The organism is Streptomyces sp. NPDC002701 (assembly GCF_042889045.1).
Classification (GTDB): domain Bacteria; phylum Actinomycetota; class Actinomycetes; order Streptomycetales; family Streptomycetaceae; genus Streptomyces.
Genome location: NZ_JBIAQL010000012.1, coordinates 1 through 57,197 on the forward strand (window position 1 = coordinate 1; position 57,197 = coordinate 57,197).

A 57,197-nucleotide genomic window follows, 5' to 3' on the forward strand; every position below is an offset into this window, starting at 1 on the left:
CGCCCGGTTACATTCCGAACCCGGAAGCTAAGCCTTACAGCGCCGATGGTACTGCAGGGGGGACCCTGTGGGAGAGTAGGACGCCGCCGAACAATCTTTGAGGACCTCTGGTCCCAGCGACTCGCTGGGACCAGAGGTCCTTTTTGTTTTCCCGAAGCGCGCCGGGTACCCGGCTGCGCGAGAATGACTTGCGGTACCGATGACAGGAGTCACCCATGTCCACCAACTCTCCCGACGAGCGACCGGAGCGCGACCAGCGACGCCGGGACAGTGGTGACCGCGGCGGCTACCGCGGGGGCCCGAGCCGCGACAACGACCGTGGTGGGGCCGGCCGGCGTGACGACCGTCGTGACGACAACCGCGGTGGTCCGCGGCGTGACAACGACCGTCCGCCTTTCCGCCGCGACGACCGTCGTGATGACCGTCGTGACGACAACCGCGGTGGCGGCGACCGCGGCGGTTTCCGTCGTGACAACGACCGTCCGCCCTTCCGTCGTGATGACCGGCGTGACGACAGGCGTGACGACAACCGCGGTGGCGGCGACCGCGGCGGTTTCCGTCGCGATGACAACCGTGGCGGTGACCGTCCGACGTTCCGTCGTGACGACGAGCGCGGTGCTCCGCGGCGTGACAACGACCGTCCGCCTTTCCGCCGCGACGACCGCCGCGACGACAGGCGCGATGACAACCGCGGTGGCGGCGACCGCGGCGGTTTCCGGCGTGACGACAACCGTGGTGGCGGTGATCGTGGCGGGTTCCGTCGTGATGACAGTCGTGGTGGTGACCGTCCGGCGTTCCGTCGTGATGACCGGCGTGACGACAGGCGTGACGACAACCGCGGCGGTGGCGACCGCGGTGGGTTCCGTCGTGACAACGACCGTCCGCCCTTCCGTCGCGATGACAACCGTGGCGGCGGGGATCGTCCGCCCTTCCGCCGTGACGACAACCGTGGCGGCGGGGACCGTCCGGCGTTCCGTCGTGACGACGAGCGCGGTGGTCCGCGGCGTGACAACGACCGTCCGCCTTTCCGCCGCGATGACCGCCGCGACGACCGTCGTGACGACAGGCGCGATGACCGTCGTGACGAAAACCGTGGGGGCGGCGACCGCGGTGGGTTCCGGCGTGACGGCGATCGCCCGGCGTTCCGGCGTGACGACAACCGTGGCGGCGGCGGGTTCCGCGGGCGGGACGACCGTGCGGGACGCGACGACCGGGGCCGTGGCGGCCCCCGCCGCGACGACAGCCGTGGCGGTTTCCGTGGGCGGGACGACCGTGGTGACGACCGCCGGGGCGGCGGCGGTGGCCGCTTCCGTGACGAGCGGGACCGTGACCGCGAGCCGATCAAGCGGCTGCCGATCCCGGACGACGTCACGGGTGAGGAGATCGACAAGGACGTACGGCAGGAGCTGATGAGCCTGCCGAAGGGACTCGCCGAGGACGTCTCCAGGAACCTGGTCATGGTGGCCCGGCTCATCGACGAGGACCCCGAGGGCGCGTACGGCTACTCCAGGGTCGCGTTGCGGCTCGCGTCGCGTGTCGCCGCGGTGCGGGAGGCGGCCGGTTTCGCCGCGTACGCGAACCAGAAGTACAGCGAGGCGCTCGCCGAGTTCCGGGCCGCCCGGCGCATGACCGGCAACGTGGACCTGTGGCCCGTCATGGCGGACTGCGAGCGCGGTCTGGGGCGCCCCGAGAAGGCGCTCGACATGGCGGGGGCCCCCGAGGTGCAGAAGCTCGACAAGGCCGGCCAGGTCGAGATGCGGCTCGTGGCCGCGGGCGCGCGGCGGGACATGGACCAGCTGGACGCGGCCATCGTCACGCTGCAGAGCCCTGAGCTGGCCTCGAACTCCGTACAGCCGTGGACCGCGCGACTGCGGTACGCGTACGCCGACGCCCTGCTCGCGGCCGGGCGTGAGGGTGAAGCACGCGAGTGGTTCGCCAAGGCCGTCGAGTCCGACAAGGACGGCAGCACGGACGCCTCCGACCGGCTCGCCGAGCTCGACGGCGTCGAGTTCATGGACGCACTCGTCGAGGACGACACCGAGATCGAGGACGACACCGAAGTCGACGACACCGACACCGCGGTCGAGCAGGAGCGCGATGTCGAGGCCGACGAGAGTCGGCAGGACGGCACCGGTGCCGAGGCCAAGGACGACCTGAAGGACTGAGGTCGCCCAGGAGGCATGACACGCGTATGGGCGGGACCCCCTGACAGGGGGTCCCGCCCATACGCGTGTCAGAGACCGAGTGAGCGCAGGACCAGGCCCGACGCCGGCTTCGGGCCGAAGGACGTCGACTTGCGGGGCATCGTGACGCCCTGGCCCGCCAGGTCGCGTACGACCTCTTCGCGGACCGGGTGCATCAGGACAGCCGTGCCGCCGTCGCGCTCCGCCTTGGCGACCGTGGCCGCCGTGTCGTGGATGTACGCGATGTGCTCCGGGACGTCCGGGATCCGCCAGACATGGTCGAGGAGCGTGGCGTGCAGGACCGTCGCGTCGAGCGTGCGCCAGGCTTCCGGGCGGTCCGCCGGGACCGTACGCGCGAGGAGGGCGGGGGAGGGGCGGTCGACCAGGTGGAAGGTGCCGTCGCCCGCGAGGAGGAAGGCGTTTCCTTCGGCGGCCGCCGCGGAGAGGGCCGACAGGGCCTTCGGCAGTGGTCCGTCGATGTGGCGTATGCGGAAGGAGTCGCCCAGGGCGGCGAGCGCGTCGGCGACCGGGAGGCGGTGCAGGAGACGGTGGATCGCCCGGACACGGAGCGGATGGCGCGCGGTGTCGACCAGGAGCACCAGGCCGTAGTCCCACGGGCTGGGCGAAGGGTGCTCCCCGCGGACCCGCAGGTAGGTGGCCCAGCGGTGATGGCCGTCCGCGATGAGCGCCTGGCGGCCGGCCAGGTCCGCGTGCACCTCGGCGAGGTCGGCGGGCTCGGTGACGGCCCACAGACGATGGCTGAAGCCGTCCTCCGTGGTGGTGGAGAACAGCGGCGGGCGCTCGGCGGTGCGCTCCACGACGGCGGTCGCGCCGGAGGCCGAGCCGTCGCCGCGGTACGTCAGCAGCAGGGGTTCGAGGTTCGCGGAGGTGGCCCGCATGAGGGCCGCGCGGTCCGCGACCACGTGCGGCATGACGTCCTCGTGCGGCAGCACCACGCCCTCCGACGGCTCGGACAGGCGCAGGGCCCCGATGACGCCCCGCTGGCACATGCCGTCGTCGTCCCGCTGTTCGTAGACGTACAGACCCGGCTCGGCGTCGGCTCTCAGGACGCCCTCGGACACCCAGCGCTGCAGGGTGTCCGCCGCCTGTTCGTTGCGGAGGCCGGGTGTGGCGGCCTGCGGCAGGATCAGCCGGACGATGTTGTGCGGGTCCGCCGACTCGAGGTGGAGCAGACCGTCGGGCCGTACGACCACGTCGTACGGCGGGGATGTGACGGCGGACAGGCTGCCGACCCGGTCGGGGTCGTAGCGCAGGCCCCGGAACGGGGTGAGATCAAGGCCCATGCATGCCGGTACGTCCGCGGTACCTGCGGTGTTCATTGATGCATCGTAAGTGTGTCGGTGCCATGAGAGATGATCGGGGAAAGGGATCGAACGAGGAGCGATGCGTAATGAGCCAGACCGCGAGGACCCGGCCCGAGGGCAGTGAGCGGGCCCTGAGCGAGGCGTACGACACGGCGCTGCTCGACCTGGACGGGGTGGTGTACGCGGGCGGGGAGGCCATCGCGTACGCCGTCGAGTCGCTCGGCACGGCGCGCACGGGCGGGATGCGCCTCGCGTACGTCACGAACAACGCGCTGCGGACACCCGACAGCGTCGCCGAGCACCTCACGGAACTGGGCATAGGGACCGAGGCGTCGGACGTCATCACCTCCGCCCAGGCCGTGGCCCGGCTGATCAGCGAGCAGGTGCCGCAGGGCGCGCGCGTGCTGGTGATCGGCGGGGACGGGCTGCGGGTGGCGCTGCGCGAGCGCGGACTGGAGCCGGTCGAGTCGGCCGACGACGACCCGGTGGCGGTCGTGCAGGGCTTCGGCGGCCCCGATCTGCCGTGGGGCCGCTTCGCGGAAGCCTGTTACGCCATCGCGCGCGGGGTGCCGTGGTTCGCGTCCAACACCGACCTGACGATCCCGGGAGCGCGGGGCATCGCTCCTGGCAACGGGGCGGCCGTGGAGGTCGTACGGATCGCCACGGGCGCCGAGCCGCAGGTGGCGGGCAAGCCGCTGCCGCCGATGCACCGCGAGACGATCCTGCGGACCGGGGCCGAGCGGCCACTGGTCGTCGGGGACCGGCTGGACACGGACATCGAGGGCGCGTTCAACGGCGAGGTGGACTCGCTGCTCGTGCTGACCGGGGTGACCGACGGGGCGCAGCTCCTCGCCGCGCCGCCGCAGCACCGGCCGACCTATGTCGACGCCGACCTGCGGGGGATGCTGACCGGGCAGCCCGAGGTGGTGGAGGCCGGTGACGGGTTCCGGTGCGGGGGCTATACGGCGACGGCCGGCGCCGAGCGGCTGGAACTGGACGGTGAGGGCGAGCCCATGGACGGGCTGCGGGCGCTGTGTGCCGCCGCCTGGACGGCGGGCGGGGACGCGGCGTGCGAGCTGGACGGAGGCAAGGCGCTGGCCCGGCTGGGGCTCTGAGGGGGCGGGAGGGGGCGCGCGGGGAGGACCCGGGGAGGAAGGGCTTGCCCAGGTCGTCGTGGGTGCGGATCGAGCAGGCTTGCGAGTTAGGCTAACCTAACTGCGTGTTGGTCGACAGTCCCCCCGAACCGCGCGCGGAGATCGCTCCCGCGCCCCCGAACCGCCGGGCGGTACGAGTCGCAGGGCTCTTCCTGTCTCTCGCCGTGCTGGTGATCGTCGCCGTGGCGAGCATCGCGATCGGCGCGAAAGAGCTGTCCCTGGAGCACGTCTGGCACGGTCTGTTCGAGGACTCGGGCGCGTACGGCGACGTCGTGGTGGGCGAGCGGCTCTCGCGGACGGTCCTCGGGCTGCTCGTCGGAGCCGCCCTCGGCCTGGCCGGGGCCGTGCTGCAGGCGCTCACCCGCAACCCGCTCGCCGACCCCGGACTGCTCGGCATCAACGCGGGCGCGTCCGCCGCGGTCGTGACGGCGATCTCCTTCTTCGGTGTCACCTCGCTGAGCGGCTATGTGTGGTTCGCCTTCGGCGGCGCGGCGGCCGTCGGGGTGCTGGTGTACGTCCTGGGCGGCAGCCGGGGCGCGACACCGGTACGGCTCGCGCTCGCCGGAACCGCGATCAGTGCCGCCCTCTACGGCTATCTGCAGGCCGTGATGATCATGGATGAGGCGGCGCTCGGCACCATGCGCTTCTGGACGGTCGGCTCGCTGGCCTCGGCCACCTCCTCCACCATCTGGCAGGTACTGCCGTTCCTGGCGGCCGGTACGGTCCTCGCGCTGGCGCTCGCCCGGCCGCTGAACGCCATGGCCATGGGCGACGACACCGCCCGCGCGCTGGGGGCGCACCTGAACCGCACCCGGGCGCTGTCCATGGCCGCCGCGACCGTGCTGTGCGGGGCCGCGACCGCCGCCTGCGGGCCGATCGTCTTCGTGGGGCTGATGGTGCCGCACGTCGTCCGCTCCTTCACCGGGCCCGACCTGCGCTGGATCCTGCCGTACGCCACCGTGCTGTCGCCGGTGCTGCTGCTCGGCGCGGACGTCGTCGGCCGGATGGTCGCGCGGCCCGCGGAACTCCAGGTCGGCATCGTCACCGCGATCCTGGGCGGCCCGGTCTTCATCTTTCTCGTACGACGACGGAGGACGGCGCAGCTGTGAAGGTCCTGGGCGACAAGGCCGGACGCCGGGGCGCGCAAGCCGACCCGGCCGGACGCGACCGGGCGGCTGCCAGCCGGGGCTTCCGCGGCCGCACGGTCCGTACCGTCGGCGGGCTGTCGGTCCGTGTCGACGTCCGCGCGTCCGCGGTCGTCGTCCTGCTGCTGGCCACGGCGCTCACCGCGAGCGTCGTGCTCATCGGCACCGGCGACTTCCCTATCCCCGCCGGTGACGTCGTCAGGACGCTGCTCGGCGACGGTGACGCGGGCCAGGAGTTCATCGTCAACGAACTGCGGCTGCCGCGGGTCCTGGTGGGGCTCCTCGTCGGCGCCTCGCTCGGACTCGGCGGTGCGCTCTTCCAGGCCATCTCCCGCAACCCGCTGGGCAGCCCGGACGTGCTCGGCCTGGGGCAGGGCTCGACGGCCGGCGCACTCGTGATGATCGTGCTGTTCTCCGGGAGTGCCACCCAGGTCGCCCTCGGGGCACTGGCCGGCGGCCTCGTGACCGGCTTCGCCATCTATGTGCTCGCTTGGAAGCGGGGTGTGCACGGTTACCGGCTGGTCCTGGTCGGTATCGGCGTCTCCGCGATCGTCACGGCGGTCAACGGATATCTGATCACCAAGGCCGATCTCGTCGACGCGACCCGCGCGATCGTCTGGATGACCGGCTCGCTCAACGGCCGTGACTGGTCCCAGGTGTGGCCGCTGCTCGGCCTGTGCGCCGTACTCGTACCGCTGGTCCTCGGCAACGCGCGCGCCCTGCGGACGCTGGAGATGGGCGACGACGTGGCATACGCGCTCGGCGTGCGGGTGGAGCGCACGCGCCTGGTGCTGATGGTGGCCGCCGTGCTGCTCACCGCGTCCGCGACGGCCGCCGCGGGCCCGGTCGCCTTCGTCGCGCTCACCGCGCCGCAGCTCGCCCGGCGCCTCACCCGCTCGCCCGGACCCAACCTGGTGCCGGCGATGTGCATGGGCGCCACCCTCCTGGTCGTCGCGGACTGGGCCTCGCAGCGGGCCTTCGGGGCCGACCAGCTGCCCGTCGGCGTGCTGACCGGAGTCGTCGGCGGCGTCTACCTGCTGTGGCTGCTGGTCACCGAGCGGAAGGCGGGCCGCATATGAACCGTCCGAGGAGCAACGACCCACAGGGAGCACAGTGAACCGCCTGTCCGCCGAGAACGTCACCCTCGCCTACGACCAGCGCGTCATCGCCGAGCGGTTGTCGGTCGAGATCCCGGACAACTCCTTCACGGTGATCGTCGGCCCGAACGCCTGCGGCAAGTCCACACTGCTGCGCGCCCTGTCCCGCATGCTGAAGCCGCAGCAGGGCCGGGTGCTCCTCGACGGACACGTCATCCAGTCGATGCCCGCGAAGAAGGTGGCGAGGACGCTCGGGCTGCTCCCGCAGTCGTCCATCGCGCCGGACGGGATCACCGTCGGCGACCTCGTCGGGCGTGGCCGCTACCCGCACCAGGGGCTGCTGCGCCAGTGGTCGGCCGAGGACGAACGGATCGTACGCGAGTCCATGACCTCGACCGGGGTCGCGGAACTCGCCGACCGGTATGTCGACGAGCTCTCCGGGGGCCAGCGCCAGCGGGTGTGGATCGCCATGGCGCTCGCCCAGCAGACCCCGCTGCTGCTGCTCGACGAGCCGACCACCTTCCTGGACATCCAGCACCAGATCGACGTACTCGACCTGTGCGCCGACCTCCACGAGGAGCGGGGCCGGACCCTGGTCGCCGTACTGCACGACCTCAACCACGCCGCCCGGTACGCCACCCACCTGATCGCCCTGCGCGAAGGGGCGGTCATCGCGGAGGGCGCTCCGGCGGACATCGTCACGGCCGAACTCGTCGAGGAGGTCTTCGGGCTGCGCTGCCAGGTCGTCGACGATCCGGAGACGGGCACGCCGCTGGTGGTTCCGGCGGCGCGGAAGGCCCGTACGGCCGCCGCGTCCGTGGCTGTCACCAAGAGCTGACCCGACAGGGGAGGGGCCGGGTCAGAGCAGCTTTCTGAGGCGCATCAGGTCGCGCAGGCCCGCTTCGAGCCTGACGCGGCCGGAGCCCCATGCCTTCGCGAAGTGCAGCTCGCCCTCGACCATCGCGACCAGGTCGTCGCCGGTCATGGCGAGCCGGATCTCGGCCTTCTCGGGCGGCGGCCCCTCGACGGTGTCCTGCACCACGATCCGGCCGTCCTGGAGGCGGCCGACGAACGTGATGTCCAGGTCGGTGACACGGCAGCTCAGGGAGCGGTCCAACGCGGCCGCGCCGCGCACGTCGCCGTTCGCGCCCGCCATGTTCTCCGAGAGTGTGTCGAGTGCGCTGCGGCACTCCTCGATCGTCGCCATCGTGATCGACGGTACCTCAGCCCTTCGCGGTAGCGTCGGGGCATGAGCGAGTCCATGACCGGTCCGGAGGACGGATCCCCGACCGGAACCGACGGTTCGGAGCCCTTCGGTACGGAGGCGTACGATCCGGCCGCCCCCGCGCCCCTGTACGTCCCCCTCACACCCACGGGCGACGCGGAGGTCGACGCCCTGCTCCACCGGCTGGGCGACGCGGACCACCTCGCGACGGACGGCCACATCGAGGTGTACGAGGATGTGCACCGGGGGCTGCGCGACACGCTCACCGCGCTCGACGCCCGCCCGGGACCTCCGGCGCCCCCGGCACCGAACACCCACAGCGACAGCAACAGGAGCTGAACCGAACGTGGCAGGAGTGGCACGACGCCGCCTCGACGCCGAGCTGGTCCGGCGCAAACTCGCCCGCTCGCGCGAGCACGCCGGACAGCTGATCGCCGCCGGGCGGGTCACCGTCGGCAAGAACCTCGCGACCAAGCCCGCCACCCAGGTGGAGACCGCCGCCCCCATCCTGGTCGCGAAGGACGACGACGACCCGGACTACGTCTCGCGCGGCGGCCACAAGCTCGCCGGGGCACTGGCCGCCTTCGTGCCGCAGGGCCTGGTGGTCGAGGGCCGGCGGGCCCTGGACGCCGGAGCCTCGACCGGCGGCTTCACCGATGTGCTGCTGCGCGCGGGCGCCACCCGGGTGCTCGCCGTGGACGTCGGTTACGGGCAGTTGGCGTGGTCTCTCCGAAGCGATGAACGCGTCACCGTCAAGGACCGTACGAACGTACGCGAGTTGACGTTGGAGGCGATCGATGGGGAGCCGGTGGATCTTGTTGTCGGTGACTTGTCCTTCATCCCGCTCGGCCTGGTGCTGCCCGCCCTCGTGCGGTGCGCGGCGCCCGGTGCCGACCTGGTGATGATGGTCAAGCCGCAGTTCGAGGTGGGCAGGGAACGGCTGGGGAGCGGCGGCGTGGTCCGCAGTCCCGAGCTGCGGGCGGACGCCGTGCGCGGTGTGGCCCGGCAGGCGGGGGAACTGGGGCTCGGGGTGCGGGGCGTGACGGCGAGTCCGCTGCCCGGACCCTCGGGGAATGTCGAGTACTTTCTGTGGCTGCGTGCCGGGGCACCCGCACTGGACCCGGCCGACGTTGACCGTGCAGTGGCGGAGGGGCCGCGTTGACCGATACCCGAGCTCGTACTGTTTTCCTGCTCGCCCACACCGGACGGCCCGCGGCCATCCGCAGTGCCGAGCTCGTCGTCGAGGGGCTGCTGCGCTCCGGACTCGGCGTACGGGTCCTGGAGACGGAGGCGGCCGACCTGCCGCTGCCGCCGACCGTGGAACTCGTCAGGGAGGCGACCCCGGAGTGCCTCGACGGATGTGAACTGCTGATCGTCCTCGGCGGTGACGGGACGCTGCTGCGCGGCGCCGAGTTCGCCCGCGCCTCCGGGGTGCCGATGCTCGGCGTCAACCTCGGGCGGGTCGGCTTCCTCGCGGAGGCCGAGCGCGACGACCTCGACAAGGTCGTCGACCGGGTGGTGACGAAGGCGTACGAGGTCGAGGAACGGATGACCGTCGACGTCGTGGTGCACAGCAACGGCGACGTCGTGCACACGGACTGGGCGCTCAACGAGGCCGCCGTGCAGAAGGCGGGCGCCGAGAAGCTTCTGGAGGTCGTCCTGGAGATCGACGGGCGGCCCGTGACCGGCTTCGGCTGCGACGGGATCGTCCTGTCCACGCCGACCGGGTCGACGGCCTACGCGTTCTCCGCGGGCGGACCCGTGGTGTGGCCGGAGGTCGAGGCGCTGCTCATGGTGCCGATCAGCGCCCACGCCCTGTTCGCCAAGCCCCTGGTGACCTCGCCGAACTCGGTGCTGGCCGTGGAGATCCTGCCGCACATCCCGCCCGGGGTCCTGTGGTGCGACGGCCGGCGCACGATCGAGCTGCCGCCCGGCGCCCGCGTGGAGGTCCGTCGCGGGGCCGTGCCGGTGCGCCTCGCGCGGCTGCACCACGCGTCGTTCACGGACCGGCTGGTGGCCAAGTTCGCGCTGCCGGTCGCCGGGTGGCGGGGGGCGCCCCACTAGGCGCTCCGCTGCCGGGAGGATGATGAACCTGCGGGTGCGTGGGGGCTGGCCGCGCAGTTCCCCGCGCCCCTTACGGGGCACGTGGATACCTGGACGTTTGTGCAGGGACTGGGGCGGCGTCGCGCCGGGCAGGAGAAACCTCGTATGGTCATGTCCGTGTTGGAGGAGATGCGGATACGGTCGCTCGGAGTCATCGACGACGCTGTTGTCGAGCTGTCGCCGGGCTTCACCGCCGTGACCGGCGAGACCGGCGCGGGCAAGACGATGGTGGTCACCAGCCTGGGCCTGCTGCTGGGCGGACGCGCCGACGCCGCCCTCGTGCGGATCGGCGCGAAGAACGCGGTCGTGGAGGGGCGGATCTCCGTCCCCGACGGCGCCTCGGCGGCCCTGCGGGCCGAGGAGGCCGGCGCCGAGCTCGACGACGGCACCCTGCTCATCAGCCGTACCGTCTCCGCCGAGGGCCGCTCGCGCGCGCACCTCGGCGGGCGTTCCGTGCCGGTGGGGCTGCTCGCCGAGCTCGCCGACGACCTGGTGGCCGTGCACGGCCAGACCGACCAGCAGGGGCTGCTCAAGCTGTCCCGGCAGCGGCAGGCCCTCGACCGGTACGCGGGCGACGCGGTCGCCGTGCCGCTGGAGAAGTACGCGGGCGCCTACCGGCGGCTGCGCGCCATCACCACCGAGCTGGACCAGATCACCACCCGCGCGCGGGAACGCGCCCAGGAAGCCGATCTGCTGCGCTTCGGGCTCGACGAGATCGCCGCGGTGGAGCCCAGGGCGGGCGAGGACGTGGAGCTCGCGGCCGAGGCCGAGCGGCTCGGGCACGCGGAGGCGCTCGCGTCGGCCGCCACGGTCGCGCACGCCGCCCTCGCGGGCAACCCCGAGGACCCGGAGGGCATCGACGCCACGACGCTCGTCGCGGGCGCACACCGCGCCCTGGAGGCCGTACGGTCCCACGACGCGGCCCTCGGCGCCCTGGCCGGCCGCATCGGCGAGATCGGGATCCTGCTGGGGGACGTGGCGGGGGAGCTGGCCGGATACGCCGACGACCTCGACGCGGACCCGCTGCGGCTCGCGGCCGTCGAGGAGCGCCGCGCCGCGCTCACCACGCTGATCCGCAAGTACGGCGAGCACGGCGAGGGCATGGACGCCGTGCTGACCTGGGCCGAGCGGGGAACCGCACGGCTCCTCGAACTGGACGGCGACGACGACCGGATCGGTGAGCTCACCGCCGAACGGGACGGGCTGCGGGCCGAGCTGGGCGGACTGGCCCAGGCCCTCACCGACGCCCGTACGGAGGCCGCCGACCGCTTCGCCGCCGCGGTGACCGCCGAGCTGGCCTCGCTCGCCATGCCGCACGCGCGCGTGTCGTTCGAGATCCGGCAGACCGAGGACCCCGAGGGTGTGGAGGTCGGCGGGCGCACGGTCTCGTACGGGCCCGCCGGCTGCGACGAGGTCGAACTGCTCCTCGCCCCGCACCCGGGGGCGCCGCCGCGGCCCATCGCCAAGGGCGCGTCCGGTGGTGAACTGTCGCGGGTCATGCTCGCGGTCGAGGTCGTCTTCGCGGGGACGGACCCCGTGCCCACGTACCTCTTCGACGAGGTGGACGCCGGAGTCGGCGGCAAGGCGGCCGTCGAGATCGGCAGGCGGCTCGCGAAGCTCGCCAGGAGCGCGCAGGTCGTCGTCGTCACGCACCTGCCGCAGGTGGCCGCCTTCGCCGACCGGCAGCTGCTGGTCGAGAAGACCAACGACGGGTCGGTGACGCGCTCCGGCGTGAAGGTCCTGGAGGGCGAGGCGCGCATCCGCGAGCTGTCCCGGATGCTGGCAGGCCAGGAGGACTCCGAGACCGCGCGAGCGCACGCTGAGGAACTGCTGGCGACAGCTCGCGCGGACGGGTAATCCGGGGCGGGCGGATCCGCACGGGCACAGAGGTACGTGGGGCAGGGGTGCGCGGGGCCCGGGCGTGCGGGGTCGTACGGACGGTGAGGTGCACGCCCGGTGCTCGGTGGGGCGCGAAGGGGGCGTGAACAGCAGCTCGCCGGCGGCGACACCCGCCCCCGCCTGTCTTCGAACATCGTCCAGCGCTCACTCGTGTGAGGGAGCGCCCGTATCCCATCCGCACCCCCTCGGGCGCAGCGGTCCCTCGGTGGTCGGCAACTCCGGCCCGCCCTGGCATTCTTAGGGGCAGGACGAGCGGTCCACCCCCGCCGCCCGTTCCTTCGGTACGTTTCTTCGTGACCGCCCGACGCCGAACCAGGAGCCCCGGCCACGTGAGCCAGGTGAGCAGCCACGCACCGCACGGACACGCACCACGAGGACAGTCGTCGCACGGACAGCCCGCGCTGCGTACCGTCCAGGTGCTCGGCGGCGGCAGCACGGGCAGCTGTGCCCATGTCCGGTCGCTGACCTCGGGGCTCGTCGCACGGGGCGTCCGGGTCACCGTGTGCGCCCCCGCCACGGCCGACCACACGTACGACTTCACCGGTGCCGGCGCCGAGCACGTGCCGGTGCCCCGGCGCAACGACCCGTCCGCGGTGGCCGCGCTGCGGGCGGCCTGCGCGGACGCCGACCTGGTCCATGCCCACGGACTGCACGCCGCGCTGCGGGCCGCGTTCGCGCTCGGCGGGCGGCGCGTCCCGCTGGTCGTCACCTGGCACACCCGCCCGTCCGCCGAAGGCGCGCGGGCGCACCTGCTGCGCGTACTGGAGCGGCGCGTGGCGAAGGCCGCGTCGGTGGTCCTCGGGACCTCCACCGACCTCGTGGACCGGGCCCGCAGCAGAGGAGCGCGGGACGCGCGGCTCGCCGCGGTCGCGCTGCCCGCCCGGCGCCGGTCCGTCGCCACGGCCGAGGAGGCCGACCGGTTGCGGCCCAAGGCCCGTGCCGAACTCGGCACCATCGACCGGCCGCTGCTGGTCGCCGTCGGTTCCCTCGACCGGCACCGGGGGCACGACACACTGCTGGACGCCACACGCGCGTGGCGGCGGCTGGACCCCGTGCCGCTCCTCGTGATCGCCGGGGAAGGGCCGCTGCGCGGCGAACTCCAGCGGCGGATCGAGGCCGAGGAGCTTCCCGTGCGCCTGATCGGCCGGCCCGACGACATCGGGGAGCTGCTCGCGGCGGCCGACCTGGCCCTGCTGCCCGGCGGTCCGGAAGCGCGCTCCGTGCTCGCCCAGGAGGCCCTTCACGCGCGCGTGCCGCTGGTCGCGGCCGCCACCGGCGGCATCGCCGATCTGGTCGGGGACGCCGCCGAACTCGTACCGCCCGGGGACTCCGGGGCGCTCGCCGAGGCCGTCGCCGGCCTGCTCGCGGACCCCGGCCGGTGTGAGCGTCTCAAGGACAGGGGAACGCGGCAGGCGGCCACCTGGCCCACCGAGGACGAGACGGTGGCCCAGGTGCTGAGCGTGTACGACGAGCTGACCCGGCCCTGGCCGCTTCCCTAGTGGCGGTGGCGGTGGCGGTGACGGTGGTGGCGGTGGCGGTCAGGGGACGAGTCTGCGGGCCCGCAGGGCCAGGCTCAGCGCCAGGACCGTCTGCGGATCGTCGAGGTCCGTCCCGAGCAGCTCCCCGATCCGCGCCAGCCGGTTGTAGAGCGTCTGCCGGTTGAGGTGCAGCTCCCGTGCGGTCTCCGCCTTGCGGCCCGCGTGCGCGAGATACGTCTCCAGGGTGGGCAGCAGCGGCGGCCGGGAGCGGTTGTCGTGGTCGCGCAGGGGGCCGATCGCACGGTCAACGAAAGCGGCCAGGTCAGGATGGTCCCGCAGGCGCCACAGCAGCAGGTCGGTGTCCAGGCGCCGGGCGTCGTACCAGGGCCGGCCGGGCAGTCCCTGCGCCGCCGTGGCCGTCTCCGCTGCATGCCGCAGACCCGCCGACGCGGCCGCCCAGCCGCCCGCCACGCCGACCACCACCACCGGTGGCCGCGCGCCCGGCCGCTGCGTCCCGGCCCGCTCCACGCCGGCCCGCAGCGCCGCGGCGACCCGGTCCGCGACAGCCGGCCGCTCGGCCTCCGCACGCAGCGCCACCAGCAGGGGCACCCGGCCCTCGACGGGGCGTACGCCCAGCAGGACCGGGACGCCCACCGAGGCCAGTTCCTCGGCGACCGCGCGGGCCAGCACGGCCCAGCCGCCGCCGGGGGACAGTCCGTCGGCGAGGCGCATGACGACCGGCAGCAGCGGGCCGTCACCGGGCTTGAAGCCGAGGACACGGGCCTGCGCGGGCGCGTCCCCGGCCGCGACGCGTCCTTCGGCGAGGTCGGTGAGGAAGTCGCCGCGGCCACGGGCCGCCAGCTCCTCCTCCTGGCGGGCCTGCATCAGGACCACGGCGAGGACGCCCGCGGCCCGCTCCGCCGCGATGCGGTGCACGGGCGCGAGCGGGCCGTTCACCGGCAGGAGGGCGAGCCGGGCCCGGACGGCCCCGGGACCGCCGTCCGGACCGGGGCCGGGCACGTCCACCAGGACCGAACCGGCGGGCGGGGCGCCCTTGTGCCGGCCGCGCAGCCCCTCCCACACCTGGAGCGGATCGGCGTTCGCCGGGCCGGTCCCGGCGGCGTACAGGAGCTGCCCCTCCGGGGTCTCCAGGAAGACCGGGTTGCCGCCGAAGTCCGCCAGGATGCCGAGGACCTGCGGGATGCCGCCCCCGCCGAGCAGGGCCTCGGTGCAGCGCCGGTGCACCTCCTCGGCGCGCTGGAGCAGTGCGTAGTGGCCGTTGACGATCTCGGTGTGGACCTCCTCCGTGACCGTCACGAACGCCACCTCGCGGTGCAGCTGCACCAGGGGCAGACCGAGGCCCCGGGCCGTCTCCACGAGCGCCGCGGGCAGCTTCGTGAAACGCGGTCCCAGCTCCACGACCAGGGCCGCGATGCCGCGCTCGGCGAGGGCGCGGACGAACGCGCGCTGCTCGGCGGGGCGGGTGCCGAGACCGTACCCGGTGGTCAGGAGCAGTTCGCCGCCCTTCAGGAGCGAGGCGATGTTCGGCACCTCGCCCGCGTGCACCCAGCGCACGGAGCGGCCCAGCCGGTCGGCGCCCGCCAGGATCTCCGGCAGGCCACCGCGCAGCCCGGGCAGCTCCAGGGCGCGCTGCACGGTGATGCCGCCACTGTGCGGGTCCGGCGGGTCGGTACGGCTGTCCATGACCGGACGCTACCCCGTCCGTCACCTGCCACGACGCGCCGGACGGACTCCGGCCGGGCCCCCGTCAGCCGCCGTACGCCCCGGACGCCGTCAGGCGCAGGGCCGTGTCGATCAGCGGCACGTGGCTGAACGCCTGCGGGAAGTTGCCGACCTGCCGCTGCAGACGCGGATCCCACTCCTCGGCGAGGAGACCCAGGTCGTTGCGCAGGGCCAGCAGCTTCTCGAAGAGCTTGCGTGCCTCGTCCACCCGGCCGATCATCGCGAGGTCGTCCGCCATCCAGAACGAGCAGGCCAGGAACGCGCCCTCGTCACCCTCCAGGCCGTCCACGCCGGCGTCGTCACCGGAGGTGGGGTAGCGCAGGATGAAGCCGTCCGTGGTGGACAGCTCGCGCTGGATGGCCTCGATGGTGCCGATCACGCGCTTGTCGTCCGGCGGCAGGAAGCCCATCTGCGGGATCAGCAGCAGCGAGGCGTCCAGCTCCTTCGAGCCGTACGACTGCGTGAAGGTGTTGCGCTCCTTGTCGTACCCCTTCTCGCACACGTCCCGGTGGATGTCGTCGCGCAGCTCGCGCCACTTCTCCAGCGGCCCGTCCGCGTCCCCGGACTCGATGAGCTTGATGGTGCGGTCGACGGCGACCCAGGCCATCACCTTCGAGTGGACGAAGTGGCGGCGCGGGCCGCGCACCTCCCAGATGCCCTCGTCGGGCTCGTCCCAGTGGTCCTCCAGGTAGCGGATCAGCTTGAGCTGGAGGAGCGAGGCGTAGTCGTTGCGGGCCAGACCCGTCATGTGGGCCAGGTGCAGGGCCTCGGTGACCTCGCCGTAGACGTCGAGCTGGAGCTGGTTCGCGGCGCCGTTCCCGACGCGGACGGGCCCGGAGTTCTCGTATCCCGGCAGCCAGTCGAGCTCCGCCTCGCCCAGCTCCCGCTCACCGGCGATGCCGTACATGATCTGCAGGTTCTCGGGGTCGCCCGCGACCGCCCGCAGCAGCCACTCGCGCCAGGCGCGGGCCTCCTCGCGGTAGCCGGTGCGCAGCAGCGACGACAGCGTGATCGCCGCGTCGCGCAGCCACGTGTAGCGGTAGTCCCAGTTGCGGACCCCGCCGATCTCCTCCGGAAGGGAGGTCGTGGGGGCGGCGACGATGCCGCCCGTCGGCCCGTACGTCAGTGCCTTGAGCGTGATCAGCGAGCGGACCACGGCCTCGCGGTAGGGCCCGTGGTACGTGCACTGCGCCACCCAGTCCTGCCAGAACTCCTCGGTGGCCTCCAGGGACTGCTCCGGTTCGGGGAGCGGGGGCGGCTGCTTGTGCGAGGGCTCCCAGGAGATGGTGAACGCGATGCGCTCGCCCGGCGCGACCGTGAAGTCCGAGTAGGTCGTCAGGGCCTTGCCGTACGTCTCGCACTCGGTGTCGTACCAGACGGAATCGGGCCCGGCGACGGCCACCGTCCGGCCCTCGTGCTTGTGCACCCACGGCACCACACGCCCGTAGGAGAAACGCATCCGCAGCGCGGAGCGCATCGGGACGCGGCCCGTGACGCCCTCGACGATGCGGATCAGCTGGGGAGCGCCGTCACGAGGGGGCATGAAATCGGTCACGCGGACCGTGCCGCGTGAGGTGTCCCACTCGGATTCGAGGATCAGGGAGTCGCCGCGGTAACGGCGGCGGACCGCCCTCGGCGGTTCGGCGTCGGCGGCGTGCGCCGGTCCGAGCCGCCAGAACCCGTGCTCCTCCGTGCCGAGCAGTCCCGCGAAGACGGCGTGGGAGTCGAAGCGGGGCAGGCACAGCCAGTCCACCGTGCCGTCCCTGCAGACCAGCGCCGCCGTCTGCATGTCTCCGATAAGTGCGTAGTCTTCGATGCGCCCGGCCACGTGCAACTCCAGTCGAACGGCCACGTCGCCCCACGAGGGGGCGGTGTTCTTGCGGTCAGAGGATCATTGGTAAAGCGTCGTTGCGGAACGTCAGTTGTCGCGTGTCACGCAGGTCGATGGTTGCAGTGACTGCCTACGCGAGGCGAACTGACGAGCTCATTTGTCCAGGTACACCGGCGGGGGTGGTGCCGTTCGCCGGCCCGGCTCGGCAGCGAGTGTCCGAGCAGGATACGACGCACGATGATGATCCGCGCGCCCCTCCCGACAACCCGTCTGAGCCGAATGAGTGAGCACGACTGTGGTGCGTGTCGGCCCGTGTGCGGAGCGTGGCCGGAAGCACCCTCGCCGCGTCGCTGATACCCTGGTAGCCCGTGGACCGGTGGACGCCCCAGCAGGAAAAGGGGCCCCCGAACCGCAGCGACGGCACCTCCGGAAACCTCCGGGCCGGGCAGCCGTACCGCACCAAAGACCGCGACCACGGGAGCCCCCTCTTGGCCATGCCGCCCGCTGCTTTCCGAAGCAGCACAGCCACGACGACCAAGCACCTCTTCGTCACCGGGGGTGTCGCCTCCTCCCTCGGCAAGGGCCTGACCGCCTCCAGCCTGGGCGCGCTGCTCAAGGCGCGGGGTCTGCGGGTCACCATGCAGAAGCTCGACCCGTATCTGAACGTCGACCCCGGCACGATGAACCCCTTCCAGCACGGTGAGGTGTTCGTCACCAACGACGGGGCCGAGACCGACCTCGACATCGGGCACTACGAGCGCTTCCTCGACGTCGACCTGGACGGCAGCGCCAACGTCACCACCGGGCAGGTCTACAACACGGTCATCGCCAAGGAGCGGCGCGGCGAGTACCTCGGCGACACCGTGCAGGTCATCCCGCACATCACCAACGAGATCAAGCACCGCATCCGCAGGATGGCCACCGACGACGTCGACGTCGTCATCACGGAGGTCGGCGGCACGGTCGGCGACATCGAGTCGCTGCCGTTCCTGGAGACCGTCCGCCAGGTCCGTCACGAGGTCGGTCGCGACAACGTGTTCGTCGTCCACATCTCGCTCCTCCCGTACATCGGCCCCTCCGGGGAGCTGAAGACGAAGCCGACCCAGCACTCGGTTGCGGCACTGCGCAACATCGGTATCCAGCCGGACGCGATCGTGCTGCGCGCCGACCGCGAGGTGCCCACCGCGATCAAGCGCAAGATCTCGCTGATGTGCGACGTCGACGAGACGGCCGTGGTGGCCTGCCCCGACGCCCGCTCGATCTACGACATCCCGAAGGTCCTGCACACCGAGGGCCTCGACGCGTACGTGGTCCGCAAGCTGGACCTGCCGTTCCGGGACGTGGACTGGACGACCTGGGACGACCTGCTGGACCGCGTCCACCGGCCGCTGCACGAGATCGATCTCGCGCTCGTCGGCAAGTACGTCGACCTGCCCGACGCCTACCTCTCGGTCACCGAGGCCCTGCGCGCGGGCGGGTTCGCCAACAAGGCCCGCGTGAAGATCAAGTGGGTCGCCTCGGACGACTGCAAGACCCCCGCGGGCGCCGCCGAGCAGCTCGGTGACGTCGACGCGATCTGTATCCCCGGCGGCTTCGGCGACCGCGGTGTGTCCGGCAAGGTCGGCGCCATCCAGTACGCCCGTGAGAACCGGATCCCGCTCCTCGGGCTCTGTCTGGGCCTGCAGTGCATCGTGATCGAGGCCGCGCGCAACCTCGCGGGCATCGCGGACGCCAACTCGACCGAGTTCGACTCCGCCACCGGCCACCCGGTCATCTCCACCATGGCCGAGCAGCTGGACATCGTCGCGGGCGACGGCGACATGGGCGGCACGATGCGCCTGGGCATGTACCCCGCCAAGCTCGCCGAGGGCTCCATCGTGCGCGAGGTCTACGACGGCAAGGAGTACGTGGAGGAGCGGCACCGGCACCGCTACGAGGTGAACAACTCCTACCGCGCCGAGCTGGAGAAGAAGACCGGTCTGCAGTTCTCCGGCACCTCCCCGGACGGCAAGCTCGTGGAGTACGTGGAGTACCCGCGCGACGTCCACCCGTACCTGGTCGCGACCCAGGCGCACCCGGAGCTCCGCTCGCGCCCGACCCGGCCGCACCCGCTGTTCGCCGGCCTGGTCAAGGCGGCCGTCTCGCGGCAGCAGGAGAAGCGCGGGGCGGGCGAGTAGGACGAGGGTTGTACGGTTGCCGGGGTACGCGTCCTTCGGGGCGCGTGCCCCGTTTTTCTCGCCGCGCGAGTACGTCCGTCGCGGCGCGGGTCCGTGCGTAGGAGGAGTCAAGTCGACATGACCATCAAGGACACCGCCGAGGAGTGGGAGGTCAGGGCGACCGAGACCCCGTTCACCGGCAACAAGACCTCCGTACGCACCGACGACGTGGTCATGCCCGACGGATCGGTCGCGCGCCGCGACTACCAGGTGCACCCCGGTTCGGTGGCCGTCCTCGCCCTCGACGACGAGGGCCGTGCCCTGGTCATCCGTCAGTACCGGCACCCCGTGCGGCACAAGCTCTGGGAGATCCCGGCCGGCCTGCTCGACGTCCCGGGCGAGAACCCCCTGCACGCCGCGCAGCGCGAACTCTACGAAGAGGCGCACGTCAAGGCCGAGGACTGGCGGGTGCTGACCGACGTGTTCACCACGCCCGGCGGCTGCGACGAGGCCGTCCGGATCTTCCTCGCCCGCGATCTCTCCGAGGCCGAGGGCAGGCGCTTCGCGGTCGAGGACGAGGAAGCCGACATGGAGGTCTCCCGGGTCCCGGTCGACGAACTCGTCCGGGGTGTCCTCGCCGGCGAGCTGCACAACAACTGCCTCGTGGTGGGCGTCCTCGCACTGGTCGCGGCACGGGGCGGCGACGGCCTGGACGCGTTGCGCCCGGCCGAGGCACCGTGGCCCGCACGCCCGTTCGAGGCGTGATCCACTCCGGTGCGTCCGGTCGGCCCATCCGTGTGACGATCGCCTGATCCGATCGGGGGACGTGCCCGCCGCGCTCCGCACGGATCGTCGCAGAGCGTGAACTAGGCTCAGCAGACGCCCCGTCCGGAGTGCCCGGCGGGCTTGCGCGCGCAGTGGGACGGGAGTGTGGCCCGTGACGGATCAGGCGGTGGACGCCGGCGGCACGACGGTGTCGGAGGAGGGGCCGCGCCGGGCCGCCGCGCCGCCTCCCACGGTCAGTCAGTTCCTCGGCCGGGCAAGAGAGTTGAAGGAACTCCGGGCCGACATCGAGCGGGCGGGCCTCGACACCCTCGCCGGCCGCAAGGCCCCCCGCGCGCGCGTGCTGCTCATCGCCGGCCGGCCCGGATCCGGCCGCACCGCGCTCGCCGAGGAGCTCGTACGGCAGGTCGCGCACAGTTACCCCGACGGTGTCCTGCGGGCCCGGCTCACCGAGCCGGACGGCACCCTCGTACCGACCGAACGCACCGCCCGTGACCTGCTCACCGCGCTCGATCTGCCGGCCCCCGCCGGAGCCGACGAGGACGACCTCTCCGAGCGGCTGCGGGAGGCGCTCGCCACCCGCAGGACCCTGCTCCTGCTCGACGACGCGGCGGACGCCGGACAGGTCGACGCGCTCCTGCCGGAGAACCCCGACTGCCTCGTCGTCGCCGTCTCCGGCGGACCCCTGACCGGGATCGCGGACGTGCGCCCCTGCACCCTCGGCGGTCTGGACACCAAGTCCGCACTGGACCTCCTCGACCGGTTCACCGGCTCCGTACGCATCACCGTGGACCCGCGCGCCGCCGAGGGGCTCGTGGAACTGTGCGCCGGCCAGCCCGCGGCGCTCGTCCTCGCCGGGGCCTGGCTGGCCCACCGCCCCAAGGCGGCCGTCGCCGACCTCGCCAAGCAGTTGCGCACCGAGGGTGACGACGGACCGATCCTGGAGCGCGTCTTCCGGCTCACCTACGCGGCCCTGCCGTCGGCCGCCGCACGGATACTGCGACTGCTCTCGCTGGCCCCCGCCGGCCTCGTCGATCCGCACACCGCGTCCGCGCTCGCCGGCTGCTCGGTCGGCGCGGCCCGCACCACCCTGGACGACTTCACGAGGCTCGGCCTCGTCCGGGCCGTCGAGTCACCGCTCCCGCAGTACGAGGTGCCGGGCTGCCTGCTGCCGCTGCTGCGCCCGCTCACCGAGGCCGAGGACCGGCCGGCCGAACTGCAGCTGGCCCGCGCCCGGATGCTGGAGCGGACCGTGCGGCTCCTGGTGTCCTGCCGGGCGATCACCGAGACCGACAGCTCGCCCGCCCGCGAGAAACTCGCCGGGATGCCCCGTGCGCTGCGCTTCCCGAACCCCCGCGCCGCCGCCGACTGGCTGCGCATCCGGCAGCCCGCGCTGCTGGCCGCCGCCCGCCTCGCGGTCGCCGACGGTGAGCTGGACACCCTCGCCCGCCGCCTGATGGCCGCGCTGGTCAGAGCGATGGTCGCCCATGTCGGTACGCAGGCCGCGGCGCCCGAGCTGTACGGCATCCACCGGCTCGTCCTGGACGTCGCCGAGCGCCGGAACCTGCCCCGCGAGAAGGCCGCCGCGCTGCTGAACCTCGCCGACCTGGACGCCAGGACGGGCCGGACGACGGACGCGCTGGCCCGTTACCGGGCCGCGCTCGACGCCGGGCGCGAGGCGAACGACCCGTACGCGACCGGCCGCGCGACGGAATCCGTCGGCGCGGCCCACCAGGAGCTGGGTGACTACGACCGGGCCGCCGACTGGTACGGACGGGCCCTCGCCCAGCGGCTCGCCCGCGACGAGCGCGCGGACGCGGCCCGGCTGTACGGCCGGATCGCGACCGTGCACACCTACGCCGGCCGCTACGGCGAGGCGCTGCGCAACTGGCGCTCCGCCGTCACCGGGTACCGCAGGACCAAGGACGTGGCGGGCCAGGCACGGGCCCTGAGTGAGATGGCGCGGGTGCAGGAGTACGCCGGCCGGCCCGAGGAGTCTCTCGTCACCTGCCAGGAGGCCGTCGAGTGGGCACGCCGTGCCGACGACGTCCGGCTGCAGGCCGCGCTGCAGCTCCGGCTCGCCGACACGCTCGACCGGCTGGGGGACCCCACCGCCGCCCGGCTGCACCGCTCCACGGCCGAACGAATGCTGGGTGACGAGCTCCCGGAGAGCGCATCAACGAGGGAACAGGACGGCAATGCCTGCGAAATCCGTAGTACATCTGAAGAAGATTGATGCATTGGAAGGCTAGACAGAGGGAATCCCTTCATTAGACTGGATCCGCCGCGTCCGTTCGTGGTGTCTCCCGGTGTGCTCCCGAGCCTCCGGGTATGTCAGGCATCGACATTCTTGCCCTGCCTGCCCCAGATCCCTTCTGCATCCCCATCTGAGCCAAGGAACCGTGATCGACGTGAAGGTCGGCATCCCCCGCGAGGTCAAGAACAACGAGTTCCGGGTGGCCATCACCCCCGCCGGCGTGCACGAGCTGGTGCGCCACGGCCACCAGGTCCTCATCGAGCAGGACGCCGGCGTCGGCTCCTCGATCACGGACGACGAGTTCGTCGCCGCCGGGGCGCGGATCCTCGCCACCGCCGACGAGGTCTGGGCCGCCGCCGACCTGCTGCTGAAGGTCAAGGAGCCCATCGCCGAGGAGTACCACCGCCTCCGCAAGGACCAGACGCTCTTCACCTACCTGCACCTGGCCGCGTCCAAGGAGTGCACGGACGCACTCCTGGAGTCCGGCACCACGGCGATCGCCTACGAGACGGTCGAGCTGCCCGGCCGCGCGCTGCCGCTGCTGGCCCCGATGTCCGAGGTCGCGGGCCGGCTCGCCCCGCAGGTCGGCGCCTACCACCTGATGCGCGCCAACGGCGGCCGCGGTGTCCTGCCCGGCGGCGTCCCGGGCGTGCTGGCCGCCCGGGCGGTGGTCATCGGCGGCGGGGTCTCCGGCTGGAACGCCGCGCAGATCGCCATCGGCATGGGCTTCCACGTGACCCTGCTCGACCGTGACATCAACAAGCTCAAGGAAGCCGACAAGATCTTCGGCACGAAGATCCAGACCGTCGTGTCGAACGCCTTCGAGCTGGAGAAGGCATGTCTCGAGGCGGACCTCGTGATCGGTGCCGTGCTCATTCCCGGCGCCAAGGCCCCGAAGCTGGTCACCAACGAACTCGTCTCGCGGATGAAGCCCGGAAGTGTGCTTGTCGACATCGCGATCGACCAGGGCGGCTGCTTCGAGGACTCGCGTGCGACCACCCACGCGGAGCCGACCTTCCCGGTCCACAACTCGGTCTTCTACTGCGTCGCCAACATGCCGGGCGCCGTGCCCAACACGTCGACGTACGCGCTCACCAACGCGACGCTGCCGTACATCGTGGAACTCGCGAACCGTGGCTGGGTCGAGGCGCTGCGCCGTGACGCCGCGCTCGCCAGGGGCCTCAACACCCATGACGGCAAAGTGGTCTACCGCGAGGTCGCGGAGGCCCACGGCCTGGGGCACACCGAGCTGGAGACCCTGATCGGCTGAGTTTCCGCCCGGTTCGTCCCGGCTCGGGCGGACCCCACGCTCGGCAAAAGGCGACAGGTCAACACAGGTCGTCAACATCGCACGTACGGCCGGACCTTGTTCCACAGGGCCCGGCCGGATGTGTGTCGGGTCACTTTGCGAGACTCGGTCAACTCGCCTCGAACGTAACCCTTGGACCGTTTCGCACACCCCTGAAACCTGCCGTGCGACGCCCTTACGCCCTTGACAGCGGGGTGTTCCGTTGCCGACACATCGGGCCGGGTCCGGCGGATTGTGTTGCTGCGGAGCGGTGACACGCCATAGAGTCGCCAACCGTCGGCATGGTGCCACGCTGACCTATCTAGAAATTTCCTGGTCACCAAGGAGGTAAGACGACTTGTGAATGAGTCGACATTTACTCCCGGGGGTGGTCAACCAGGAATGCCTGCGCGAGGGTCAACGCCCACGGGGCTCGAGGCTGTCGGCTCCGTCGCTGTGCGCACCTTCGCAGCCCACCAGAGTCACCACCCTTCGCGGACGGCTCAGTCCGCACACCAGAGCATGGATGGCCATCACGTGAACGCCATGGCCGGCAACGGAAGTGGCGAGAACCGCACCCACTTCGCCGACTACGACGACCTGCCCGAAGGGCACTTCTACGACCCCGACGCCGAGTACGAGCCCGATCCGGAGTACGCGGCCACGCTCGCGCCCGACGCGGCGCGCCAGCGGCGCGAGCGCATCGGCCCGACCGGGCGCCCGCTCCCGTACTTCCCGATCCCGGGCCCGCTGACCGACCACGGCCCCGCGAAGATCATCGCGATGTGCAACCAGAAGGGCGGCGTCGGCAAGACGACGTCGACCATCAACCTGGGTGCCGCGCTCGCGGAGTACGGACGCCGGGTCCTGCTCGTCGACTTCGACCCGCAGGGCGCCCTGTCCGTGGGCCTCGGCGTCAACCCGATGGAGCTCGACCTCACGGTCTACAACCTGCTCATGGAGCGGGGCATGGCGGCCGACGAGGTGCTCCTGAAGACGGCGGTCCCGAACATGGACCTGCTGCCCAGCAACATCGACCTGTCCGCCGCCGAGGTCCAGCTGGTGAGCGAGGTCGCCCGCGAGTCCACGCTGCAGCGCGCCCTGAAGCCGCTGATGGCCGACTACGACTACATCGTGATCGACTGTCAGCCCTCGCTCGGCCTGCTCACCGTGAACGCGCTGACGGCCGCCCACAAGGTGATAGTGCCTCTGGAGTGCGAGTTCTTCGCGCTGCGCGGGGTCGCGCTGCTCACCGAGACCATCGAGAAGGTCCAGGAGCGGCTCAACCCCGAGCTGGAGCTCGACGGCATCCTCGCCACGATGTACGACTCGCGGACCGTGCACAGCCGTGAGGTGCTCGCGCGCGTGGTCGAGGCGTTCGACGATCACGTCTACCACACGGTGATCGGCCGGACCGTCCGCTTCCCGGAGACCACGGTCGCCGGAGAGCCGATCACGACGTACGCCTCCAACTCCGTCGGTGCCGCCGCCTACCGTCAGCTCGCCAGGGAGGTGCTCGCCCGGTGTCACGCCGAGTGAGTCTGCCGGGGGCCGACGAACTGTTCCGTACGACCGGGGGGATGGCACTTCAGTCCTCCAGCCCGCGGCGGCCGGCCAACGGTGAGGCGCGGGTGCCGGCTCCGGCGGGCGAGAGCGACGCGGCCGCCGGGGAGGACGCGCCGCAGTCGGTGCCCGTGCGGGGCGGGGACGGCGAGGGCGACGAACACGTCGCCGCCGACGCCGGCTCCGCCGACGGGGAGTCCCGCAGCCGGGGCGCCGCCACGGCGGACCGCTCCGGGCGACGTCAGGGGCCGCAGGAAGGTTCTGCCGGGCCCGCCGGGGCGCAGCCCCGCAAGCGCGGGCGGGCGCCCGGGCGGCGGCCCAGCGGGCGGGAACGCCACGACGAGAAGATCACGGTGTACGTGTCGGCCGAGGAGCTCATGGACCTCGAGCACGCCCGGCTGGTGCTCCGCGGGGAGCACGGGCTCGCGGTCGACCGGGGGCGGATCGTGCGGGAGGCCGTCGCGGTGGTTCTGGCGGATCTCGAATCCCGTGGGGACGCGAGCATCCTCGTACGACGGTTGCGCGGGCGGTAGCGGTAGCCTGCGACGGCTATGACCTCGAACGACGTCCCTGTTTCTGGTGCTGCCTCTGCCTCCGGCGGGTCCGGGGGACGGCGGCGTGCGCTGGGGCGGGGGCCCGGGGCCGAACCCCCGGCCGGGGTGTTGCCGCCCGAGGAGGAGCCCGGGTCGCCCGTGGCGGCACCGGCGTCACCCGCGCTTCCGGCGGAGCCCGAGCCGGCGGTGGAGCCCGAGCCGGGTGCCGTGGCGGCCGGCGAACCCGGGGACGGGGTCTTCAAGGTCCGGCTCGTGAACTTCGAGGGCCCCTTCGACCTGCTGCTCCAGCTGATCTCCAAGCACAAGCTGGACGTCACCGAGGTGGCGCTGTCCAGGGTCACCGACGAGTTCATGGCGCACATCCGGGCGATGGGGCCGGACTGGGACCTCGACCAGACGACCGAGTTCCTGGTCGTCGCCGCGACACTGCTCGATCTGAAGGCCGCCCGGCTGCTGCCCTCCGCCGAGGTCGAGGACGAGGCGGACCTGGCCCTGCTGGAAGCCCGTGACCTGCTCTTCGCCCGGCTGCTGCAGTACCGCGCGTACAAACAGATCGCCGACATCTTCAACCGCCGCCTCGACGAGGAGGCGCGCCGCTACCCCCGTACCGTCGGGCTGGAGGCGCACCACGCCGCACTGCTCCCCGAGGTCGTCATCAGCATCGGGGCGGAAGGTTTCGCCGCGCTCGCCGTGAAGGCGATGCAGCCGAAGCCGAAGCCGCAGGTGTACGTCGACCACATCCACGCGCCGCTCGTGAGCGTGCAGGAGCAGGCGGCGATCGTCGTGGCGCGCCTCCGGGAGGTCGGCGAGGCCAGTTTCCGCGTCCTGGTCGAGGACACCGACGACACCCTCACGGTCGTGGCGCGTTTCCTGGCCCTTCTGGAGCTCTACCGGGAGAAGGCGGTCTCCCTGGGCCAGGAGGAGGCTCTGGGGGACCTGGTGGTGCGCTGGACGGGCGGGGAGGGGGATGCGCAGCCGACGGTGACGGACGAGTTCGACAGGCCGCCGGACCCGGTGAAGGAGGAGAAGGTGTGAGCGAGGACACCACCGGGGCCCCGCCGGGCCCGCACGCGGTCGCGGACCTCGACCTGAAGCCCGCGCTGGAGGCCGTCCTCATGGTCGTGGACGAGCCCGCGACCGAGGACCATCTCGCGAAGATCCTGGAGCGGCCCAGGCGGCAGGTCGCGGACGCGCTGCGCGCGCTGGCCGACGAGTACACCGTCCAGGGGCGGGGCTTCGAGCTGCGGATGGTCGCGGGCGGCTGGCGGTTCTACAGCAGACCCGGGTACGCGGCGGCCGTCGAGCGGTTCGTCCTGGACGGCCAGCAGGCCCGTCTCACCCAGGCGGCGCTGGAGACGCTGGCGGTGGTCGCGTACCGGCAGCCGGTCAGCAGATCCAGGGTCTCGGCGGTCCGCGGAGTGAACTGTGACGGAGTGATGCGCACCCTCCTTCAGAGGGGTCTGGTCCAGGAGGCGGGCGCGGAACCCGAAACAGGTGCGATCCTGTACAGGACGACGAACTACTTCCTGGAGCGAATGGGCCTGCGTGGCCTGGACGAGCTCCCGGAGCTCGCGCCCTTCCTCCCGGAGGCGGACGCGATCGAGGCAGAGACGCTGGAAGGGGTCCCGTCGTTCGATCCGGATGCGCCGGACGCAGATGCAGACGACACGACGACGACGGAACTTTGATGCGAAGCAGTGGCAGCGGCAGTGGCAGGAACAGCGGTGGGAGCGGCAACCCCCGCGGAACCGGTGGGGGCGGTAACCCCCGCGGCTCCGGCGGCGGAGGCGGCAACCCCCGCGGCTCCGGCGCGGGCGGGAACTCCCGCGGAGCCGGGGGAGGCTCCCGGGGGACCGGGGGCGGCAGCTCCCAGTCGAACAGCGCGGCAGGTCGCGACGACAGGCCGAAGCGTCCCGGCAAGCCCCGCCCCGAGGAGCGCCGCTACGACGTGGGCCCCGGCGCCACCCACGAGGGGGCGAAGTCGGGGCGCGGCAACGCGGCCCGCGGCGGCGCCAAGGGCGGCCCGAAGCAGGGCCGGCCGCGCGGCGGCCGGACGGAGAACGCGCGCTCGCGTGAGTACGAGACGCGTACCGAGGAGCGCAACAGGGACCGGTACGCGGGCCGGCCCGAGGTGAAGACGCCCAAGACCTTCCCGGGCGCCGAGCAGGAGGGCGAGCGCCTGCAGAAGGTGCTCGCGCGCGCGGGTTACGGTTCGCGGCGCGCCTGCGAGGAACTGGTCGAGCAGTCCCGGGTCGAGGTCAACGGCGAGATCGTCGTGGAGCAGGGCATGCGCGTCGACCCGGAGCACGACGAGATCAAGGTCGACGGGCTGACCGTGGCCACGCAGTCGTACCAGTTCTTCTCGCTCAACAAGCCCGCCGGTGTCGTGTCGACCATGGAGGACACGGAGGGCCGGCAGTGCCTCGGCGACTACGTGACGAACCGCGAGACGCGGCTCTTCCACGTCGGCCGGCTCGACACCGAGACCGAGGGCGTCATCCTGCTCACCAACCACGGTGAACTGGCACACCGCCTGACCCACCCCAAGTACGGCGTGAAGAAGGTCTACCTCGCGCACATCGTGGGTCCGATCCCCCGCGACCTGGGCAAGCAGCTCAAGGACGGCATCCAGCTGGAGGACGGGTACGCGAAGGCGGACCACTTCAGGGTCGTCGAGCAGACCGGCAAAAACTACCTCGTCGAGGTGACGCTGCACGAGGGCCGCAAGCACATCGTGCGGCGCATGCTCGCCGAGGCCGGCTTCCCCGTCGACAAGCTCGTGCGGGTCTCCTTCGGGCCGATCACCCTCGGCGACCAGAAGTCGGGCTGGCTGCGCCGCCTGTCCAACACCGAGGTCGGGATGCTGATGGCGGAGGTCGGCCTCTAGTAGCGCCGCCGCCTCGCCGCCGCTTCAATACGGCAGCACGGCAGCACGGCAGCAGAGCAGTACGGCATCGGCCGGTTCCGGATCCTCCCGGGGCCGGCCGATGTGTGTTCGGGGGTTGTGGGCGCCGGATACGCTCTTTATAGTCGTACTGACCATTAAGGAGCGCCCCTGCCGGGCGCGGCCGATGGAGCAGGGCCCACGGGGGTGGTCCCGGTCCGCGGCTCCCGCCCGGCGGGGTGCCGACGGCTTCCGAGCCGTCGACAGCACACAGGGGGAGCCGTGGAGGGCTACGACAAGCACGCCTTCGAGCCCTTCGCCGTCACCGTCGACCTCGCGGTGTTCACGGTCCGGGCGGGTGTACTGCACGCGCTGCTGATCGAGCGGGGGCAGGAACCGTACGCCGGCCGCTGGGCACTGCCCGGCGGGTTCGTCCTGCCCCGGGAGTCCGCCGGGACGGCCGCACGGCGCGAACTCGCCGAGGAGACCGGCCTGTCGGACGTCTCCGGGCTGCACCTGGAGCAGTTGCGCACGTACAGCGAGCCGGACCGCGACCCCCGGATGCGGGTGGTCTCCGTCGCGTACACCGCACTGCTCCCGGACGCTCCCGAACCGCGCGGTGGCGGGGACGCGGCGAGCGCGCGCTGGCTGCCGTACGACGGACTCGGCCCGCTCGCCTTCGACCACGACCTGATCCTCGCCGACGCCCACGAACGGGTCGGCGCCAAACTCGAGTACAGCTGCCTCGCCACGGCGTTCTGCCCGCCCGAGTTCACGCTCGGGGAGCTGCAGCAGGTCTACGAGACGGTGTGGGGGACGACGATCGACCGCCCGAACTTCCGGCGCAAAGTCCTCGCGACGGACGGCTTCGTCGAACCGGTGCCGGGCGGGGCGCGGCTGACGGGGGGCCGGGGGAAGCCCGCCGCGCTGTACCGGGCGGGGGCCGCCACGGCGCTGCACCCACCGCTGCTGCGGCCCGTGCCGGTGCCCGCGCCACCGTCCTCGGCAGCGCCTTCGAGCTCGTCCGCAACGTCGGCCGCGACCTCGTCCTCGACTTCGCCTATGCCATCGCCATCGCCTTCGACTTCGTCTGCGGAAGGACGAACCCCATGACCACGACCGTAAGGAAGCAGGCCGCCACCGGCGCGTTGGTCGGGCTCGCCCTCGGGGACGCGCTCGGCTTCCCGACCGAGTTCGACGACGTGCCGTCGATCCTCGCCAAGTGCGGACCCTGGCGGGAGATGGAGCTGCCGGACCCCGCCTTCGTCACGGACGACACGCAGATGACCCTGGCGCTGGCGCGGGGGCTGCGGACGGCCATGGACCGGGGATTGCTCGGGCCCGAGCGCATGGAGCGGCCCGTGCGGGAGGAGTTCGTGGACTGGTACCAGTCGCCGGACAACAACCGCGCGCCCGGCCGGACCTGCCTCGTCGCCTGCGAAGCGCTGAAGCGCGAGGACCGGGCCTGGCAGGACGCCAGCCAGGTGGGGTCGAAGGGCTGCGGCGCCAACATGCGCGTCACGCCCATCGGTCTCGCCCCGGGGCTCAGCGACGAACAGCGCGCCGGCGCCGCCCAGTTGCAGGCCGCTCTCACCCACGGTCACCCGACGGCGCTGGCCGCCTCCGACCTCACCGCGCACGCGGTACGGCTGCTCGCGCAGGGCGCCGAACCGACGGGGCTGGTCGGCCGGCTGCGGTCGTACGCGTACGAGAACCGGACGCGCTACCACGAGCGCTGGCTCGGCGATCTGTGGACCCGCGCCCAGGACCCGTCGCCGGCGCACTTCATCGCGCGGGGCTGGGACGAGTGCCTGGAGGTTCTGGAGCGGCTGCGGCGGGCGCTGCGCTCGCCGTCGCCCGAGACCGATCCATGCCTGGCCACCGGCGCCGGGTGGATCGCCGAGGAGGCCCTCGCCACCGGCCTGCTGTGCTTCCTGCTCTTCGTGGAGGAGCCGGTGACGGCCCTGCGCCGGGCCGCCTGCACCTCCGGGGACTCGGACTCGATCGCTTGTCTGGCCGGTGCCTTCGCGGGGGCGTACCTCGGTTCCGACGCCTGGCCCGCGGAGTGGGCCGACAGGATCGAGTACCAGGGCGACCTGATGGCGTTCGGCGCGCTCTGGGACGCCTGAGGGGCCGACTGGCCGAGTGAGGTGGTTCGGGCGGCCGGGGCGGATAGCCGGATCAGGCTGCAGGGGTCGGGAGGTCAGGCGAGGCTGATCGAGTCGCCCTCGACCGTGATCCGCCTCGCCGGGAGGGGTTTCGGCGCCGGGCCGCCGGCCACCGAGCCGTCGGCGACGCGGAACCTGCTGCCGTGGCACGTGCAGTCGATCGTGCCGTCCGAGACCCTGGCGACGACGCAGCCCGCATGGGTGCAGACCGCGGAGAAGGCTTTGAAGTCACCCTTCTCCGGCTGGGTGACGACGACCTTCTCGTCCTTGAAGACCTTGCCGCCGCCGACCGGCACGTCAGCGGTCCCTGTGAGCTCCTTGCCGCCGGGTGCCCCGCCCCCGCCCCCGTCGTTCTCGTCGCCGTACTCGCTGCAGCCCAGGAGCAGCGCGCTCATCGCGCCCGTCGCGAGCACCGTGCGCCGCCGCGCCGGGGGACCGGTCATGTCGTCACTCCGAAGGTGCGGAAGAACCAGAGGGCGGAGGTCAGCCAGATCACCGTGAGGGCGGAGAGGACGAGCCCTCCGACGACGGGGAGCAGCCAGCCGGGCAGCCGTTCCGCGCGCAGCAGCAGCATCTTGGCGCTGAACGCGCCGAAGAAGAAGCAGCCCAGGAGCGAGTGCCACAGGACGCGCGGTTCGTAGGTCTGGTAGCCCAGCGCGTACAGGCAGTGCACGGCCACGGGGACCGCCACCAGGAAGGCGATCCTGCCCGACCAGCGGTGCAGTACGCCGGACCAGCTCGGGCCCGGCAGACGTCCGTACAGCATGAGCGCCGAGACGAGCTGGACGACCGCGAAGCCCATCGCCGCGGTGGCCATCCACGACTTCACCGCGCTCGTGCTGTTGAAGCCCGCCAGGTTGAAGGCGGTGCCCTCGGGGTCGTGCACGTTTCCGTAGACGCCGAGGCCGACGGCGACCGCGCCGGCGGCCAGTGCGGGTACGAGGTAGCCGACGGCTCCGGGGCCGCGGGAGGCGGCGGGGCCGGGCGGGGGGAAGCTCTGGGTGGCGGCGTTCGGGTCGACGGTCATGGTCGGCTCCCTGCGGTCACGCGCTGATGGGGCAAGGGGCGGAACGAAGAGCGGGCGGGCTGCGGAGCTGGGGGGTACGGATCCAGGGATCCGGAATTCCAGGGAGCTACGGGGGGCGGGGGCACGGCGTCGAGGTCACGGCGTCACGGGGCGTGCGGTGAGCTGCTGCCCGTCGACCGTCACGGCGCCGCTGCGCGGGTCGATACGGGGCGCGGGGGCGGCCTCGCCGTCGCGCCTGAGGATGCCGACCTGGTCGCCGTCCTGGAGCACGATCCAGCCGGCGTCGACCTCGGTGCCGTCCACCGTGTCGGTGGCGCGGTACAGCCCGGACGGTTCGAGGGACCTGTCGGCGGTGAAGCCGTAGGTCCGCTGTCCCATGTCGACGCCGCCGCGGATCCGTCTGCCGCTCAGCTCGCCGGTGAGGACCTGGCCCTTCTTGTTCGTGAGGCGCATGGTGCCGTCGGCCTCGACGTCACCCTTCAGCCACGACTCCTGGTCCCGGCCGTCGCAGAAGTACGCGACCGCCCTGCCGTCGCGCACGGTCACCGCGACCGCGGAGGAGTCGTCGTCGGTACGGCCCGCGTAGTCGCCGTTCGGCACGGCGGGCGACGGCCGGCCGGACGACGGTGGCGGCCTGTCCGGCGTGGCCGTCGCCGCGGGGGCCTTCGTGGCGGATTCCGTGGGTGTCTTCGAGGGCGCCGGGCTCGCCGACACGGCATCGGCCGGCGTGCCGCTCCCGGCCGACGTGCTGCGCGTTCCCGTCGTCGCGTTGAGCGACAGCATGAACACGGCGAGCAGCAGCCCCGCCAGGAGCGTGAACAGTGGTCCGGAACGCTTCATCGGGCCTCCCCCGAGGCGTGGCGCGGACAGCCTCACCATGCAAGCGGACCCGCTGCCCGGCGTCCAGAGGCGTACGGGAGCCACTTCGTGGGACGCCCAGGACGAATCCGCCCCCCCGGGGTCTGCCCCCGCCCCTGCCCCCCCGGGTGGCCGTCTCGGCAGGCGGGCGGCGCGCGTCGGGCGGCCGGCGGCTGACTAGGCTGGCCGGACCACAGCAGACACGTACATCAGCAAGGAGCATCACCGTGGCGGTACGAGCGGTCCGGGGCGCCGTCCAACTGGAGCGGGACGAAGCCGGACACATGGACGAGCAGGTCAGCGAGCTGCTCACCGCCGTCCTGGAGCGGAACGGGCTGACCGCCGACGACCTGATCAGCATCTGGTTCACGGCGACACCCGACCTGCACAGCGACTTCCCGGCGGCCGCGGCGCGCAAGCTCGGCATCGTCGACGTGCCGCTGATCTGCGCGCAGGAGCTGGACATCGAGGGGGCGATGCCCCGGGTCGTACGGGTCCTCGCGCACATCGAGTCCGACCTGGCGCGTGCCGACATCACGCACGTCTACCTGGGCGCCGCGGGCGCGTTGCGCAAGGACATCGCCCAGTGAGAAGCGCACTCGTCGTCGGCACCGGCCTCATCGGGACGTCGGCCGCGCTGGCCCTGGCCGGGCGGGGCGTCGACGTGCACCTCACCGACCACGACCCGGAGCAGGCCCGTACGGCGGCCGCGCTCGGGGCCGGCACGGTCGAGGAGCCCTCGGGGCCCGTCGACCTGGCGATCGTCGCGGCGCCGCCCGCGCACGTGGCCGGGGCGCTCGCCGCCGCGATGCGGGCCGGGGTCGCGCGCGGGTACCTCGACGTGGCCAGCGTCAAGGGCGGGCCGCGCCGCGAGCTGGAGTCGCTGGGTCTCGACCTGTCCGCGTACATCGGATCGCACCCGATGTCGGGCCGCGAGAAGTCGGGGCCCCTGGCCGCCACGGGGGACCTCTTCGAGGGGCGCCCCTGGGTGCTGACGCCGACCCGGGACACGGACACCGAGGTGCTCAACCTCGCGCTGGAGCTCGTCTCGCACTGCCGGGCGGTGCCGGTGGTGATGGACGCCGACGCCCACGACCGGGCGGTCGCGCTCGTCTCGCACATGCCGCACCTGGTGTCCAGCATGGTCGCCGCGCGCCTGGAGAACGCCGAGGAGGCGGCCGTACGCCTCTGTGGCCAGGGCATCCGTGACGTGACCCGGATCGCCGCGTCCGATCCCCGGATGTGGATCGACATCCTCTCCGCGAACCCGGGCCCCGTCGCCGACCTCCTCGCGGACGTCTCCGCCGACCTCGACGAGACCGTGCAGGCCCTGCGCGCCCTCCAGTCCTCGGACGAGGCCAAGCGCCGGGCGGGCACCACCGGCATCGAGGACGTCCTGCGCCGCGGCAACGCCGGCCAGGTCCGCGTCCCCGGCAAGCACGGCACCGCGCCCACCGTGTACGAGAGCGTCGTCGTCCTCATCGACGACCAGCCGGGCCAGCTCGCCCGCATCTTCGCCGACGCGGGCCGCGCGGGCGTCAACATCGAGGACGTCAGGATCGAGCACGCCACGGGTCAGCAGGTCGGCCTGATGGAGCTGCTGGTGAAGCCGAGCGCGGCCCCGGTGCTGACGGCGGCGCTGCGGGAGCGGGGCTGGGCGGTCCGGCAGTAGGGCGTCGCGTCCGGCGGGGGTGCGGCGGGGGCCGTGGACGAGGCGTCGCGGGGGCCGTAAGACGGGGTCCGCGGAGCCAGTAACCTTGTTCGGGGCGCGATCGTGCCCGAACCAGCTCAGCACCCCGCACCAGGAAGGTGTCCGCACCCGTGGAATCCACCACCGCCCGGACCGCCCCGGCCGTGATCGTCGCCATCGACGGTCCCTCCGGCACGGGCAAGTCGAGCACCTCCAAGGCCGTCGCCGCCCAGCTCGGCCTCAGCTACCTGGACACGGGCGCCCAGTACCGGGCGATCACCTGGTGGATGGTGAACAACGGCATCGACATCACCGACCCCCTCTCCATCGCGGACGCGGCCGGCAAGCCCGACATCGTGTCCGGTACGGATCCCGCGGCGCCGTCCATCACGGTCGACGGCACGGACGTCGCCGGCCCCATCCGCACCCAGGAGGTCACCTCGAAGGTCAGCGCGGTCAGCGCCGTCCCCGAGGTCCGGGCCCGGATCACCGAGCTGCAGCGCTCGATCGCCTCGGCGGCCGGGCAGGGCATCGTCGTCGAGGGCCGGGACATCGGCACGACCGTGCTCCCCGACGCCGACCTGAAGATCTTCCTCACCGCCTCGCCGGAGGCCCGCGCCGCCCGCCGCAGCGGTGAGATCAAGGGCGCCGACGTCGACGCCACCCGCGAGGCCCTGATCAAGCGGGACGTGGCCGACTCCACCCGCAAGACCTCGCCGCTCGCGAAGGCGGACGACGCGGTCGAGGTGGACACCTCCGACCTCACCCTCCAGCAGGTCATCGAGTGCGTCGTCACCCTCGTCGAGGAGAAGCGGGCCGCGAAGTGACAGCACCTTCGGAGCGGGGCGCCGAGGTCGGGCGCCGCATCGGTGTCGGCCTGATGTACGGGCTGTGGAAGCCGCGCGTCCTGGGCGCCTGGAGGGTTCCCGCGACCGGCCCGGTGATCTTCGCCCCCAACCACTCCCACGTCCTCGACGGCCCGATGGTCATCGGCGTGGCGCCCCGGGCGTCGCACTTCCTGGTCAAGAAGGAGGCGTGGATCGGTCCGATCGCCTCCTTCATGCACGCCACCGGTCAGGTGAAGGTGGACCGCTCGATCGCCGACCGTACGGCCATCACGCAGGCCCTGGACGTGCTGGCGGCCGGCGGCGTCCTAGGGATCTTCCCGGAGGGCACCCGCGGCGAGGGGGACTTCGCCTCACTGCGCGCCGGGCTCACCTACTTCGCCGTCCGCTCCGGGGCGCCGGTCGTGCCGATCGCCGTCCTGGGAAGCACGGAGCGGCAAGGACGGTTGATAAAGGGGCTGCCTCCGCTGCGGAGCCGGGTCGACGTCGTCTTCGGCGACCCCTTCCAGGCGGGCGACGGCAGCGGACGGCGTACGCGCAAGGCGCTCGACGAGGCCACCGTACGCATCCAGAAGCAGCTCACCACGCACCTGGAGAACGCCAGGCGTCTCACCGGACGCTGAGCGACAACTGCGCGACACTTGAGTAGTGGATCACCCGGTACGGGCGGTTCCACCGATCACCACGATGAACGAGGTACGGACTTCATGAACGACCAGATCCAGCCCGACGGCTCGGAGCACGAGCACGGGGCACTTGGCTCTGCCGAGTACGCGGAGTTCATGGAGCTCGCCGCGGAAGAGGGCTTCGACGCCGAGGACATCGAGGGCGCGATCGGCGAGGCCGGTCACGGCCCGCTCCCCGTCCTCGCCGTGGTCGGCCGCCCGAATGTCGGCAAATCGACCCTGGTGAACCGCATCATCGGCCGCCGCGAGGCCGTCGTCGAGGACAAGCCGGGCGTCACCCGCGACCGCGTCACCTACGAGGCCGAGTGGGCGGGCCGCCGCTTCAAGCTCGTCGACACCGGCGGCTGGGAGCAGGACGTCCTCGGTATCGACGCGTCCGTGGCCGCGCAGGCGGAGTTCGCGATCGAGGCGGCCGACGCGGTCGTCTTCGTCGTCGACGCCAAGGTCGGCGCCACCGACACCGACGAGGCGGTCGTCCGGCTGCTGCGCAAGGCCGGCAAGCCCGTCGTCCTGTGCGCCAACAAGGTCGACGGCCTGAGCGGCGAGGCCGACGCCTCGTACCTCTGGTCGCTGGGCCTCGGCGAGCCGCACCCCGTCTCCGCGCTGCACGGCCGCGGCACCGGCGACATGCTGGACGCCGTCCTGGAGGCGCTGCCCGAGGCGCCGGCGCAGACCTTCGGCACCGCGATCGGCGGCCCCCGCCGTATCGCGCTCATCGGCCGCCCGAACGTCGGCAAGTCCTCGCTCCTGAACAAGGTGGCGGGCGAGGACCGCGTGGTCGTCAACGAGGTCGCCGGCACCACCCGCGACCCGGTCGACGAGCTCATCGAGCTCGGCGGCGTGACGTGGAAGTTCGTCGACACGGCCGGTATCCGCAAGCGCGTCCACCTCCAGCAGGGCGCCGACTACTACGCCTCGCTGCGCACCGCCGCCGCCGTCGAGAAGGCGGAGGTCGCAGTCATCCTGCTGGACGCCAGCGAGAACATCAGCGTCCAGGACCAGCGCATCGTGACGATGGCCGTCGAGGCGGGCCGCGCGATCGTCCTCGCCTTCAACAAGTGGGACACCCTCGACGAGGAGCGCCGCTACTACCTGGAGCGGGAGATCGAGACCGAGCTCCTCCAGGTGGCGTGGGCGCCGCGGGTCAACGTGTCCGCGCGTACGGGCCGGCACATGGAGAAGCTGGTCCCGGCGATCGAGGCCGCGCTCGCGGGCTGGGAGGCGCGTGTCCCGACGGGCCGCCTGAACGCCTTCCTGGGCGAGCTGGTCGCCGCGCACCCGCACCCGATCCGCGGCGGCAAGCAGCCGCGCATCCTCTTCGGCACCCAGGCGGGCACCAGGCCGCCGCGCTTCGTGCTCTTCTCCTCGGGCTTCATCGAGCACGGCTACCGCCGCTTCGTGGAGCGCCGGCTGCGTGAGGAGTTCGGCTTCGAGGGGACCCCGATCCACATCTCGGTGCGGGTGCGCGAGAAGCGCGGCAAGAAGAAGTAGCCGCACGAAGCTCCACCGCGGAACACGGGAGAGGGCCCCTGCGTCGAGCAGGGGCCCTCTCCCGTTCGGTGTCGGCTCAGCGTTCCCTGCGCGGGCCCGGCGGCAGCGCCGCCGGGGTCAGGCCCGTGGCGTACTGCCGGGCCACCGGCTGCCAGACGGAGGTGACCGGCTGGTTCTCGTGCGCGGCCGGGTGCCCCGTCGGGTGCTGCCCGCCGACGTGCCGCATGCCGTACACGGTCGGGGTGTAGGTGCCCGAGCTGTACGAGCTGCCGCCGAGCAGCGCGAGGCCGAACTCCTCCTCGCCGCTGCGGTCGCCCGGCAGTGCCCGGAAGGTCCTGAGGTACTCCGCGTAGAGCGCGTCGTAGATCGGGGTGGCCGAAGAGCTGCCCATGCTGTCCTGGGCCGGGCGCATGGCCGGGATCGGGGACGTGTAGGGAGGGCGGCGGGGGGTGTCGTAGGTGTGCACGTATGTGCCAACGACACCGTGGCGCTTCGGATGCGGCCGGCCGGCCGCTTTCGCAGGTCACAGGAGTGCGCCCGGCGTCCGCGGCGGCCGGGGCCGCCCCCGCTCAGGTACCGGCGAGGGGCATCGCGCTCGCCACCAGCCGGCCGCCCGCCGCGGCCTTGTCGAGGGCGTCGCGCAGCAGGTCCTCGCGGGGCTGCCGGCCGATGGAGCCCACCGGGGCCGCGAACAGCAGCACCTGCTGGTGCTTGTTGGCGGCCGCCCGCCAGCTGTCGGTGACCTGGAGCGGCTGGTGCGCCTGCCACCAGGCGACGGGCGAATTGCCGTCGGCGCCGGGCTGCAGGACGGCGTGCAGCTGGCCCATCGCGAGCAGCACGGACCAGCCGTGCAGCACGGGCGGGACCTCCGTGAGCGTGCTGAGCGGCATGAAGCCCTGCTCGATGAGGAGCGGCAGGAAGTCGTCGCCGCCGGCGCCCGCCGTGCCCGGCCGGGCGATGCGCGCGGTGGGCTCGACGACGAGCGCGGGATGCAGTTCGCCGCCGAGCAGGACGAGCCCGCTGGTGACGCCGAGGACGGCCTGCTCGGGCAGGGCCTCGGCGGGGCGCTCGCCCCCGGTGATGGACCGGGCGGCGCCCTGCAGCTGCTCCTCGGTCACCTGGACGACCTGCGAGGGCAGGCAGGTGGCGTGGGCGAACGCGAGTACGGCGGTCTCGTCGCCGATGAACAGCACGGTGCTGGTGCGCTCCTGTTCGGAGTCGCCCTGGGTGCGGCAGGAGGTGCAGTCGTAACTGCCCGGGGCGTTCTCTCCGGCGAGCAGCCGGTCGGCTTCTTCGTCGCCGATCTCGGCGCGTACGTCGTCGCTGACGTCGAGCATGCGCGGCACGGGGGGCTCCTCGGGATGCGGTGCGTGTTGTGGCCGGGGGCTCCCGGTCCGTGAACCGGATGGGTTCCCGGCTCATGAAGAAGACAACGGAGGATCTGTGGCGGGAGTCACGCCCCGGAGCGAACGGAATCGAACCATCCTGCGCACAGGGTGAACCCGGCGGCGGAATCTGTCGCTCCACGCCAACTCCTTTCATTTCCAAGGAAGTTGATGGCGTGAGGCGAGTCACGGATCAGCGGGGTGAATGGTCGACAAATCAGGAAATCAACGAATGAAGTGGGTGGCTCATATTCGGCGATACCCACGGTAACGGCAAACTGGCCTGGAATGACGAGGAGTTGGTTGATGACGGACCCCTCGGCTCTCACCGCGTCGAACGCGCGAACCCCGCACCGCCTTGGGGGACCCCGGGTCCTTCGAGAGGGTCATACATGTCCGAATGTGCCGACAACACCCGTAAGGCTCGTACGACCGCGGTTCTCGCCGGGGCGGCACTGCTCGCCCCGCTCGGACTGGTCGCCGCGAACGGCGACGCCGCAGCGGCGGACAGCGGGGTGTGGGACCGCATCGCCCAGTGCGAGAGCGGCGGCAACCGGCACATCAACACCGGGAACGGCTACTACGGAGGACTCCAGTTCTCCGCCGGCACCTGGCGCGCGTACGGCGGTTCGGCCTACGCGTCCACCGCCGACAGGGCCTCCAGGGCGCAGCAGATCGCTGTCGCCGCCAAGGTGCAGCGCGCGCAGGGATGGAGGGCCTGGCCCACCTGCTCGGCCCGCGCGGGCGCGTCCGGCAGCGCTCCCGCGGCGGCCCCGCCGGGCGGCGCCACCGAAGCCGCCCCGTCGAAGCCGGCGAAGGCACCGGCCCGGGAGGCGGGCCACACCGGCCGCGGCTCGTCCCGTGGCGACCACATCGTCCGCGGCGGTGAGACGCTGAGCGGCATCGCGGCGCGGTACGGGACCACCTGGCAGCGACTCCACGCCGCCAACCGGGCCGTCATCGGCGGCAACCCCGACGTCATCGTCCCCGGACAGCGGCTGAACCTCTGACGCGGCACGGGGCCCCACCGGGTCCGCCGACCGGGTGGGGCCCCATCGGCCGGCCGCGCGGCTCGTCCGGACGCCGCCGCGGCCCGCCTAGCGTGGCCCGATGTCGATCAAGCGCACGCGGTATCCGGCTGTCGTCGTCGCCGTCCTGGCCCTGCTGGTCCCCTCGCAGGTGACCGCGGCGGCACCGCCTCCGGCCTCCGTCCCGGCGGCCGGGCAGGGGGCGTACGGCTGTGCGAAGGACCGGTGGCCGTGGGGCTGTCTCGCGAAGTGCGAGAGCGGCGGCCGCTGGAACGCGAACACCGGGAACGGCTTCTACGGAGGGCTGCAGTTCCACCAGCCCACCTGGCGGGCGTACGGCGGCCTGGCGTACGCGCCGCGAGCGGACCTGGCCACCCGGGACGAGCAGATCAAGGTCGCCGAGAAGGTGCTGCGCGCCCAGGGCTGGAAGGCGTGGCCCGCCTGCTCCAAGAGGTACCGGCTCGAGGGCCGGGCCCACGTCGTGCGAGCGGGGGAGAGCCTCTCGTCGATCGCACGGCGGTACCGCGTCCGGGGCGGCTGGCAAGCGCTCTACAAGCTCAACCGGCAGGCGGTCGGGCGCCATCCCGACCGCCTGCACGTCGGCACGGTCCTGCGGCTGCCGAAGGGGGCGGGCCCGGGCCGGCCGCCCGAGCCGCAGCAGGGGAACGGGTCCGCGCCCTCGCCCGCGCCCGGCCGCCCGGAGCCGAGCCCCTCGACGAGTCCGCCGACCCCCTCCGCCCCGCCGGCTGATCCGGCAGCCCCGTCCGCGTCCCCGGCCCCGACGGCGGCACCCTCCACGAGCCCGTCGGCCTCCGCCCCCTCGGACGTGCCGGACGACTCGGCTCCCCAGGTCCCCTCCCCGTCTCTCGCCCTGCCCGGCGTCTCGGCTCCGCCGGTGCCCGCCGCTCCCCGGGACGCGCCGGTCCTCCCGACCCGGCCGGCACCCTCGCCCCCGTCGGCACCGCCGCTCTTCTCGACCCTGCCGGTGCCCGCCACCCCCTAGGCGGTGTCCGCAGGACAGAAATGTTCTAGGCGGGTCCTTCCCCGGCTCGGCCCGGCGTCGTTCAGGGCGGCGGGACCCGCGTCCGTGTCGCCTCGCCGGCGGACACGACCGCGCCGCGACGGAGTTCGTACACGATCGTCGTCCGGGAGCGCAGGCCGGGCGGCAGCCGCTGTTCGGCGACGATCACGCCGGCGCCGAGGCCGCTCAGCACCTCGTAGGTGCGGGCCGCGACCGTCGGGGACATGCCCTGCGCGGGCTCGTCGACCAGGATCACGCGCGCGCGTGATAGCAGGGGGCGGGAGAGGGCGAGCATGCGCTGCTCGCCACCGGAGAGCGTGCCCGCCCTTCGGGGCAGCAGGGCCTCCAGCTGGGGGTAGGCGTGGAGGGCGGACGTGAAGGGTCCGCCGCGGGCCGCGAGTTCGAGGTTCTCGCGGACGGTCAGCGAGGCGAAGACCGCACGGCGGTCCGGGACGAGGCACAGTCCCCGGCGGGCCCGTTCGTACGCGGGCAGGCGCGTGACGTCGGTGCCGTCCCAGACCACGGCGCCGTGGGACAGGGCCACGGTCCCGGCGAGGGCGCGCAGCGCGGTCGTACGGCCCGAGCCGTTGCGGCCGAGCAGCACGGTGACGCCGGGGACGGGCGCGTGGAGGGTGACGCCGTGCAGGGCCTCCAGCGGGCCGTAGCGCACGCGCGCGTGGCGCAGCGAGATCCCGGCGCCGCGCGTCGCGGTGTTCTGGCGGGTGCTCACCGGCCGGTCACCGTGCCGAGTCCGTCGAGTACGTGGGCCGCCGGGCCGGAGACGACGACACGGCCCGCGGCCATGACGTGCACGGTGTCGGCGAGGCCGGCCACCAGGTCGAGGTCGTGCTCGACGACGAGGAGGGCGGTGCCGTCGGCGGCCAACGCCCGCAACAGGCGGGCCAGCGCGGTCACCTCGCCCGTGTCGAGGCCGGCCGCCGGCTCGTCGAGCAGCAGCACCCGGGGACCTCCCGCGAGGGCCCGGGCGAGTTCGACCCGCCGCAGGGTGCCGGTGGGCAGGTCCGCCGCCGGGAGCGCCCGTACGGCCCCGTCGAGCCCGAGCAGCCGCAGGGCGCGCTCCGTGGCGCCCGCGTCCACGGCCCGGCCCTGCTCGGCGCCCACGCGCACGTTCTCGGCCACGGTCAGGGTCGGGAAGACGGCCAGTTGCTGGAACGTGCGGGCGATGCCGAGCCGGGTCCGTGCGTGGGCGGGCAGCCGGGTGATGTCCCGCTCCCCGAACGCGACCCGGCCCGAGGCCGGCCGCACGGTTCCGGCGAGACAGTGGAAGAGCGTGCTCTTCCCGGCCCCGTTCGGCCCGACGACCGCGGTGATCCGCCCCGGCGGGACCTCCAGGTCGACCCCGTCCAGGACGGTGAACCCGCCGTACGCGACGCGCAGCGCACGGGCCCGCAGCACGGGCCGCCCGACGGCGGCGCGAGCGGCCCGGGGGCGGCTGGGTGCCGCCGCGGGAACGCGGTCCCGCGCACCTGGGCGAGCGACCGCCGTATCGCCGCCGTCGTGGTCTGCGGCGTCCCTTCCGCCGGGCACTGGGGGCGGCGGGTCGGGGGGAGTGGCCCGGCCGGGGGTGCTCGGCCCCGGGGCGTCGGATGCCCGCGGCACCCCGGTCTCGTCCGGCGCGGGCGGTGGCACCGGCCGGGCCACCGGCGGACGCCCGTCGGCGCGCAGACGCGCCGGGTCCGGCCGGGACGGCGTCCCTGCCGTCCCTGCCGTCCCTGCCGTCCCTGCCGCTCCGGTCGTGGCGGTCGGCCGGGGCGTGGGTGCGTCTCGGATAGGCGTCCGCAGTCTTTGTGCCGCGCGGGCGCCGAGTGGGGTCAGTGCTGGCTTTCGGCGTGGCCGCAGACGGCCGGCCGCCCGCCGCACGGCCTCGTACGAGCCGCCGGGGAAGCGGCCCACGAGGACCGCGAGGACTCCTATGACGGCCGCCGCGACCCCGCCCCGGGTGCCCGCGTCCAGGCCGACCAGCAGGGCCGCCGCGAGCAGTGCGCCCAGGACGCTGTCGGCGCCGAGCACCACGATCGCGGCGAACCACAACAGCCCGCGCACCGGGTCGTACGCGGCCGGGTCGAAGGCGCGTACGCCCATGCCGAGCATGCCGCCGCCCAGCGCGGCGAGGGCGGCGCCCGCCACGAACGCCGTCAGCTTCAGCGCCGGAACACGGACACCCGCCGCCGAGGCGCCCGCCTCGTGGTCCCGCATCGCGGCCAGCGCCCGGCCCGTACGGCCCCGGCGCAGCGCGTGGGCGGCCGGCAACGCGACCGCGAGCAGCGCCAGTTCGAGCACGTAGTACGCGCGGTCGCCCTCGAACCCGGCCGGGCGCCCCAGGGCCAGGCCCGACGTCGCGTACGGCTGGGCGAAGACGAAGCGGCTGACGCCGACGCCCACCGCGAAGGTGGCCAGCGCGAGGGCGAGGCCGTGCCGGCGGATGGCGGGCCAGCCGGTCAGCAGTCCCAGCGGCGCCACCAGCAGCACCGCCACCAGGAGTGCGGCCAGCTCCGGCAGCTCGGGCAGCCCCGGGAAGCGCCCCGCCGACAGCAGCGCCGTGAAGAGCGCGCCCAGACCGGCGTACGCGGCCTGCCCCAGCGAGATCTGCCCGCCGCGGCCCGTCACGACGACCAGGGACAGGAGGACGACGCCGAGGGCCGGCACCTGGACGGACGTGTGCAGGTCGGAGCCCGCGAAGCCCAGCGGCAGCAGGAAGAGGACCACGGCGACGATCCACGCGCCCGGCGGGGTGGCCACCCGGGCCGTCGCCGTGCGCGGCAGTACGTCACGGTGACCGGTCCCGGGCAGTACCAGGGCGGCCACCAGCAGCGCGACCACGAAGAGATTGGCGCCCACCGCCTGGACGAGCGGTTCCAGTCGCCCCTCCGGATGCAGCCGGGTGAGCTGGCTCTGCGCGATCCCGATGCCCAGGGCCACCACCACGGCCACCGGCAGACTGCGCATCCGGGCGGCCACCGCGACCGCCACCACCTCCATCACCAGCAACGGCATGCCGTACGGGTCCAGGCGTACGTACGGAGCCAGCAGCACCCCCGTCAGCCCCGCGGTGAACGAGCCGAACGCCCAGCCCGCCGCGGCCACCCGGTCCGCGTCGACGCCGCTCAGCACGGCGAGCGGGCGGTCGTCGACGACCGCCCGCAGCTCCCGGCCGAAGCGCGTCCAGCGGATCACCGCGCCCACCCCGGCGGCCAGGACGAGCGTGACCGCCAGCTGTCCCCAGGGGTCCGCGGGGACGAGCGTCGGCGCGTCCGAGCGCGCGCCGGGACCCCAGAGGAGGGCCGCCCCGCCGACGAGCAGGACGAACACGCCGATGGACGCGACGAGGGTCTGCGCGGGATCGCCACCGAGGACGGACAGGGGCCGGAAGACGAACCGTTCCAGCGCCACGCCGATCGCCGGGGCCACCACGAGCAGCGTGAGCGGCGCGGCGAGCACGAGCGGCCAGTCCCAGTCGACGGTGAGCCGGCACAGCAGGTAGGCGCAGACCATCGCGACGGCGCCGTGCGCGAAGTTGAGCACGCCGGTCGCCCGGTGGGTGACGACCAGTCCGATCCCGGTGAGCGCGGCCGCGCCGCCCACGGAGAGCCCGGCGAGCGTGAGGTCCCACGTCAGCGACGCCATCAGCCGGCCGCCCCGGACGACGGGCCGTCCGAGGCGGTGGGTTCGCAGATCGGGCAGGGGCCGAGGTCCCCGCCCGCGAGGACCCGCGAGTCCACCGGCAGGGCGTCCGGCTTCCCCGCGACGAGCGGGCAGTCCGCGCGGTGCCACAGGGTGCCGCCCGGCACCATCAGCAGGTCCCCGCTGACGGCGACGGGCGCGGCGGCCGCCTGTCCGGTCCCGTCGGGCTCGGTGTCACCGGCCGCCACCAGGAGCCCGTACAACTCCTCGACGCGGGCCGCCGCGAGGGCGTTCCTGCCATGGGCGAGGAGGACCGCGGCCGCGATGACCAGGGCCGCGCCCGGCACCGTGCAGGACGCGAGGTAGGGCAACTGCCGTTCCGCGTACCGCTCGCCGGAGATCCCGTACCAGCCGAGGACGCACAGCACCGCGCCCGCGGCGAGCGCGGCCCACCCGGCCCACAGGACGGGGTGCACATTCCGCAGTCGAGCAGTCCGCATGGGGGCTCCACGTGATGTGTCCGGCTGTCTTCCAAGTCCGGCGATGGACAAGCACTATGCCCTTTGGAAGCTGACCCTGAAAGCTCCGGGCGCACACGGTCCGGACCGACACCCGGTGGTGAGCCAGATGGTTCTCGGGAGCGATCTCAGGCACGGTGCGGGGCGGGGGCTGGCGGTTCTCGTCCTCGCCGTGGCCCTCACGGCCTGCGGCGACGACAGCGGCGGTGACGACACGGATCCGCCCTCGCCCTCCGCGCAGCGGCCGACCACGGCCGCGAGCCCGAGCGCGAGCGCGCCGGACGATCCGGCGGCGGCGCAGAAGGAGATCGAGGAGAACTGGCAGAAGTTCTTCGACCCGGCGGTCCCCACGAAGGACAAGCAGGCCGTCCTGGAGAACGGCGACGCGATGGGCCAGGTCCTGAAGAGCTTCAGCGGCGACGAACGCGGCGGGCAGGTGGAGGCGACGGTGAACGAGGTCGCGTTCACCTCGCCGACCGGCGCGGACGTCACGTACACGCTCACCCTGAAGGGCGCCACGGTCATGCCGGACGCCAGCGGGACTGCGGTCGAGCAGGACGACACGTGGAAGGTGTCCGTCAAGACGCTGTGCGGCCTCGTCGGTCTGAGCGGCAATGCGTCGCCGGGCCCGGGCTGCTGAATCCGCTGCCCTGGGCCTGCTGCTCCTACTGGGCACGGCCTGCGGCAGCCGCCTCCCGGAGAGCGACTTCGGGGACCGGCCGGACCGGACACCCGCCCGCACCACCGCGGAGCCGATCCGGGTGGGCGTCGTCACGAGCGCCACGAGTCCGGTCGGCGGTGACACCTTCACCGGTCCGCGGGACGGCGCGCAAGCCTACTTCGACGTCCTGAACGCGCGCGGCGGCATCGACGGACGCAGGGTCGAGGTCCGTACGTGCGACGACGGCGGCAGCGGCGTCGGCAACAACGAGTGCGTGCACCGCCTCGTCGACGAGGACGAGGTGGTGGCCCTCGTCGCCACGACCGCCCTCGACTACGCGGGGGCCCCACGGGTGGCACGCGCGCGCGTGCCCGACATCGGCGGACAGCCCATCGGCGCGGCCTACGACACGTATCCGCACCTCTACGGGATCTACGGCAGCCTCGCCCCGCGGAACGGGAAGCCGGGCTGGGACGGCAGGCTGTACGGCGGCACCGAGATCTACCGCTACTTCGCGCGGGAGCACGGCGCCCGCACGGCCGCCGTCGTCTCGTACAACCAGTCCGCGTCGGCCGCGTACGCACGGCTCGTCGCCCGGGGCCTGAAGGCCGAGGGGTACGAGGTCGTCACCGAGCAGGTCGACTTCGCGCTGCCCAACTTCCGTGCGGCGGCGGCCGACCTGAAGAAGCAGGGCGCCGACCTGGTCTTCGACGCCATCGACACGTACGGCAACGCGCAGTTGTGCGAGGCGATGGACGACGTCGGCGCCGAGGTCCTCGCCAAGGTCACCAACGTCCAGAACTGGACGTCCACCGTCCGCGAGGACTACAAGGACGCGCCGCGCTGCCGCAACACCCTGTGGGCGACGGGCGCGAGCCGCAACTACGAGGACACGGACCACGACGCCGTACGGGAGTTCCGCGACGGCACGAAGGACCTCGGGACGCGCTCCCAGTGGCAGGTGGAGGGCTGGGCCGCCGCGATGTGGTTCACGGACGCGGCCAGGTCCTGCGCCGAGGAGGGCGTCACGCGCGCGTGCGTCGACCGGTTCATGGCCGAGGGCGGGCCGTACACCGCCGACGGTCTGCTGCTGCCGGTCCGGTTCGAGCGCCTGCCCGAGCCGCCCAGGACGCGCAGGACGTGCCTGTCGGTGGCCCGCTGGGAGGACGCCCGGGGCTGGGTGAGCCAGGGGGACATGGACAGCGAGTGCCACGACGTCCCGCAGCTCTCCTACGAGCCCTGATGCCTGCGGGCGCCAAAAGGTTCCCCCCGCCGGTTACCGATGACACAACTCTTGGGGAACAGAGTGATAATCAGAGCCAACCATCACGCCAACTCCCCGGTCTAACCCTGAGGTAGCTGGATGAGCCGGAGATACGGGGACGCATGCAGATTTCTTTCCTGATACACAACGCCTACGGAATCGGTGGGACGATCCGGACGACGTACAACCTCGCGAACGCCCTTGCCGAGCAGCACGACGTCGAGGTCGTCTCCGTCCTCCGTCACCGCGACGAGCCGGTCTTCGCCCGGAACCCGCGCGTACGCCTGCGCCATCTCGTCGACCTGCGCAGGGGCGGCCCGGGATACGAGGGCGACGACCCCGCGTTCCTGACCCCGGCCCGCGTCTTCCCGAAGGGGGAGATCCGCTACGACCAGTACAGCGTCCTGACCGACCGCCGTATAGCGGAGCACCTCTCGACGGTCGACGCCGACGTCGTGGTCGGCACCCGACCCGGCCTGAACGTGCACCTGGCCCGTGAGACCCGGCGCGGCCCGGTCCGCGTCGGCCAGGAGCACCTCACCCTCGACAGTCACTCCGTCGGGCTGCGCGCGGAACTGCGCGGCGCCTACCCCCGGCTCGACGCGGTCACCACGACCACGGAGGCCGACGCCCACGCGTACCGCACGACGATGCGGCTGCCCGGCGTGCGGGTGGCGGCCGTGCCCAACTCGGTGCCCGCGTCCGGCGTGGAGCCCGCGGACGGCTCCGCGAAGTGGGTCGTCGCGGCCGGCCGCCTCGCCCCCGTCAAGCGGTACGACCTGCTGATCAAAGCGTTCGACCTGGTGCGCGCCCAGCGGCCCGACTGGCGTCTGCGGATCTACGGCAGCGGAAAGCAGAAGGACAAGCTGCGCCGCCTCATCGACGAACGCGGGCTCTACAACCACGTACTGCTGATGGGGCCGGCCCACCCCATCGAACCGGAGTGGGCCAAGGGCTCCATCGCCGCCGTCACCTCCAGCATGGAGTCCTTCGGCATGACCATCGTCGAGGCCATGCGCTGCGGCCTGCCCGTCGTCTCCACCGACTGCCCGCACGGACCGGGGGAGATCATCGACAACGGTGTCGACGGACGTCTCGTGCCGGTCGGGAACGTCCGGGCCATCGCCGACGGCCTGCTCGAACTCATCAATGACGACGCACTGCGCGGCAAGATGGCGAGCGCGGCGCTCCGGGACTCCGAGCGCTTCGACCCGGCGCGGATCGCCGAGCGCTACGAGTCGCTCTTCAGCGGTCTCGTCGCACGTGGCGGCGCCACGAGGATCGGCAGGATGCGCGGCTCGCTGCACCGCACCAGGGGAGCGCTGCTCGGCGGCGCGTATGCCGTCCGCGATGCCGGACTGACCGTGTTCGGGAAGGAGCGTTCCGCATGACGGCCCTGGCTCCGCAGGCCGCACCCCAGCCCACCGACGAGGACGACGCCATGCCTCCGCGTGCCGACTGCACCGCCGACTCCGCGGGCGGCCTGACCTTCGACATGACCGAACTCGGGGACGCCGGCGGCACGCATCTCGTGCTGCGCCACCGGGACGGCCTCCAGGAGGTCCGGCTGCCGCTCTCCCCGGCCGCCGACGGCCGGCTGCGTGCCGCGCTGCCCAGCAGTGTCGAACTGCCCGAGGGCCGCTGGGACGCCTACGCGCAGACCGCCGACGGCGAGCCGGAGCGTCTGACGCCCGGCCTGAACGACCTGCGCTCGCTCGTCGACCGGGTACCGAGCGGGGCCCGCGGACACGTCGCCGTCCGCATCCCGTACGCGACCAAGCACGGCAACCTCTCCGTCCGCAGCTGGCTGCGCGCCCCGCACGCGGAGGCCGGCGAACTGCACATAGGAGAGGACGAACTGGACGTCCGGGGGCGGGTGTACGGGGTCGCGCTCACCCCGGACGCGTACGTCGAGCTCGCCGGCCGTGAGGGACAGGAAGCGCGCAGGGCCGAGGTCCACGGGGACGGGGCGGCGTTCGGCTTCACCGTGGCCCTCCCCGGACTGCCGCAGGGCGTCTGGGACCTGTGGCTGCACCCGGCGGGGGCGGCCGGGCCGCGGGTACGGATCGCGCGGCTGCTCGACGACATCGCCGACAAGAAGCCCATCTTCGTGTACCCGAAGGCCACCGTGGAGACGGAGCACGGCCCGGTGACGGCCGGCCCGTACTACACGAGAGACAACGACCTCTCGGTGACGGTGACCGCAGCAACTTCGTAGGCCGCGGTCCGGCAGCGCCCTCAAAGGGGCGCGGGGAACTGCGCGACCCGCCACGACGCACCCGCGCTTCGATCACCGGGCCGCAGCGGGGCTTCCACAGGGCTTGCGGACAGCACTCGTCCGCAAGCCCTGGCAGACTCGCCGCATGCTGGAGACCTCCGCACGACTTCTGCGCCTCCTCTCGCTGCTCCAGGCGCACCGCGAATGGTCGGGTGCCGCCCTCGCGAGCCGCCTCGGCGTCACCCCGCGCACGGTCCGCCGGGACGTGGACCGGCTGCGGGAGCTCGGCTACCCGGTGCACGCCAGCCCCGGCACGGGCGGCGGCTACCAACTGGGCGCGGGGGCCGAACTGCCTCCGCTGCTCCTCGACGACGACGAGGCCGTCGCCGTCGCCGTCGGTCTGCGCACCGCCGCGGGACAGGGCATCGAGGGCATCGGTGAGACCTCCGTACGCGCCCTCGCCAAGCTCGAACAGGTGCTGCCGCACCGGCTGCGCCGCCGGGTGAGCACCCTGAACGCCTTCACCGTGCCCATGCTGCGCGGCCCGCACCCCTCCGCCGTCGACCCCGCCGTCCTGACCGAACTCGCCGCCGCCTGCCGCGACGCGGAGCGGCTGCGCTTCGACTACCGCACCCACGACGGCGTCCCGGCCCGCCGCACGGCCGAACCGCACCGGCTGGTGTGCACCGAGCACCGCTGGTACCTGGTCGCCTGGGACCTCGACCGCGACGACTGGCGGACGTTCCGGGTGGACCGCATCACGCCCAGGCCGCCCCACGGGCCGCGCTGCACGCCCCGTGCGTCACCGGCCGAGGACCTCGCCGCGTACGTCTCCCGGGGGGTCTCCACGCGCGCGTACGCCGCGCACGCCGTGGTCCGCCTCCATGTGCCCCTGCAAGAGGCCGCCGGGCGGGTCTCGCCGTCCGCCGGGACACTGGAGGCCGAGGGCCCGGACAGCTGCGTCCTGCGCACCGGCGCCGCGAGCCTGGACGTGATGGTCATTCACGTCATGCTGCTGGGCCTCCCGTTCGAGGTGCTGGAGCCCGTCGAGCTCATCGGGGCGATCAGTACTGCTCGGGACCGGTTGACGGACGCTCTTGACCGAAGCGGATCTGCGGGCTGTCCTCCTGGCCGGAGCGGGTCTGGGGCGGCGTGATCGCCGCGAACCGCGGATGGTGCAGGTCGAACGCCGGCGACTCGGAGCGGATCCGGGGCAGCGTGGTGAAGTTGTGCCGCGGCGGCGGGCACGAGGTCGCCCACTCCAGCGAGCGGCCGAAGCCCCACGGGTCGTCGGAGTCGACCTTCTCGCCGTACCTGGCCGTCTTCCAGACGTTGTAGAGGAACGGCAGGGTCGACATGCCCAGCAGGAACGCGCCGATCGTCGAGACGGTGTTGAGCGCCGTGAACCCGTCGGCCGCCAGGTAGTCCGCGTAGCGGCGCGGCATGCCCTCCGCGCCCAGCCAGTGCTGCACCAGGAACGTGGTGTGGAAGCCGGTGAAGAGCGTCCAGAAGTGCAGCTTGCCGAGCCGCTCGTCCAGCATCTTCCCGGTGAACTTCGGCCACCAGAAGGTGAAGCCGCCGAAGGTCGCGAAGACGACGGTGCCGAACACCACGTAGTGGAAGTGCGCCACCACGAAGTACGTGTCCGTGACGTGGAAGTCCAGCGGCGGCGAGGCCAGGATCACGCCCGTCAGACCGCCGAACAGGAACGACACCAGGAAGCCCGTCGCCCAGAGCATCGGTGTCTCGAAGGAGAGCGACCCCTTGAGCATCGTGCCGGTCCAGTTGAAGAACTTCACACCCGTCGGCACCGCGATCAGGAACGACATGAACGAGAAGAACGGCAGCAGCACCGCGCCCGTCGCGAACATGTGGTGGGCCCACACGACCACGGACAGACCGGTGATGGCCATCGTGGCGCCGACCAGCGTCAGATAGCCGAAGATCGGCTTCCTGCTGAACACCGGGATGATCTCCGTGATGATCCCGAAGAACGGCAGCGCGATGATGTAGACCTCGGGATGCCCGAAGAACCAGAAGAGGTGCTGCCACAGCAGCGCCCCGCCGTTGGCCGAGGCGAAGACCTGCGAGCCGAACCGCCGGTCCGCCTCCAGGACCAGGAGCGCCGCGGCGAGCACCGGGAAGGCCAGCAGGATCAGGATCGACGTGAACAGCGTGTTCCACGTGAAGATCGGCATCCGGAACATCGTCATGCCGGGTGCGCGCATCCCGATGATGGTCGTCAGGAAGTTCACCGCGCCGAGGATCGTGCCGAAGCCGGCCAGCGCCAGACCCATGATCCACATGTCGGCGCCGATCCCCGGCGACCGCTCCAGGCTGTTCAGCGGCGCGTACGCGAACCAGCCGAAGTTCGCGGGCCCCTCGGGCACCAGCAGCGAGCCCAGCACGATCAGCCCGCCGAAGAGGAACAGCCAGTAGGACAGCATGTTCAGCCGGGGGAAGGCGACGTCCGGGGCGCCGATCTGCAGCGGCATGATCTCGTTGGCGAACCCGGCGAAGGTCGGCGTCGCGAAGAGCAGCAGCATGATCGTGCCGTGCATCGTGAACATCTGGTTGAACTGGTTGTTGTCGATGAGCTGCGTGCCGGGCCGGGCCAGCTCGGCCCGCATCACCAGCGCCATCAGACCGCCGACCAGGAAGAACGCGAACGACGTGATCAGATAGAGGTGCCCGATCTTCTTGTGGTCGGTCGTGGTGAGCCAGTCGACGACCAGCCGCCCCGGCCGCTTCACCGGTGCGGGCCGTACCGCCTCCTGTGCGGTGTCCGTCCCCATCCCTGCCCCCTCGCTCGTCGCGCCCGGGCTCCCTGGAACTGACGCCATGATGCTCGCGGGGTACCGGGCTCCGACAGAGGGCGTCCACGGGTTCTGTGCTTGAACCATGTATTTGCCGTGGCCTCCCAACGTGCCCGCGGCGCCACGGAATCGGAAAGAAAAAGCGCGAACGGGCAGCCGCCGGGCCGCAATACGGCCGGGTATTCGGGGTCGCGGCGGAGTTAGTGCCGAGCACTCCAGAATTACGTTCGAAGGCCACCGGAACGCCTGCCGAACCGCCCGTACGTGTGAGGAAGGCCGGCCGAAACGGGCGTGGTTGTCCTGTGACAGAAGTGTGACCGGAGAGGGACCGGTGACGGATGGTGGCGGACCCGGGGTTCCCCGCCCGCACCGCGGCGCCTAACGTGGCGGCATGGCACCGATTCCCCCTCCTTCTTCCGCAGAGCCCTCCGACACTCCGGACGCGTACGTCGGGCTGGCGGCGGACGACGCCGAGCGCCGGGCCCGCGAGCGGGGGTGGTCCACCGTACGGTCGTTGCCGCCGGGCGCGATCATCACGATGGAGTACCTGTCGGGGCGGCTGAACCTGGAGGTCACCGACGGCCGTGTGACGCGCAGCTGGAAGGGCTGACGCCGGAGCTCTCCCGCACAGGTCCTGTGCGGGCGGGCGGGGGCTGAGCGCGCAGTTCCCCGCGCCCCTGAGGAGCGGGGCTGCGCCCCTGCTTCCTGCCGTGGGCGCCCGCGGTCAGCCGCCCGCCAGGGGCCGCGCCGACGCGGTGCCACGTGTCACTCGGTCCGACTGCGGGGGCCTGCGGCTGCCGACCGGCGTCACCGGTGTGCGCTCCGAGCGGGTCAGGTGCGGGCCGGGCGCCAGGTAGCCCTGCACCCTGGGCGGCCGGGAGGCGGCCACCGGCTCGCGCACCACGGGCTCCTGCTCGGCGGCCGCGTCGGCGGCCGGGGCGGGCGCCGTGGGGACCGGGGCCGGAGCGGCCGGGGCGGTGCCGCGGCGACGGGCGCGCCAGGCGTCGCGCAGGTCGAAGACGACGGTCTCGGCGCGCGCGATCAGCGGCTCGAACCAGGGCAGCGCGAGCAGGATCAGCAGGCCGGCGGCCCAGCCCAGCACGACATCGCTCAGCCAGTGCGTACCGAGATACACGGTGGTGAGGCCGACGCCGAGCGACACCACGGCGGAGACGGCCGACAGCCAGCGCCTGGCCCGCGGCGTCGAGGCCAGGTAGGCGAGGATGCCCCAGGTCACGACGGCGTTGGCGGTGTGGCCCGAAGGAAATATGTCGCCGCCCAGCCACATCTCGTTCGAGCCGACGCTCGTCGCGTAGTGCGGACCGAGACGGCCCATGCTGAGCTTGGCGGCCCCCACCGTGAGGTTCAGGAGCAGCAGCGAGGCACCCAGCGTGAGCAGCGGGCGCAGGGTGTGCTGCCGCCAGGAGCGCCAGCCCAGCCAGGCCGCGATCATCACGGCGGTGGGACCGCGCTGGCCCAGCACCACGTAGTAGTCGAGGAACGCGTGGATCTCGGGCCACTGCTGGTACGGCCGGAAGAACATGACCTGCCAGTCGAGCCTGACCAGCCACGAGGTGATCACGACGGCCCACACGATGGCGGCGTAGAAGGCGAGCGTGGACGCGAAGAGGACCACTCGGTGCCGGCTCATCCGGGGCACGTCGATGTGGGCCGGTCGTTCCGGCTCACGGTCCAGCCGGGCGAAGACCCGGTCCAGACGAGTCAGCTTTCGTTCGGTACGCACCCAATCGACGTTACAGCGAGTGAGGTGTGTTCAAGCGCGAAGCACCCTCTTTGTGATGACGATGTGATGTGGGAAAGCTCTCAGAACGGGGCTAATTGCCGTGGATTATGGAATCCCTCGTGCGCTCTTCCTTCAATTCGATTGATCGTTCCGGAGCGGAGTTTTGTGGCGCTTATGAATTCGTTCACCGGAAGCTTGCGTGTCCTTCTCCCACTGCTCACCGGACACCGAGAGTGATCACGGCGGACCCGAGCCGTTCAGCCAGCCGGCGCCGTACACCGCCGACGCCACCGCCACCGGCCCCAGCACCCATGCCCACCTGCGGTTTCGCTGTCCGGCGAGGGCCAGTGCCAGGGGCAGGAGGAGGGGAAACGCGGGCAGCAGGAGGCGTGGTTTCGAGCCGAAGTAGCTCGACGCGCACAGGGCGAGGACGGTGACGGTGCCCGAGTACACCAGCAGGGGCAGTGGCTGCCGCTGCCGCACGCAGGCCGCGTACAGCCATCCGAGCAGCCCGACGCCGGCGAGCAGCCCGAGACCGGCCAGGGCCGACGGGAACGAGGTGAACTTGTCGGCGACGAACCGGGCGAACGCGTAGCCGCCGTCGAAGCCGTTGCGCCAGCCCGCCTGCACGTCGAGATAGCCCAGCGGGCCCCCGCCCGTGCGGTGGCCGACCCACAGGACGTACCCGGCCGCCCCGAGGGGCGCGACCAGCATCGCCAGGGCGCGCCGCCATCCGGGTGCGCCGTCCGGTGCGGGCACGCTTCGCTCCCGTACGAAAGAGGAGACGGCCGTCACCCATACGGCCGCGACGACGGCCACGCCCACCGGTCGGGTCAGACCGGCCAGGGAGGCGAGCACGCCCGCGGTCAGCCAGCGGCCGGTCAGGACGGCGTACAGCGACCAGGCCGCCAGCGCCGTGAACAGCGACTCGCTGTACGCCATCGACTGCACGATCCCGACGGGCAGGACGGCCCACACCAGCACGGCGCAGATCCCGGCCCGCCGTCCGTACACGTGGTCCGCGACCGCGAAGATCCCCCAGGCCGCCGCGAGCGAGGCGACCGTGCTCACCAGCAGGCCCGCGTCCGCGTACGACAGCGGGGACACCGCCGACACCGCCCGCTCCAGCCAGGGCAGCAGGGGGAAGAAGGCCAGGTTCGAGTGCACGTCGCCGTTGGGCAGGCGCACCTCATAGCCGTAGCCGAGCTCGGCGACCCGGGTGTACCAGAGGGAGTCCCAGCGCGCCGAGAGCAGGCGGCGCGCGCTGCTGTCCCTGGTGGCGCTCCACACCGCGAGCGCCACCAGGCCCAGCGCACGCACCGCCGCGTACCCGAGGAGAGCGGGCACGGCACGGCGCCAGGACGGTCCCGGACGGGGTGGCGCGACGGGCGCCGCGAGATCGGTCACGGCCCCGATTATCGAGGGCACCCGCGACCGCGCCCCCCGGCGGGGCGCGCCCGGCCCGGAGCGGCGTGGCGCACGCCACACGCGTCCCAGGCGAACGTGAGAGGTCCGCCACCCGTCATCGGGGGGAACTCGCGTACTCTGGCGGCTCACTCGCCTTTGTTGCGTGGGCCGGGACACCGCTCCTCCCGAGCCGCAGCCGCAGGGAGTCCCCACCCAGCGGATCGCCGAACGCGAGGGAACATCTGGGAGGTACGTACATGTCCGGGACGACCACGGCCGCCGCGCGTCGCCGTCGGGGGACCGGGGCCGGTGCAAACCGCTGGGTCGTCCTTGTGGTGCTGTGTGTCAGCCTGCTCCTGGTCGCCGTCGACGCCACCGTGCTGCACGTCGCGGTGCCCGCCGTCACCGAGGACCTCACGCCCGGCGCGATAGAGCTGCTCTGGATCGTCGACATCTACCCGCTCGTCTGCGCCTCGCTGCTGATCCTCTTCGGCACGCTGGGCGACCGGATCGGCCGCAGACGCGTCCTGCTCCTCGGATACGCCCTCTTCGGCGTCGCGTCCGCCGCCGCGGCCCTCGCCGACAGCGCGGAGGTACTGATCGCGGCGCGTGCCCTGCTCGGCGTCGGCGGCGCGATGATCATGCCCGCGACGCTGTCCATCCTGCGGCAGGTCTTCCCCGACCGGCGCGAGCGGGCGCTCGCGATCGGTGTCTGGAGCGCGGTCGCCGCGGTCGGCGCGGCCGTCGGACCGCTCCTCGGCGGCTTTCTCCTGGAGCACTTCTGGTGGGGGTCGGTCTTCCTCGTCAACATCCCGCTGATGCTGGTCAGCCTCCCCGTCGGGCGGCTGCTGCTGCCCGAGTCGACGGGCGAGCGCGACGGACCGTGGGACGTCGTCGGCGCGCTGATGGCCGCGGCCGGGCTCTTCGGCGTCGTCCTCGGCGTCAAGCGGCTCGGTGGCGGCGAGGACGCGTTGAGCGTGTTCACCGCGGTGCCGCTGCTGGCGGGCGCCGGACTCCTCGTCGCGTTCGTACGGCGGCAGCGGCGGCGCCGGAAGCCGCTGGTCGACCTGACGATGTTCTCGCGGCCCGCCTTCAGCACCTCCGTCGGATGCATCGTGCTGGCGATGCTCGCGCTGGTCGGTCTCGAACTCATCGCGGCGCAGTATCTGCAACTCGTGCTGGGGCTCTCCCCGCTGGAGACCGGGCTGCGGCTGGTGCCGCTCACCGTCGCCGCGATGGCCGCGGGGCTGGCCGGGGCGAAGCTGCTGCAGCGCTTCGGGCCGCGGACCATGGTCTGCTCCGGGTTCTGCCTCACCGCCGCGGCGGTCGTCACACTGACGGCGATGGGGGCCGACGACAACGCCCCGCTGCTGCTGACCGGGTTCGTGATGCTCGGGTTCGGCCTGGAGGTCACGCTCTTCGGCGCGTACGAGTCGATGCTGAGCGAGGCGCCGCCGGAGCAGGCCGGCGGGGCCGCCGCCATCGGGGAGACGTCGTACCAGCTCGGGGCGGGGATCGGGATCGCGCTCCTCGGGAGCGTGATGAACGCGGCGTACGCGCCCGGACTCGCGTCCGTTCCCGGTGTCGCCGCGGGGGACTCGGCCGCGGCGCGGCACTCCCTGGGGGAGGCGTACGAGGTCGCCGCGCGGCTGGGCGGGGGGTCGGGGGAGGCGCTGCGGGTGGCGGCCCGGCATGCGTTCGTGCACGGGCTGCACGTGACGTTGCTGGTGAGCGCGGGGCTGTTGCTGCTGGGGGCGGTGATGGCGCTGCGGTTGCCCCGGGCGATGGAGTGCGGGGAGCCGGTGGGGCTGGTTCCGGGGCCCCGGGAGGCGGGTGTGCCCGTGCGCGCCGAGTCCGTGCACTGACCGTGCGGCGTGGCGCGCGCCGGTGCGTCGTGCGCCCGCACCGCCCGTACGGGGCCCGCACCGTGCGGGTTTCCCCTGGGGCGGCCCCGTCGTCGGCAACTGCGGGACGGTCGGTCCGGTGCGGTCCTGGACGTGCGTCGCAGCGCGTCGTAACGTCAAGGACCACCCGTAGTTACCACTGCTAGTTTTACGCGT

Annotated in this window: 50 protein-coding genes and 1 rRNA gene; 36 read left to right on the forward strand and 15 right to left on the reverse strand. The window is 72.7% G+C overall.

Annotated features, from left to right (window positions below):
* Positions 1-92 (forward strand): 5S ribosomal RNA (gene rrf, locus ACFYXC_RS27280); the annotation flags it as partial.
* Positions 93-1,409: 1,317 nt separating this feature from the next.
* Positions 1,410-2,165, forward strand: a complete 756-nt coding sequence (locus tag ACFYXC_RS27285; protein ID WP_389554431.1) for a hypothetical protein — start codon at positions 1,410-1,412, stop codon at positions 2,163-2,165.
* 68 nt (positions 2,166-2,233) lie between these two features.
* Here the strand turns inward: ACFYXC_RS27285 and ACFYXC_RS27290 are convergent, their stop codons facing one another.
* Entirely contained in the window at positions 2,234-3,523 is a 1,290-nt protein-coding gene (locus ACFYXC_RS27290; protein ID WP_389554433.1) for a DUF1015 domain-containing protein, read from the reverse strand.
* Between the two features lie 71 nt (positions 3,524-3,594).
* Between ACFYXC_RS27290 and ACFYXC_RS27295 the strand changes: the two genes are divergently transcribed.
* The 4 genes from ACFYXC_RS27295 (at position 3,595) to ACFYXC_RS27310 (ending at position 7,742) form a co-directional block, all read left to right on the forward strand.
* Positions 3,595-4,623 carry an HAD hydrolase-like protein gene (locus ACFYXC_RS27295; RefSeq protein ID WP_389554435.1) on the forward strand — a complete coding sequence of 343 codons (1,029 nt, stop codon included), beginning with the start codon at positions 3,595-3,597 and terminating at the stop codon, positions 4,621-4,623.
* A 104-nt stretch (positions 4,624-4,727) separates the two neighbouring features.
* Positions 4,728-5,771 carry a FecCD family ABC transporter permease gene (locus ACFYXC_RS27300; RefSeq protein WP_389554437.1) on the forward strand — a complete coding sequence of 348 codons (1,044 nt, stop codon included), beginning with the start codon at positions 4,728-4,730 and terminating at the stop codon, positions 5,769-5,771.
* A gap of 113 nt (positions 5,772-5,884) precedes the next feature.
* Positions 5,885-6,886, forward strand: coding sequence for a FecCD family ABC transporter permease (locus ACFYXC_RS27305; protein ID WP_388914216.1), 1,002 nt, complete (start codon positions 5,885-5,887; stop codon positions 6,884-6,886).
* Positions 6,887-6,920: 34 nt separating this feature from the next.
* The gene (locus ACFYXC_RS27310) at positions 6,921-7,742 is read left to right on the forward strand and encodes an ABC transporter ATP-binding protein (protein WP_389554439.1); all 822 of its coding nucleotides are present in this window, start codon (positions 6,921-6,923) and stop codon (positions 7,740-7,742) included.
* A gap of 21 nt (positions 7,743-7,763) precedes the next feature.
* Here the strand turns inward: ACFYXC_RS27310 and ACFYXC_RS27315 are convergent, their stop codons facing one another.
* Entirely contained in the window at positions 7,764-8,111 is a 348-nt protein-coding gene (locus tag ACFYXC_RS27315; protein WP_389554440.1) for an SCP2 sterol-binding domain-containing protein, read from the reverse strand.
* 42 nt (positions 8,112-8,153) lie between these two features.
* Between ACFYXC_RS27315 and ACFYXC_RS27320 the strand changes: the two genes are divergently transcribed.
* From ACFYXC_RS27320 to ACFYXC_RS27340, 5 genes are all read left to right on the forward strand, one after another.
* Positions 8,154-8,468 (forward strand): hypothetical protein, encoded by a 315-nt coding sequence (locus ACFYXC_RS27320; protein ID WP_389554441.1) that lies wholly within the window; start codon positions 8,154-8,156, stop codon positions 8,466-8,468.
* 7 nt (positions 8,469-8,475) lie between these two features.
* The gene (locus ACFYXC_RS27325) at positions 8,476-9,291 is read left to right on the forward strand and encodes a TlyA family RNA methyltransferase (protein WP_389554443.1); all 816 of its coding nucleotides are present in this window, start codon (positions 8,476-8,478) and stop codon (positions 9,289-9,291) included.
* Positions 9,288-10,193 carry an NAD kinase gene (locus ACFYXC_RS27330; protein ID WP_389554444.1) on the forward strand — a complete coding sequence of 302 codons (906 nt, stop codon included), beginning with the start codon at positions 9,288-9,290 and terminating at the stop codon, positions 10,191-10,193. Before ACFYXC_RS27325 ends, ACFYXC_RS27330 begins: the two co-directional genes overlap by 4 nt.
* A 144-nt stretch (positions 10,194-10,337) precedes the next feature.
* Entirely contained in the window at positions 10,338-12,089 is a 1,752-nt protein-coding gene (gene recN, locus ACFYXC_RS27335; RefSeq protein ID WP_389554445.1) for a DNA repair protein RecN, read from the forward strand.
* Positions 12,090-12,460: 371 nt separating this feature from the next.
* Positions 12,461-13,630 carry a glycosyltransferase family 4 protein gene (locus tag ACFYXC_RS27340; protein WP_389554447.1) on the forward strand — a complete coding sequence of 390 codons (1,170 nt, stop codon included), beginning with the start codon at positions 12,461-12,463 and terminating at the stop codon, positions 13,628-13,630.
* Between the two features lie 39 nt (positions 13,631-13,669).
* On the opposite strand, the gene ACFYXC_RS27345 is transcribed toward ACFYXC_RS27340, so the two are convergent.
* Positions 13,670-15,313 (reverse strand): PucR family transcriptional regulator, encoded by a 1,644-nt coding sequence (locus tag ACFYXC_RS27345; RefSeq protein ID WP_389554449.1) that lies wholly within the window; start codon positions 15,311-15,313, stop codon positions 13,670-13,672.
* Positions 15,314-15,377: 64 nt separating this feature from the next.
* A complete protein-coding gene (locus ACFYXC_RS27350) occupies positions 15,378-17,204 on the reverse strand; it encodes a glycoside hydrolase family 15 protein (RefSeq protein ID WP_388914147.1) in 1,827 nt (608 codons plus the stop codon).
* Positions 17,205-17,677: 473 nt separating this feature from the next.
* Between ACFYXC_RS27350 and ACFYXC_RS27355 the strand changes: the two genes are divergently transcribed.
* From ACFYXC_RS27355 to ACFYXC_RS27405, 11 genes are all read left to right on the forward strand, one after another.
* A complete protein-coding gene (locus ACFYXC_RS27355) occupies positions 17,678-19,360 on the forward strand; it encodes a CTP synthase (RefSeq protein WP_388914144.1) in 1,683 nt (560 codons plus the stop codon).
* A gap of 117 nt (positions 19,361-19,477) precedes the next feature.
* The gene (locus tag ACFYXC_RS27360; protein WP_388914141.1) at positions 19,478-20,104 is read left to right on the forward strand and encodes an NUDIX domain-containing protein; all 627 of its coding nucleotides are present in this window, start codon (positions 19,478-19,480) and stop codon (positions 20,102-20,104) included.
* 172 nt (positions 20,105-20,276) lie between these two features.
* On the forward strand, positions 20,277-22,358 hold the full coding sequence (locus ACFYXC_RS27365; RefSeq protein WP_389554452.1) for a tetratricopeptide repeat protein: 2,082 nt from the start codon (positions 20,277-20,279) through the stop codon (positions 22,356-22,358).
* Positions 22,359-22,524: 166 nt separating this feature from the next.
* Positions 22,525-23,649, forward strand: coding sequence for an alanine dehydrogenase (ald, locus tag ACFYXC_RS27370; RefSeq protein WP_388914135.1), 1,125 nt, complete (start codon positions 22,525-22,527; stop codon positions 23,647-23,649).
* A gap of 420 nt (positions 23,650-24,069) precedes the next feature.
* Positions 24,070-25,206, forward strand: coding sequence for a ParA family protein (locus ACFYXC_RS27375; RefSeq protein WP_388914132.1), 1,137 nt, complete (start codon positions 24,070-24,072; stop codon positions 25,204-25,206).
* Positions 25,191-25,763, forward strand: a complete 573-nt coding sequence (locus ACFYXC_RS27380) for a hypothetical protein (protein ID WP_388914129.1) — start codon at positions 25,191-25,193, stop codon at positions 25,761-25,763. Before ACFYXC_RS27375 ends, ACFYXC_RS27380 begins: the two co-directional genes overlap by 16 nt.
* Before the next feature lie 18 nt (positions 25,764-25,781).
* Complete coding sequence (locus ACFYXC_RS27385; RefSeq protein ID WP_389554455.1) at positions 25,782-26,819, forward strand: segregation and condensation protein A; 1,038 nt, start codon at positions 25,782-25,784, stop codon at positions 26,817-26,819.
* Entirely contained in the window at positions 26,816-27,472 is a 657-nt protein-coding gene (gene scpB / locus ACFYXC_RS27390; protein ID WP_388914123.1) for an SMC-Scp complex subunit ScpB, read from the forward strand. The genes ACFYXC_RS27385 and scpB overlap by 4 nt, the downstream gene beginning before the upstream one ends.
* The gene (locus ACFYXC_RS27395) at positions 27,472-28,671 is read left to right on the forward strand and encodes a pseudouridine synthase (RefSeq protein WP_388914121.1); all 1,200 of its coding nucleotides are present in this window, start codon (positions 27,472-27,474) and stop codon (positions 28,669-28,671) included. Before scpB ends, ACFYXC_RS27395 begins: the two co-directional genes overlap by 1 nt.
* 279 nt (positions 28,672-28,950) lie before the next feature.
* Complete coding sequence (locus tag ACFYXC_RS27400) at positions 28,951-29,781, forward strand: NUDIX domain-containing protein (protein WP_389554457.1); 831 nt, start codon at positions 28,951-28,953, stop codon at positions 29,779-29,781.
* A complete protein-coding gene (locus tag ACFYXC_RS27405) occupies positions 29,778-30,797 on the forward strand; it encodes an ADP-ribosylglycohydrolase family protein (protein ID WP_389554459.1) in 1,020 nt (339 codons plus the stop codon). The genes ACFYXC_RS27400 and ACFYXC_RS27405 overlap by 4 nt, the downstream gene beginning before the upstream one ends.
* A 74-nt stretch (positions 30,798-30,871) precedes the next feature.
* Here the strand turns inward: ACFYXC_RS27405 and ACFYXC_RS27410 are convergent, their stop codons facing one another.
* The 3 genes from ACFYXC_RS27410 to ACFYXC_RS27420 form a co-directional block, all read right to left on the reverse strand.
* The gene (locus tag ACFYXC_RS27410; RefSeq protein ID WP_389554460.1) at positions 30,872-31,279 is read right to left on the reverse strand and encodes a Rieske (2Fe-2S) protein; all 408 of its coding nucleotides are present in this window, start codon (positions 31,277-31,279) and stop codon (positions 30,872-30,874) included.
* On the reverse strand, positions 31,276-31,863 hold the full coding sequence (locus ACFYXC_RS27415; protein ID WP_389554462.1) for a DUF6529 family protein: 588 nt from the start codon (positions 31,861-31,863) through the stop codon (positions 31,276-31,278). Before ACFYXC_RS27415 ends, ACFYXC_RS27410 begins: the two co-directional genes overlap by 4 nt.
* A gap of 135 nt (positions 31,864-31,998) precedes the next feature.
* Positions 31,999-32,703: a hypothetical protein gene (locus ACFYXC_RS27420; RefSeq protein ID WP_389554463.1), complete on the reverse strand. Its 705-nt coding sequence runs from the start codon at positions 32,701-32,703 to the stop codon at positions 31,999-32,001.
* 245 nt (positions 32,704-32,948) lie between these two features.
* Between ACFYXC_RS27420 and aroH the strand changes: the two genes are divergently transcribed.
* The 5 genes from aroH (at position 32,949) to der (ending at position 37,433) form a co-directional block, all read left to right on the forward strand.
* The gene (gene aroH / locus ACFYXC_RS27425; protein WP_388914106.1) at positions 32,949-33,311 is read left to right on the forward strand and encodes a chorismate mutase; all 363 of its coding nucleotides are present in this window, start codon (positions 32,949-32,951) and stop codon (positions 33,309-33,311) included.
* Entirely contained in the window at positions 33,308-34,393 is a 1,086-nt protein-coding gene (locus ACFYXC_RS27430; protein WP_389554465.1) for a prephenate dehydrogenase, read from the forward strand. The genes aroH and ACFYXC_RS27430 overlap by 4 nt, the downstream gene beginning before the upstream one ends.
* A 149-nt stretch (positions 34,394-34,542) precedes the next feature.
* Entirely contained in the window at positions 34,543-35,238 is a 696-nt protein-coding gene (gene cmk / locus ACFYXC_RS27435; protein WP_388914100.1) for a (d)CMP kinase, read from the forward strand.
* Positions 35,239-35,291: 53 nt separating this feature from the next.
* A complete protein-coding gene (locus tag ACFYXC_RS27440) occupies positions 35,292-35,879 on the forward strand; it encodes a lysophospholipid acyltransferase family protein (RefSeq protein ID WP_389554637.1) in 588 nt (195 codons plus the stop codon).
* Between the two features lie 84 nt (positions 35,880-35,963).
* Positions 35,964-37,433, forward strand: a complete 1,470-nt coding sequence (gene der, locus ACFYXC_RS27445) for a ribosome biogenesis GTPase Der (protein WP_388914097.1) — start codon at positions 35,964-35,966, stop codon at positions 37,431-37,433.
* A 76-nt stretch (positions 37,434-37,509) separates the two neighbouring features.
* On the opposite strand, the gene ACFYXC_RS27450 is transcribed toward der, so the two are convergent.
* On the reverse strand, positions 37,510-37,824 hold the full coding sequence (locus ACFYXC_RS27450) for a hypothetical protein (protein ID WP_389554467.1): 315 nt from the start codon (positions 37,822-37,824) through the stop codon (positions 37,510-37,512).
* Between the two features lie 178 nt (positions 37,825-38,002).
* The gene (locus tag ACFYXC_RS27455) at positions 38,003-38,779 is read right to left on the reverse strand and encodes a hypothetical protein (RefSeq protein WP_388914091.1); all 777 of its coding nucleotides are present in this window, start codon (positions 38,777-38,779) and stop codon (positions 38,003-38,005) included.
* A 431-nt stretch (positions 38,780-39,210) separates the two neighbouring features.
* Here ACFYXC_RS27455 and ACFYXC_RS27460 point away from each other — a divergent pair, with 431 nt between their 5' ends.
* Both ACFYXC_RS27460 and ACFYXC_RS27465 read left to right on the forward strand, forming a co-directional pair.
* Complete coding sequence (locus ACFYXC_RS27460) at positions 39,211-39,828, forward strand: transglycosylase family protein (RefSeq protein WP_389554470.1); 618 nt, start codon at positions 39,211-39,213, stop codon at positions 39,826-39,828.
* Positions 39,829-39,928: 100 nt separating this feature from the next.
* Positions 39,929-40,849 (forward strand): transglycosylase family protein, encoded by a 921-nt coding sequence (locus ACFYXC_RS27465; protein WP_389554472.1) that lies wholly within the window; start codon positions 39,929-39,931, stop codon positions 40,847-40,849.
* 61 nt (positions 40,850-40,910) lie between these two features.
* On the opposite strand, the gene ACFYXC_RS27470 is transcribed toward ACFYXC_RS27465, so the two are convergent.
* From ACFYXC_RS27470 to ACFYXC_RS27480, 3 genes are read right to left on the reverse strand one after another with little or no spacing between them, the layout of a single operon-like run.
* Entirely contained in the window at positions 40,911-41,597 is a 687-nt protein-coding gene (locus ACFYXC_RS27470; RefSeq protein WP_389554474.1) for an ATP-binding cassette domain-containing protein, read from the reverse strand.
* Complete coding sequence (locus ACFYXC_RS27475) at positions 41,594-44,512, reverse strand: ATP-binding cassette domain-containing protein (RefSeq protein ID WP_389554476.1); 2,919 nt, start codon at positions 44,510-44,512, stop codon at positions 41,594-41,596. Before ACFYXC_RS27475 ends, ACFYXC_RS27470 begins: the two co-directional genes overlap by 4 nt.
* Positions 44,512-45,009: a hypothetical protein gene (locus ACFYXC_RS27480; protein WP_388914081.1), complete on the reverse strand. Its 498-nt coding sequence runs from the start codon at positions 45,007-45,009 to the stop codon at positions 44,512-44,514. Before ACFYXC_RS27480 ends, ACFYXC_RS27475 begins: the two co-directional genes overlap by 1 nt.
* A gap of 127 nt (positions 45,010-45,136) precedes the next feature.
* On the opposite strand from ACFYXC_RS27480, the gene ACFYXC_RS27485 reads away from it, so the two are divergent.
* The 5 genes from ACFYXC_RS27485 to ACFYXC_RS27505 all read left to right on the forward strand — a co-directional run bounded on the left by ACFYXC_RS27485 (position 45,137) and on the right by ACFYXC_RS27505 (position 50,326).
* On the forward strand, positions 45,137-45,667 hold the full coding sequence (locus ACFYXC_RS27485; RefSeq protein ID WP_389554477.1) for a hypothetical protein: 531 nt from the start codon (positions 45,137-45,139) through the stop codon (positions 45,665-45,667).
* On the forward strand, positions 45,642-46,931 hold the full coding sequence (locus tag ACFYXC_RS27490) for an ABC transporter substrate-binding protein (RefSeq protein WP_388914078.1): 1,290 nt from the start codon (positions 45,642-45,644) through the stop codon (positions 46,929-46,931). The genes ACFYXC_RS27485 and ACFYXC_RS27490 overlap by 26 nt, the downstream gene beginning before the upstream one ends.
* A 143-nt stretch (positions 46,932-47,074) precedes the next feature.
* On the forward strand, positions 47,075-48,343 hold the full coding sequence (locus ACFYXC_RS27495) for a glycosyltransferase family 4 protein (RefSeq protein ID WP_389554479.1): 1,269 nt from the start codon (positions 47,075-47,077) through the stop codon (positions 48,341-48,343).
* Positions 48,340-49,170 (forward strand): hypothetical protein, encoded by an 831-nt coding sequence (locus ACFYXC_RS27500; protein WP_389554481.1) that lies wholly within the window; start codon positions 48,340-48,342, stop codon positions 49,168-49,170. Before ACFYXC_RS27495 ends, ACFYXC_RS27500 begins: the two co-directional genes overlap by 4 nt.
* Positions 49,171-49,315: 145 nt before the next feature.
* Positions 49,316-50,326 carry a helix-turn-helix transcriptional regulator gene (locus ACFYXC_RS27505; RefSeq protein WP_389554483.1) on the forward strand — a complete coding sequence of 337 codons (1,011 nt, stop codon included), beginning with the start codon at positions 49,316-49,318 and terminating at the stop codon, positions 50,324-50,326.
* Here ACFYXC_RS27505 and ctaD read toward each other — a convergent pair.
* Positions 50,235-51,965: a cytochrome c oxidase subunit I gene (ctaD, locus tag ACFYXC_RS27510; RefSeq protein WP_389554485.1), complete on the reverse strand. Its 1,731-nt coding sequence runs from the start codon at positions 51,963-51,965 to the stop codon at positions 50,235-50,237. The two genes, ACFYXC_RS27505 and ctaD, sit on opposite strands and share 92 nt — an antisense overlap.
* Positions 51,966-52,377: 412 nt before the next feature.
* Between ctaD and ACFYXC_RS27515 the strand changes: the two genes are divergently transcribed.
* Positions 52,378-52,596: an I78 family peptidase inhibitor gene (locus tag ACFYXC_RS27515; protein ID WP_388914063.1), complete on the forward strand. Its 219-nt coding sequence runs from the start codon at positions 52,378-52,380 to the stop codon at positions 52,594-52,596.
* Positions 52,597-52,710: 114 nt separating this feature from the next.
* On the opposite strand, the gene ACFYXC_RS27520 is transcribed toward ACFYXC_RS27515, so the two are convergent.
* Positions 52,711-53,730 (reverse strand): phosphatase PAP2 family protein, encoded by a 1,020-nt coding sequence (locus tag ACFYXC_RS27520; RefSeq protein WP_389554487.1) that lies wholly within the window; start codon positions 53,728-53,730, stop codon positions 52,711-52,713.
* A gap of 237 nt (positions 53,731-53,967) precedes the next feature.
* Complete coding sequence (locus tag ACFYXC_RS27525) at positions 53,968-55,137, reverse strand: glycosyltransferase family 39 protein (protein ID WP_388914057.1); 1,170 nt, start codon at positions 55,135-55,137, stop codon at positions 53,968-53,970.
* A 257-nt stretch (positions 55,138-55,394) separates the two neighbouring features.
* On the opposite strand from ACFYXC_RS27525, the gene ACFYXC_RS27530 reads away from it, so the two are divergent.
* On the forward strand, positions 55,395-57,002 hold the full coding sequence (locus ACFYXC_RS27530; protein WP_389554489.1) for an MFS transporter: 1,608 nt from the start codon (positions 55,395-55,397) through the stop codon (positions 57,000-57,002).
* Positions 57,003-57,197 lie beyond the last annotated feature (195 nt).

Coding starts and splice junctions, on each gene's coding strand:
- ACFYXC_RS27385 (WP_389554455.1), top strand. CDS start 25,782: ATGACCTCGAACGACGTCCCTGTTTCTGGTGCTGCCTCTGCCTCCGGC.
- ACFYXC_RS27505 (WP_389554483.1), top strand. CDS start 49,316: ATGCTGGAGACCTCCGCACGACTTCTGCGCCTCCTCTCGCTGCTCCAG.
- ACFYXC_RS27315 (WP_389554440.1), bottom strand. CDS start 8,111: ATGGCGACGATCGAGGAGTGCCGCAGCGCACTCGACACACTCTCGGAG.
- ACFYXC_RS27355 (WP_388914144.1), top strand. CDS start 17,678: ATGCCGCCCGCTGCTTTCCGAAGCAGCACAGCCACGACGACCAAGCAC.
- ACFYXC_RS27360 (WP_388914141.1), top strand. CDS start 19,478: ATGACCATCAAGGACACCGCCGAGGAGTGGGAGGTCAGGGCGACCGAG.
- ACFYXC_RS27415 (WP_389554462.1), bottom strand. CDS start 31,863: ATGACCGTCGACCCGAACGCCGCCACCCAGAGCTTCCCCCCGCCCGGC.
- ACFYXC_RS27450 (WP_389554467.1), bottom strand. CDS start 37,824: ATGGGCAGCTCTTCGGCCACCCCGATCTACGACGCGCTCTACGCGGAG.
- ACFYXC_RS27440 (WP_389554637.1), top strand. CDS start 35,292: ATGTACGGGCTGTGGAAGCCGCGCGTCCTGGGCGCCTGGAGGGTTCCC.
- ACFYXC_RS27420 (WP_389554463.1), bottom strand. CDS start 32,703: ATGAAGCGTTCCGGACCACTGTTCACGCTCCTGGCGGGGCTGCTGCTC.
- ACFYXC_RS27490 (WP_388914078.1), top strand. CDS start 45,642: ATGCGTCGCCGGGCCCGGGCTGCTGAATCCGCTGCCCTGGGCCTGCTG.
- der (WP_388914097.1), top strand. CDS start 35,964: ATGAACGACCAGATCCAGCCCGACGGCTCGGAGCACGAGCACGGGGCA.
- ACFYXC_RS27485 (WP_389554477.1), top strand. CDS start 45,137: ATGGTTCTCGGGAGCGATCTCAGGCACGGTGCGGGGCGGGGGCTGGCG.
- ACFYXC_RS27285 (WP_389554431.1), top strand. CDS start 1,410: ATGAGCCTGCCGAAGGGACTCGCCGAGGACGTCTCCAGGAACCTGGTC.
- ACFYXC_RS27345 (WP_389554449.1), bottom strand. CDS start 15,313: ATGGACAGCCGTACCGACCCGCCGGACCCGCACAGTGGCGGCATCACC.
- ACFYXC_RS27495 (WP_389554479.1), top strand. CDS start 47,075: ATGCAGATTTCTTTCCTGATACACAACGCCTACGGAATCGGTGGGACG.
- ACFYXC_RS27465 (WP_389554472.1), top strand. CDS start 39,929: ATGTCGATCAAGCGCACGCGGTATCCGGCTGTCGTCGTCGCCGTCCTG.
- ACFYXC_RS27320 (WP_389554441.1), top strand. CDS start 8,154: ATGAGCGAGTCCATGACCGGTCCGGAGGACGGATCCCCGACCGGAACC.
- ACFYXC_RS27410 (WP_389554460.1), bottom strand. CDS start 31,279: ATGACCGGTCCCCCGGCGCGGCGGCGCACGGTGCTCGCGACGGGCGCG.
- ACFYXC_RS27405 (WP_389554459.1), top strand. CDS start 29,778: ATGACCACGACCGTAAGGAAGCAGGCCGCCACCGGCGCGTTGGTCGGG.
- ACFYXC_RS27460 (WP_389554470.1), top strand. CDS start 39,211: ATGTCCGAATGTGCCGACAACACCCGTAAGGCTCGTACGACCGCGGTT.
- ACFYXC_RS27375 (WP_388914132.1), top strand. CDS start 24,070: ATGCCTGCGCGAGGGTCAACGCCCACGGGGCTCGAGGCTGTCGGCTCC.
- ACFYXC_RS27395 (WP_388914121.1), top strand. CDS start 27,472: ATGCGAAGCAGTGGCAGCGGCAGTGGCAGGAACAGCGGTGGGAGCGGC.
- ACFYXC_RS27475 (WP_389554476.1), bottom strand. CDS start 44,512: ATGGCGTCGCTGACGTGGGACCTCACGCTCGCCGGGCTCTCCGTGGGC.
- ACFYXC_RS27290 (WP_389554433.1), bottom strand. CDS start 3,523: ATGAACACCGCAGGTACCGCGGACGTACCGGCATGCATGGGCCTTGAT.
- ACFYXC_RS27500 (WP_389554481.1), top strand. CDS start 48,340: ATGACGGCCCTGGCTCCGCAGGCCGCACCCCAGCCCACCGACGAGGAC.
- ACFYXC_RS27530 (WP_389554489.1), top strand. CDS start 55,395: ATGTCCGGGACGACCACGGCCGCCGCGCGTCGCCGTCGGGGGACCGGG.
- ACFYXC_RS27480 (WP_388914081.1), bottom strand. CDS start 45,009: ATGCGGACTGCTCGACTGCGGAATGTGCACCCCGTCCTGTGGGCCGGG.
- recN (WP_389554445.1), top strand. CDS start 10,338: ATGGTCATGTCCGTGTTGGAGGAGATGCGGATACGGTCGCTCGGAGTC.
- ACFYXC_RS27295 (WP_389554435.1), top strand. CDS start 3,595: ATGAGCCAGACCGCGAGGACCCGGCCCGAGGGCAGTGAGCGGGCCCTG.
- ctaD (WP_389554485.1), bottom strand. CDS start 51,965: ATGGGGACGGACACCGCACAGGAGGCGGTACGGCCCGCACCGGTGAAG.
- ACFYXC_RS27515 (WP_388914063.1), top strand. CDS start 52,378: ATGGCACCGATTCCCCCTCCTTCTTCCGCAGAGCCCTCCGACACTCCG.